Source organism: Pseudomonas sp. FP2300 (assembly GCF_030687595.1).
GTDB classification, from domain to species: domain Bacteria; phylum Pseudomonadota; class Gammaproteobacteria; order Pseudomonadales; family Pseudomonadaceae; genus Aquipseudomonas; species Aquipseudomonas bijieensis.
In genome coordinates this window covers 6,690,362-6,748,032 of record NZ_CP117440.1, presented here as the reverse complement: position 1 = coordinate 6,748,032, position 57,671 = coordinate 6,690,362, and the positions used below count along the sequence as shown (strand labels likewise).

General features: G+C 59.5%; 45 protein-coding genes and 2 pseudogenes (2 of these 47 running past the window's edge). 28 read left to right on the top strand and 19 right to left on the bottom strand.

The window, feature by feature from the left end; translation table 11 throughout:
- Nucleotides 1-238, top strand: partial view of a pyridoxal kinase PdxY gene (gene pdxY / locus PSH86_RS30155; protein ID WP_134926504.1) — the final stretch only. Its footprint begins 635 nt before the window's first position; the window shows 238 of its 873 coding nt (coding positions 636-873); its start codon lies off the left edge, out of view; it ends in the stop codon at nucleotides 236-238.
- Between the two features lie 84 nt (nucleotides 239-322).
- Here the strand turns inward: pdxY and PSH86_RS30150 are convergent, their stop codons facing one another.
- Genes PSH86_RS30150 through PSH86_RS30135 form a run of 4 tightly spaced genes read right to left on the bottom strand, consistent with a single transcriptional unit; the run spans nucleotide 323 to nucleotide 6,203 of the window.
- The gene (locus PSH86_RS30150; RefSeq protein ID WP_305486864.1) at nucleotides 323-2,500 is read right to left on the bottom strand and encodes a lipase family protein; all 2,178 of its coding nucleotides are present in this window, start codon (nucleotides 2,498-2,500) and stop codon (nucleotides 323-325) included.
- 12 nt (nucleotides 2,501-2,512) lie between these two features.
- On the bottom strand, nucleotides 2,513-3,283 hold the full coding sequence (locus PSH86_RS30145) for a hypothetical protein (protein ID WP_109752777.1): 771 nt from the start codon (nucleotides 3,281-3,283) through the stop codon (nucleotides 2,513-2,515).
- Nucleotides 3,280-4,143 (bottom strand): DUF4123 domain-containing protein, encoded by an 864-nt coding sequence (locus PSH86_RS30140; RefSeq protein WP_305486861.1) that lies wholly within the window; start codon nucleotides 4,141-4,143, stop codon nucleotides 3,280-3,282. The genes PSH86_RS30145 and PSH86_RS30140 overlap by 4 nt, the downstream gene beginning before the upstream one ends.
- On the bottom strand, nucleotides 4,140-6,203 hold the full coding sequence (locus PSH86_RS30135) for a type VI secretion system tip protein VgrG (protein WP_163856086.1): 2,064 nt from the start codon (nucleotides 6,201-6,203) through the stop codon (nucleotides 4,140-4,142). The genes PSH86_RS30140 and PSH86_RS30135 overlap by 4 nt, the downstream gene beginning before the upstream one ends.
- Nucleotides 6,204-6,639: 436 nt before the next feature.
- Here PSH86_RS30135 and tssA point away from each other — a divergent pair, with 436 nt between their 5' ends.
- The 16 genes and pseudogenes from tssA (at nucleotide 6,640) to PSH86_RS30055 (ending at nucleotide 26,454) form a co-directional block, all read left to right on the top strand.
- Nucleotides 6,640-8,196, top strand: coding sequence for a type VI secretion system protein TssA (tssA, locus tag PSH86_RS30130; RefSeq protein WP_116833771.1), 1,557 nt, complete (start codon nucleotides 6,640-6,642; stop codon nucleotides 8,194-8,196).
- Between the two features lie 32 nt (nucleotides 8,197-8,228).
- Nucleotides 8,229-8,732 carry a type VI secretion system contractile sheath small subunit gene (gene tssB, locus PSH86_RS30125; RefSeq protein WP_163856104.1) on the top strand — a complete coding sequence of 168 codons (504 nt, stop codon included), beginning with the start codon at nucleotides 8,229-8,231 and terminating at the stop codon, nucleotides 8,730-8,732.
- A 25-nt stretch (nucleotides 8,733-8,757) separates the two neighbouring features.
- The gene (tssC, locus tag PSH86_RS30120) at nucleotides 8,758-10,233 is read left to right on the top strand and encodes a type VI secretion system contractile sheath large subunit (RefSeq protein ID WP_163856107.1); all 1,476 of its coding nucleotides are present in this window, start codon (nucleotides 8,758-8,760) and stop codon (nucleotides 10,231-10,233) included.
- 8 nt (nucleotides 10,234-10,241) lie between these two features.
- The gene (gene tssE / locus PSH86_RS30115) at nucleotides 10,242-10,652 is read left to right on the top strand and encodes a type VI secretion system baseplate subunit TssE (protein WP_109752772.1); all 411 of its coding nucleotides are present in this window, start codon (nucleotides 10,242-10,244) and stop codon (nucleotides 10,650-10,652) included.
- A gap of 6 nt (nucleotides 10,653-10,658) precedes the next feature.
- Complete coding sequence (tssF, locus tag PSH86_RS30110) at nucleotides 10,659-12,446, top strand: type VI secretion system baseplate subunit TssF (protein WP_176688904.1); 1,788 nt, start codon at nucleotides 10,659-10,661, stop codon at nucleotides 12,444-12,446.
- Nucleotides 12,410-13,414, top strand: coding sequence for a type VI secretion system baseplate subunit TssG (gene tssG, locus PSH86_RS30105; protein WP_176688905.1), 1,005 nt, complete (start codon nucleotides 12,410-12,412; stop codon nucleotides 13,412-13,414). The genes tssF (PSH86_RS30110) and tssG (PSH86_RS30105) overlap by 37 nt, the downstream gene beginning before the upstream one ends.
- 11 nt (nucleotides 13,415-13,425) lie before the next feature.
- Complete coding sequence (gene tssH / locus PSH86_RS30100; protein ID WP_163856113.1) at nucleotides 13,426-16,011, top strand: type VI secretion system ATPase TssH; 2,586 nt, start codon at nucleotides 13,426-13,428, stop codon at nucleotides 16,009-16,011.
- Nucleotides 16,012-16,021: 10 nt separating this feature from the next.
- Nucleotides 16,022-17,539, top strand: a complete 1,518-nt coding sequence (locus PSH86_RS30095; protein WP_116833768.1) for a sigma-54-dependent Fis family transcriptional regulator — start codon at nucleotides 16,022-16,024, stop codon at nucleotides 17,537-17,539.
- A 53-nt stretch (nucleotides 17,540-17,592) separates the two neighbouring features.
- The gene (locus tag PSH86_RS30090) at nucleotides 17,593-17,733 is read left to right on the top strand and encodes a type VI secretion protein (protein ID WP_109752768.1); all 141 of its coding nucleotides are present in this window, start codon (nucleotides 17,593-17,595) and stop codon (nucleotides 17,731-17,733) included.
- A gap of 19 nt (nucleotides 17,734-17,752) precedes the next feature.
- Nucleotides 17,753-18,544, top strand: a pseudogene (gene tagH, locus PSH86_RS30085) (type VI secretion system-associated FHA domain protein TagH); the annotation flags it as partial.
- Nucleotides 18,545-18,603: 59 nt separating this feature from the next.
- Nucleotides 18,604-19,107 (top strand): type VI secretion system lipoprotein TssJ, encoded by a 504-nt coding sequence (gene tssJ, locus PSH86_RS30080; protein WP_163856118.1) that lies wholly within the window; start codon nucleotides 18,604-18,606, stop codon nucleotides 19,105-19,107.
- Complete coding sequence (tssK, locus tag PSH86_RS30075) at nucleotides 19,104-20,435, top strand: type VI secretion system baseplate subunit TssK (protein WP_305486848.1); 1,332 nt, start codon at nucleotides 19,104-19,106, stop codon at nucleotides 20,433-20,435. The genes tssJ and tssK overlap by 4 nt, the downstream gene beginning before the upstream one ends.
- Nucleotides 20,436-20,440: 5 nt before the next feature.
- Nucleotides 20,441-21,304 (top strand): type IVB secretion system protein IcmH/DotU, encoded by an 864-nt coding sequence (gene icmH / locus PSH86_RS30070; protein WP_109752765.1) that lies wholly within the window; start codon nucleotides 20,441-20,443, stop codon nucleotides 21,302-21,304.
- A gap of 13 nt (nucleotides 21,305-21,317) precedes the next feature.
- Nucleotides 21,318-24,803: a type VI secretion system membrane subunit TssM gene (tssM, locus tag PSH86_RS30065; protein ID WP_305486843.1), complete on the top strand. Its 3,486-nt coding sequence runs from the start codon at nucleotides 21,318-21,320 to the stop codon at nucleotides 24,801-24,803.
- Nucleotides 24,800-25,525 (top strand): PP2C family serine/threonine-protein phosphatase, encoded by a 726-nt coding sequence (locus PSH86_RS30060; RefSeq protein WP_305486840.1) that lies wholly within the window; start codon nucleotides 24,800-24,802, stop codon nucleotides 25,523-25,525. The genes tssM and PSH86_RS30060 overlap by 4 nt, the downstream gene beginning before the upstream one ends.
- Nucleotides 25,522-26,454 carry a serine/threonine-protein kinase gene (locus PSH86_RS30055; RefSeq protein WP_305486838.1) on the top strand — a complete coding sequence of 311 codons (933 nt, stop codon included), beginning with the start codon at nucleotides 25,522-25,524 and terminating at the stop codon, nucleotides 26,452-26,454. The genes PSH86_RS30060 and PSH86_RS30055 overlap by 4 nt, the downstream gene beginning before the upstream one ends.
- Nucleotides 26,455-26,670: 216 nt before the next feature.
- Here the strand turns inward: PSH86_RS30055 and PSH86_RS30050 are convergent, their stop codons facing one another.
- A complete protein-coding gene (locus tag PSH86_RS30050) occupies nucleotides 26,671-27,030 on the bottom strand; it encodes a DUF6124 family protein (protein WP_109752761.1) in 360 nt (119 codons plus the stop codon).
- A gap of 712 nt (nucleotides 27,031-27,742) precedes the next feature.
- Between PSH86_RS30050 and PSH86_RS30045 the strand changes: the two genes are divergently transcribed.
- The gene (locus PSH86_RS30045; protein ID WP_109752760.1) at nucleotides 27,743-28,912 is read left to right on the top strand and encodes a hypothetical protein; all 1,170 of its coding nucleotides are present in this window, start codon (nucleotides 27,743-27,745) and stop codon (nucleotides 28,910-28,912) included.
- 355 nt (nucleotides 28,913-29,267) lie between these two features.
- Here PSH86_RS30045 and PSH86_RS30040 read toward each other — a convergent pair whose 3' ends face one another.
- The 6 genes from PSH86_RS30040 to tssI form a co-directional block, all read right to left on the bottom strand.
- A complete protein-coding gene (locus tag PSH86_RS30040; protein WP_232201294.1) occupies nucleotides 29,268-30,467 on the bottom strand; it encodes a hypothetical protein in 1,200 nt (399 codons plus the stop codon).
- A 181-nt stretch (nucleotides 30,468-30,648) separates the two neighbouring features.
- Nucleotides 30,649-31,113 carry a hypothetical protein gene (locus PSH86_RS30035; protein WP_163856131.1) on the bottom strand — a complete coding sequence of 155 codons (465 nt, stop codon included), beginning with the start codon at nucleotides 31,111-31,113 and terminating at the stop codon, nucleotides 30,649-30,651.
- 72 nt (nucleotides 31,114-31,185) lie between these two features.
- A complete protein-coding gene (locus tag PSH86_RS30030; RefSeq protein ID WP_163856133.1) occupies nucleotides 31,186-31,851 on the bottom strand; it encodes a hypothetical protein in 666 nt (221 codons plus the stop codon).
- On the bottom strand, nucleotides 31,848-36,179 hold the full coding sequence (locus PSH86_RS30025; RefSeq protein WP_305486833.1) for an RHS repeat-associated core domain-containing protein: 4,332 nt from the start codon (nucleotides 36,177-36,179) through the stop codon (nucleotides 31,848-31,850). Before PSH86_RS30025 ends, PSH86_RS30030 begins: the two co-directional genes overlap by 4 nt.
- Before the next feature lie 279 nt (nucleotides 36,180-36,458).
- Nucleotides 36,459-36,893, bottom strand: coding sequence for a DcrB-related protein (locus tag PSH86_RS30020; RefSeq protein ID WP_109752757.1), 435 nt, complete (start codon nucleotides 36,891-36,893; stop codon nucleotides 36,459-36,461).
- 18 nt (nucleotides 36,894-36,911) lie between these two features.
- Nucleotides 36,912-38,843, bottom strand: a complete 1,932-nt coding sequence (gene tssI / locus PSH86_RS30015) for a type VI secretion system tip protein TssI/VgrG (protein ID WP_305486831.1) — start codon at nucleotides 38,841-38,843, stop codon at nucleotides 36,912-36,914.
- A gap of 248 nt (nucleotides 38,844-39,091) precedes the next feature.
- Between tssI and PSH86_RS30010 the strand changes: the two genes are divergently transcribed.
- From PSH86_RS30010 to PSH86_RS29990, 5 genes are all read left to right on the top strand, one after another.
- On the top strand, nucleotides 39,092-39,526 hold the full coding sequence (locus PSH86_RS30010) for a DUF1795 domain-containing protein (protein ID WP_109752755.1): 435 nt from the start codon (nucleotides 39,092-39,094) through the stop codon (nucleotides 39,524-39,526).
- A 54-nt stretch (nucleotides 39,527-39,580) separates the two neighbouring features.
- Nucleotides 39,581-40,846 (top strand): PAAR domain-containing protein, encoded by a 1,266-nt coding sequence (locus PSH86_RS30005; RefSeq protein WP_109752754.1) that lies wholly within the window; start codon nucleotides 39,581-39,583, stop codon nucleotides 40,844-40,846.
- 19 nt (nucleotides 40,847-40,865) lie between these two features.
- Nucleotides 40,866-41,129: a hypothetical protein gene (locus PSH86_RS30000; RefSeq protein ID WP_109752753.1), complete on the top strand. Its 264-nt coding sequence runs from the start codon at nucleotides 40,866-40,868 to the stop codon at nucleotides 41,127-41,129.
- A 119-nt stretch (nucleotides 41,130-41,248) separates the two neighbouring features.
- A complete protein-coding gene (locus PSH86_RS29995) occupies nucleotides 41,249-42,460 on the top strand; it encodes a PAAR domain-containing protein (RefSeq protein WP_305486826.1) in 1,212 nt (403 codons plus the stop codon).
- Nucleotides 42,453-42,785, top strand: coding sequence for a hypothetical protein (locus PSH86_RS29990; protein WP_305486823.1), 333 nt, complete (start codon nucleotides 42,453-42,455; stop codon nucleotides 42,783-42,785). Before PSH86_RS29995 ends, PSH86_RS29990 begins: the two co-directional genes overlap by 8 nt.
- 171 nt (nucleotides 42,786-42,956) lie before the next feature.
- Here PSH86_RS29990 and PSH86_RS29985 read toward each other — a convergent pair whose 3' ends face one another.
- Nucleotides 42,957-44,897, bottom strand: coding sequence for a type VI secretion system tip protein VgrG (locus PSH86_RS29985; RefSeq protein ID WP_305486829.1), 1,941 nt, complete (start codon nucleotides 44,895-44,897; stop codon nucleotides 42,957-42,959).
- Between the two features lie 248 nt (nucleotides 44,898-45,145).
- Between PSH86_RS29985 and PSH86_RS29980 the strand changes: the two genes are divergently transcribed.
- The 5 genes from PSH86_RS29980 (at nucleotide 45,146) to PSH86_RS29960 (ending at nucleotide 48,839) form a co-directional block, all read left to right on the top strand.
- Nucleotides 45,146-45,580: a DUF1795 domain-containing protein gene (locus tag PSH86_RS29980; RefSeq protein ID WP_109752755.1), complete on the top strand. Its 435-nt coding sequence runs from the start codon at nucleotides 45,146-45,148 to the stop codon at nucleotides 45,578-45,580.
- 54 nt (nucleotides 45,581-45,634) lie between these two features.
- Nucleotides 45,635-46,900 carry a PAAR domain-containing protein gene (locus PSH86_RS29975; RefSeq protein WP_109752754.1) on the top strand — a complete coding sequence of 422 codons (1,266 nt, stop codon included), beginning with the start codon at nucleotides 45,635-45,637 and terminating at the stop codon, nucleotides 46,898-46,900.
- Nucleotides 46,901-46,919: 19 nt separating this feature from the next.
- Complete coding sequence (locus PSH86_RS29970; RefSeq protein WP_109752753.1) at nucleotides 46,920-47,183, top strand: hypothetical protein; 264 nt, start codon at nucleotides 46,920-46,922, stop codon at nucleotides 47,181-47,183.
- Nucleotides 47,184-47,302: 119 nt separating this feature from the next.
- A complete protein-coding gene (locus PSH86_RS29965) occupies nucleotides 47,303-48,514 on the top strand; it encodes a PAAR domain-containing protein (RefSeq protein WP_305486826.1) in 1,212 nt (403 codons plus the stop codon).
- Nucleotides 48,507-48,839, top strand: coding sequence for a hypothetical protein (locus PSH86_RS29960; protein ID WP_305486823.1), 333 nt, complete (start codon nucleotides 48,507-48,509; stop codon nucleotides 48,837-48,839). Before PSH86_RS29965 ends, PSH86_RS29960 begins: the two co-directional genes overlap by 8 nt.
- Nucleotides 48,840-49,010: 171 nt before the next feature.
- On the opposite strand, the pseudogene PSH86_RS29955 reads toward PSH86_RS29960, so the two are convergent.
- The 7 genes and pseudogenes from PSH86_RS29955 to PSH86_RS29925 all read right to left on the bottom strand — a co-directional run.
- Nucleotides 49,011-50,950 (bottom strand): annotated as a pseudogene (locus PSH86_RS29955) (type VI secretion system tip protein VgrG).
- Nucleotides 50,951-51,125: 175 nt separating this feature from the next.
- Nucleotides 51,126-53,804, bottom strand: coding sequence for a type VI secretion system ATPase TssH (gene tssH / locus PSH86_RS29950; RefSeq protein ID WP_109752748.1), 2,679 nt, complete (start codon nucleotides 53,802-53,804; stop codon nucleotides 51,126-51,128).
- Nucleotides 53,797-54,849: a type VI secretion system baseplate subunit TssG gene (gene tssG / locus PSH86_RS29945; protein WP_116833757.1), complete on the bottom strand. Its 1,053-nt coding sequence runs from the start codon at nucleotides 54,847-54,849 to the stop codon at nucleotides 53,797-53,799. Before tssG (PSH86_RS29945) ends, tssH (PSH86_RS29950) begins: the two co-directional genes overlap by 8 nt.
- Complete coding sequence (gene tssF, locus PSH86_RS29940; protein ID WP_109752746.1) at nucleotides 54,813-56,672, bottom strand: type VI secretion system baseplate subunit TssF; 1,860 nt, start codon at nucleotides 56,670-56,672, stop codon at nucleotides 54,813-54,815. Before tssF (PSH86_RS29940) ends, tssG (PSH86_RS29945) begins: the two co-directional genes overlap by 37 nt.
- Entirely contained in the window at nucleotides 56,669-57,181 is a 513-nt protein-coding gene (gene tssE, locus PSH86_RS29935) for a type VI secretion system baseplate subunit TssE (RefSeq protein ID WP_305486818.1), read from the bottom strand. Before tssE (PSH86_RS29935) ends, tssF (PSH86_RS29940) begins: the two co-directional genes overlap by 4 nt.
- The gene (locus tag PSH86_RS29930; protein WP_305486816.1) at nucleotides 57,175-57,624 is read right to left on the bottom strand and encodes a hypothetical protein; all 450 of its coding nucleotides are present in this window, start codon (nucleotides 57,622-57,624) and stop codon (nucleotides 57,175-57,177) included. Before PSH86_RS29930 ends, tssE (PSH86_RS29935) begins: the two co-directional genes overlap by 7 nt.
- Nucleotides 57,621-57,671: the 3' portion of a T6SS effector amidase Tae4 family protein gene (locus tag PSH86_RS29925; RefSeq protein ID WP_109752744.1), read on the bottom strand. It continues 405 nt past the right edge of the window; only the last 51 of its 456 coding nucleotides appear in the window; the start codon falls outside the window, past its right edge; the stop codon is at nucleotides 57,621-57,623. The genes PSH86_RS29930 and PSH86_RS29925 overlap by 4 nt, the downstream gene beginning before the upstream one ends.

Sequence of the window (57,671 nt, the reverse complement as noted above, 5' to 3'; positions counted from 1 at the left end):
GCTGCTGGCCTTTCCGCGTCAGCCGGTGGGCGTGGGCGACCTGACGTCTGGGTTGTTCCTGGCGCGGATATTGTTGGGCGACAGCCTGGTGGCCGCGTTCGAATTCACCGCCGCAGCGGTGCATGAAGTGCTGCTGGAAACCCAGGCCTGCACGAGCTACGAATTGCAACTGATCCGCGCCCAAGACCGGATCGTCCATCCACGGGTGCGGTTCGAAGCTGTGCCGATCAATATGTGATCAAACAGGGCCTCACCCAGGTGGGAGCGAGCCTGCTCGCGATAGCGGCGGCGCAGCCGTCGTAAACCGGTTGGCCCTTGCCGGTCAGACGATGGAATCGAGGTCCAGCGCATAGGGTTTACCAACAGCGTACCCGTGAGCACCGCAGATCAATTCACTGTCGTCATCCAAGGGCGGTGCCATAGCCAACGGCTCGGCCACTCGGTTTTCCGGGTGGGCCTGCCAGCGAGCCAGGTTGTGTGCCAGTTGTTCGGGGTGTTCCGACAAGCTCCCGTAAACGTCTTTTTCACTGACCGACGCGGCGTGCAGCGTCGCCAGGCGCGCACGGGTGCTGTGCAGCTTGTCCACCTCACGGATGAGCGCAATGTTGATCGATCTGTCGCTACGACCATTGGGTGCTGCTCGTCCAGCCAGGTAGCGCTCTTCATCGCGCAATTGTTGGGTAACCCGCGTCAGAGCATGATCGATCCATTCATATTCGCGTTTTGTCACCAGTGAGCTTGCGTTGCTGTGCGCTTGCTGCCAGCGGCGCAAGGTCGCCCAGCAAGCGGGAATGTAGCTGGGGAGCATGAAGTGATCGCCGGTCTGGATGAGTTGCGCCAGTAATGCCGGACGGTTCGGTAGGCCATGTTTATGCTTTAGGGCGACTTCGCAGGCGGCGTGTTGGGTGATGGTGTCGCAATGGGGCATCCACAGGATCGAAGAGCGTTCCTTGCGATCGAACTCCACCGGCAGGAAGTGCCGCAAGATGCCGTGGTGTTCGTAGGGCTCGCCCGTCAAGTTAGTGATGCCCGCCACGAACACGGAAAGGCCGACTGGTACGTTGGCGAACGTAAGGGCCAACCCTGTGCCATAAACACTGCCCTTGGTATTCATCCAACTGCCGGGCACGCTGGGTATCGGGTCGTTGTGGTTGACCATTCGGTAATGCACCAGGGCTTCGGCGTTTTTTGTGAAGGTGGCGTCGGCGGCTCGGGGGGCGCCATAGGTGTAGAGCTGGAGGGTGTAGCCTTCCGGTCTGCGCCGCAGCATCTCTGAAAGTAGTAACGCCACCGCGCCTCCCAGGCTGTGGCCGCAGATCAGCAGTTTTTGCCCTGCGTAGAACCTGTCCAGATAACTCGTCACGAAGGCCGCAGTTGTTTTGGCGGCGCCATAGAACCCTCGATGCACCTGGCCGACCCCTTCTTCAAACGGTACTTGGAGCGCATCGGCGTCGCGCAGGAAGTCTGCGGGTTGCTGGGTGCCACGTACTGCAATCAGGATCAGTTCGTCGTTGTGGGTGATGTAGGCCTGGGTATCAGTGCTTTCTTCTTTGTCGGTGTCGTCGAGAAAATGGACTTTGGCGGGATGCTCCTGATGTACACCCAATTGCGGATCGTTGACCGCGTAGAGGGCCGGGTCGAACGGCACGATCTCCAGGCGTTTGGAATAGGGCACCTCCTCGTACAGTGGATAGTAGGGTTTTGTTTGTTCCGGATAGAACTTCCCGAGTTCCTCGAACTTCGCCAAGGCGTCGGCGAACCAGTTGCCCACGCTTGGTTGCTCGGTGAAGCTCACCGGTGTTTTTATCGGAGCTTTGTCAGGCGTCTGGCCGAAGGGGCAATAGGTCAAGGTCGACATGAGCGCCAATTGGTACAAGTTGAGCGCACAGAATTCGGGAGCGGTGGACAGCATGGGCCGCAAGGCGCGCAACGGTCGAACTTCAAGCACCGTGTGTTTTTGCGGCATCAAGGTCACGCCGAGCTTGCCATGCTCGCCCATCAGACGTGCCGGCCCTGCAGGGAGTGGATAATGGCGGTACACCTCGGGAGGCAAATGCGCGACGTACTTGACCAGGTGCCGTACTTCCACTTGGAAGAAGTCGTCTGCACAGGCTTGTGCGGGATTTTCCCGGGTGCGCGTGGCGTTTGGGTTCAGGTAACGGGTTTGCTCGGCGCGGACTTGTAGTTCGGTGATCTTGAGAGGGTAGTGCGGTCTTGTTTGTAGAAATGAGTAGACCTCTTCAAACCCCTGATACGTCTGATCAAAAAGCAGGGCAATTGGTCCTGCATAGTGGTTGCTAACCTTGCCGACACCCATGACATCCAGGTTGCCAGGGTATTTTTGTCCTTCTGAATCGGTAGCGACATAAGCCAGCCCTGCATAAGGCTCACCAGAGCCAAACTCATCGACGAGCTGAAAACTGCTCCACTTACCCCCCACAGGGCAGGTCAGATTGCGATGGCTCAGCCGTGACTCCAATTCTTTTTGCAATGACGTCATACGCGGATCTCCTTATTCCGTACAACCGGGGTAAATAGTGCATCTCTGTCCGTCGGGCATTTGAAAACCGCTGAAGTCCTGGTAATTGCCATAACAAAATGCGTACTGGTCCTCAAAGTGCTTGCCCAGGCAGCGTTTCCAACCGTTAGGCACTTTCACCCAAGTGTCTCCAATGGCGGGTCTTTCCTCGTCCGCCAATTTGATTTTCATCCTCACGGTCTTACCCGGCAGTTGATCCAGGGTGTACGCCGAGAAAGGACGCCCACGCCCAAGCTCGCCCTGTGGGTTGGTTTTTTTGCAGTCGAGGATTTTTCTGAGAATGCGGGGCTTGCCTGAAGTACGGAACAGCCACTGGCATTGGCCGTAAAAAGTGCTTTCACCCGCTTCGCTGAACATGCCTTTGTATTGCGCTTCCAGCTCATCGCGAATCACCACGTTGGCTGAATCGTGACTGATATCGCTCCAGTCCTTGCCATAGGCGGAATAGATTTCGAGCTCAATGCGGCTGATCACCAGGGGGCAACCCATACGGGTTCGGCGAATAACGATTTCGGAATCAGGCTTGTACGCCTTACGCCACTCCCTATTGAACACAGGCGCTTTGTTATACCGGGTCTCGACGGTACAGGTTTCACCTGGCGCAGGTACGTAGTACACCGCAGCTTCGTAGGCAAAATCGGGCGGCAAATCTGCCGTAAAAGTAAACGTGTTCGGCTGTGTGTTGACGCACCCCGCCGACATCGCCAGACCGCTCAAACTTGCAATGCGCAAAACCTGTTTCATAGCGGCGCATCTCCCTGCCAGAACGCCGCCATCAGGCGCACCCGTTCAAAATGCTCATCGGGACTTTCAGCTGGGCGTACTTGCCAGTACGACACCGGAGTATCGGTGGGTGCTTGCAGGCGCTGAGTCAGCAAGAACTCCAGCTGCTCAGGTGCTTGCCAGTGCCAGGCCTCGGCCTGATCGAGCGTGGCACGCAACCACACCTCCGGGTCCTGTTGCTCGGCCAGTGTGGCGAAGGCCAGGACATGCTCGGCCAGCAGGAAGCGGCGGGCATTGAGGAGGCGAGTCTGCATCGCTTGTTGCGGGGTAACAGGCACCTGCAGCCAAAGAGGAAAATCGGGCACCGGGTATGTCCCAGGGGCCGGGTTATAGGTGCTTGACCAGCGAGTGCCCTGCCAATAGCAGACACTGATCGCTGGCCCAAGGTAGGCCGGATAGGCTTCAACGGGCAGGTGCTTGAGCGCCCGGGCCAAGACACGGTTGTCATGGAAGCGGTACAACGCCTGATGGGGGCGCTCTCCGATGACCAGCCGTTCACGCCAGTGCTCCACCAGCGTTGGCAGGCCCCCTTTTGGAAGGCTGGCGAGCCATCCCCAGTGGCTGTCCGGCCGGTTGAGCAATTCATTGATGTGCTCGTCGCCGGGCCGATCGAAGGTGAAGACAAAGGGCCCGGCGTCAGCGAGATCAGCGAGATCAGCGACCAGCGTTTGGCCGTACACGCTCAGGTACTGGTCGGGGCGACTGTTCTTGAGCATTGCCTGGCGCGTGTGGTGTTCATTTTCTGAGTCCAGGACGACACACAAGGCGTGGCCGAGGCGTTGCTGTTCGATCAACCATTGATGGGGGAATGAGCGAGTCATGCGGCGGCCACTTCCGTTGGGCAGAGCCCTCCGCGGCAGGCCTCGCAGATCGGACAAAAATCCAATCCCGCTGCTTGGCTGGCCGTTATCAGCGAGCGTTGAGTGGGGGCGAACACTGGGGCTGGCGCCGCCAAGGGATCCGTCAAGCCAGGCGCAAATGATGAGGCGGTGGCGCCGACCATGGGGGCGCCGCCGAGCTGGATTTCACTGCTGCTGTAGACACCGCTGTGGTCGATCACGATGTGCTGGCCTCCGGCTTTCAAACTGAGGGTTGCACCTGCTTCAAGGACCACATGAGCGCCTGCCTTGATCTGTATTTGCTGTCCGGTCTCGACCACCAATGTCTGATCGACGCGGGTGTGGCGGTTGGTGACGCGCAGGTAGTCATTGCCTTCGACTTGGACCGTGCGGTCGGCGGCGGTGGTCCGATGTTCCTCGGCGTGCAGGACGGTGAAGCTATTGCCCTTGATGGTCTCCCGCCGCTCGTTACCAATCTCCAGTCGGCTGTCGTTTTCGATCTTCTGTTCCATGTCACGCTGGGCACGCAGATAGATCAGTTCCTGACCGGCGCGGTCTTCCAGGTGCAGCTCGTTGAAGCCTTTGTTGCCCGGCGAGCTGCAAGAACGAAACACGGTGCGGGTCTTGTGCGCAGGCAACGGGTAGGGCGGAGCGTTGGCGCTGTTGGTCAGGCATCCGCTGATCAAGGGCTTATCGGGATCGCCTTCCATGAAGGTCACCAACACCTCCATGCCCACCCGTGGGATCGTGACGCCCCCGTAGCTGTTGCCCGCCCAATTGGAGGCGACTCGTAACCAACAACTGCTGCCATCGTCGAAGTGCCCCGCACGATCCCAGAAAAACCTGACCTTGACCCGGCCATACGGGTCGCAGTGGATCTCTTCATCCTTGGGCCCCGTGACGATTGCCGTCTGGCTGCCCCATACACGTGGTTTTTGGTAAACCCGCTGCGAACGAAAGACCGCATCCCAAGGCGTGGAAACGAAGTGATTGCGATAGCCCTGATAGAAATGATCCGCAGTCCTGCCAGTGTCGCTGGGCGTTATTTCCTCAAGCACCTGCGGCTGTTTGCCTTCGTGATGCACTTCGGTCAGGAGCCATAGATCATTCCATTCCTGGCGTGGGTGCTCACTCAAGCTCAGGAAGTGCCCCGTCATCAGTGCTGGCTGATTACTCTTTCCTTCGGCTTGGCAGTAGTCGGCGCGATGGCGTTCCAAGGCGCGGCGGCTCAGCGACTTGCCGCGTTTTTCCTGGGTAAAGTCACCGGGATAATCATAGGCCTCCAAGTCTGGCCTATTTTTTTTGATACCAGGCTGACAGCTAGTCTCCAGTAGGAATGTCGATTTCTTGAAATCGTAATCACGGCGCGTGACGCGACTGGTCCGGGTCTCCAGTCGCAGGCCAAATCGATGGATGACCGGTTCCTCGCTAGCCATGCCGCTGCCGTGTTTGTAAACAGTGCGGCCTTCAAGTCGGGGAAAGACGGTCTGGTCATCACCAAATACCAGGTAGTGACCGGAGTCACTGTGCTGGAAGTGATAATGCAAGCCTTCTTCGTGACACAGGCGCTCGATGAAGTGCAAGTCAGATTCGCGATACTGCACGCAGTAGTCACGAGGCGGATAACTTGCACTCAACTGGAAGCGATGAGCATCGGTGAGGATGCCGTGTTCCTTGAGGATCAATGTGATGATCTGCGGCACGCTGACCTGTTGAAAAATGCGCTGGTTAGTGCGGTGCTCCAAGTAAGCCAGTCGTGGAGCCACTCTTATTTTGTAATGCGTCAAGCGTTTACCGCTGTCACCTTGTTCAACACGATAAATCAGCCCGTGAACACCGTGCCCCTGTTTATTGAATGCAAGAAATACCTGCTGGTTTAACAAGTTCTCCAAGTCCATATCGCGTTGTTCACTGACGAGCTCGATATCGAACGAATAAGGTGTGCTGATGGCTTCGCAGCCTTCGAAGGCCAACACTTGAAGGTCATATTCGAGGTCAGGAATGGTGAGATGGAAGTCGTGTAAATCAGGGGTGTGGAACATTCGAGGGTCCTTGGGCGTTGGCTTTGACTCCTGATTACATTGAAGCAGTCCTGCTGGGTGCGTGCGCAGAGGCCCGTAAAAAAAGAAAAGGATGTAGGAGTTCTCTTCGCAGCAAGTAAGAGTTGAGAGCGAAATGATTTGAAGTGGTTTTTAGGAGGTTCGATTGTGTATTCAGCCTTGACAGAAAAAACTTTCGCATTGGGGATTTTCGAAGGGGTAATTTTTTGAAAAAAAGGAAAGTTCCTACTTTTTTATGTTTAAAACCTTGGCATGCTTCGCAGCGTTCGGTTGATTGAAGGCGATGTGAGTTTTGTGGGTATGCCTTGATTGCACTTTTGCGAAACTTCCTACAAGCGAAGCCGAACATTTACCTTGATTAATCATGTCGCCAAAACTACCCGTGTCACAAACTGAACTGTTCTTAACAGGGTCGTGAATGTCGTATTCCGGAAAACTGTCCGCCCATTGTCTGGCTCTTGCCAAAGCTCCCATTTCCCAAGAGGACTTTGCGGGGGCAGACGTGCGTTTTTCGAATGAATACGAGGCGTTGGAAAGCGAGCTGGGCAAAGCCCAGTCGATGCACGAAAGCGGCCAGGTCGACTGGCTGAAGATCCGTGAAGGATGTGAAGCGCTGTTGCGTACCCAGTCGAAGGATCTGCGGGTGGCGGCCTGGTTGGTTTGGGCGCTGTATCAGCGTGAGTCTTTCCAAGGGCTGTTGGCCGGCCTCTGTCTTTTGCAGTACTTGTGTAAAGACCATTGGCCTGAGATTCATCCGGCCAAAAGCCGAACCCGTGCGGCCAGTATCAATTGGTTGGTGCCACGCCTGGAGCAGGCGTTGGGCGATGACGTGGCGATCAAGGAGCAGTTGCCGCTGTTCCGTCACCTGACGCAACAGCTTGAGGGGCTCGATGCTGCTTGCACCGCCCACTTGGGTGATGACGCTCCTCTGCTACTGCCGTTGTGTCGACGCCTCAACACAATGATCCAGCGTGCCACTGACAACCTGCCGCAGGCGGGTGCCCTCGGGACGGTAGTGGCTCAGGTGAAGCAAGTTGCCACCCAACTGCTCACGCCCGGCGCTCCGATCGAAAACGAAAAAGAAGCCCACAAGGCCTTACGCGCCCAGCAGGAAAGCGCGGCTTCGTTATGCATCTGGTGGCTCAAGCAAAAAGCGACCGACGTTCGCGCCCTGCGTCTGAATCGTACTTTGACCTGGCTGACCATTGACGTCATGCCCGAGCGCAACGCCGAGCAGATCACGCCGCTGCGTGGGCTGCCGGCGGACAAACTCAAGGCTTATCAGGACAGCCTGCAACGGGGCGATTACGCGAACCTGCTTGTGGAGATCGAGGCCAGCCTGGCGAAGGCACCGTACTGGCTCGATGGCCAGAGGCTTGCCTGGGAGTGCCTGCAAGGGCTGAATGCCGAGTTGGCCATGCGTGAAGTGGAGGTCCATCTCGCACTATTCATCCAGCGCCTGCCGGGCGTTATCGAATTGCGCTGGCATGACGGTGTGCCGTTCGCCGATCCGGCCACCCGGGCCTGGATCGCTGCCCAGGTCATGCCTCACCTGCAAAGCCCCGGCGCGACACACGAAGTCGATGTCATTCACAACGATGCGCCTTGGGAGCTGACGCTGGAAGAAGCCCAGTCGATCCTGCCCAAGGATGGCCTCAAGCCCGCCGTCCAATTGCTCAGGCAAGGCATGCAAAACGCCCTTGGGGCACGCGAGTGTTTCCTCTGGCGGTTCGCGATGGCTCGCTTGTGCTTCTCGGCCAGGAAATACGAACTCGCCAAAGTCCAGCTGGAGGCCCTCGACCAGACACTGCAACACGCAGGCCTGAATACCTGGGAGCCCGCCCTGGAGTTGCAGGTGCTGCATTTATTGCACAGCTGCTGCGAGTTATTACCCCAGAACCACTCCATACGCGAGTGCAAGGAAGAAACCTATCGCAGGTTGTGTCACCTCGACCTCGAACGGGTCATTGAATAGGCCTTCGGGTCGCAAATTGTAAGGAGAAAGTCATGGCCAAAGAAGGCTCAATCGCCCCCAAGGAACGCATCAACGTCACCTTCAAGCCTGCCACTGGCGGTGCCCAGGAAGAAATTGAACTGCCATTGAAACTCTTGGCGATCGGTGATTACACCCACCGCAGGGACGAACGCAAGATCGAGGACCGCAAGCCGATTGGCATCGACAAGATGAGCTTCGACGAAGTGTTGGCCAAACAGGAGCTGAACCTGACCCTGAGCGTACCGAATCGTCTTCAGGACGGGAGCGAAACTCAAGAGTTGGCCGTACAACTGCGTGTGAACTCGATGAAGGATTTCAACCCGGCGAGCCTGGTCGAGCAGGTGCCGGAACTCAACAAACTGATGGAACTGCGTGGCGCCCTGGTTGCGCTCAAAGGGCCATTGGGTAACGCACCGGCGTTTCGCAAGGCCATCGAAGGTGTACTCGCCAATGACGATTCCCGCCGCCGCGTACTGGATGAGCTGGGTATGAACACCACAGCGAAGAGCGCTTGATTCTTTCAGCCAAGGAAGCCGAAACATGAGTACCCATGCAGTACAGCAGCAGGATCAGGACAACGCTGGCTACAGCATTCTTGAAAGCATCATCGCCCAGACTCACCTGACCCCGGACGATGACGCCTACGACATTGCCAGGCGCGGCGTGTCTGCGTTCATCGAAGAGCTGCTCAAGCCGCAAAACAGCGGTGAGCCGGTCAAGAAGGCCATGGTAGACCGCATGATCGCCGAGATCGATGCCAAGCTCAGTCGCCAGATGGACGAAATCCTCCACCACCCGCAATTCCAGGCATTGGAGTCGGCATGGCGCGGTTTGCAACTGCTGGTGGACCGCACCGACTTCCGCGAAAACATCAAGATAGAAATGCTCAACGTTTCCAAGGACGACTTGCTGGACGACTTCGAGGATTCGCCAGAAGTCATGCAGTCAGGCCTGTACAAGCATATCTACACCGCTGAATACGGTCAGTTCGGTGGGCAGCCGGTAGGAGCGGTCATCGCTAACTACTTCATGTCCCCAAGCTCGCCGGACGTGAAATTGATGCAGTACGTGTCCAGTGTCGCCTGCATGTCCCATGCGCCGTTCATCGCAGCGGCCGGTCCGAAGTTCTTTGGCCTGGAGAGCTTCACTGGTCTGCCGGACCTCAAGGACTTGAAAGACCACTTCGAAGGTCCGCAATTCGCCAAGTGGCAGAGCTTCCGTCAATCGGAAGATGCTCGCTATTTTGCTCTGACCGTCCCGCGCTTCCTGTTGCGCAACCCCTACGATCCGCAAGAGAACCCGGTCAAGGCGTTCGTCTACAAGGAAACCGTTGCCAACAGTCACGAGCACTATCTGTGGGGCAACACCGCCTATGCATTCGGTACAAGGCTGACCGACAGCTTTGCCAAGTTCCGCTGGTGCCCGAACATCGTCGGTCCTCAAAGCGGTGGCGCGGTTGAAGACCTGCCATTGCATCACTTCGAAAGCATGGGCGAAATCGAAACCAAGATCCCGACCGAAGTGCTGGTGTCCGACCGGCGCGAATACGAATTGGCCGAGGAGGGCTTCATCTCCCTGACCATGCGCAAAGGCAGTGACAACGCTGCGTTCTTCTCCGCCAGTTCCGTGCAGAAGCCGAAGTTCTTTGGTATCGGCGCCGAGGACAAGCATGCAGAGCTGAACTACAAGCTTGGCACTCAGTTGCCATACATGATGATCGTCAATCGGCTGGCTCACTACTTGAAGGTCCTGCAGCGCGAGCAATTGGGGTCATGGAAGGAGCGCACGGACCTGGAGCGCGAGCTCAACAACTGGATCCGCCAGTACGTGGCCGACCAGGAGAACCCTAGCGCCGAAGTCCGTGGCCGCCGTCCGCTGCGTGCAGCGAAGATCATTGTCAGTGACGTGGAAGGTGAGCCTGGCTGGTATCGCGTTGGCCTGAACGTACGGCCTCACTTCAAGTACATGGGCGCCGATTTCACGCTGTCGTTGGTTGGCAAGCTGGACAAGGTGTAGGCGCGCTCATGACGTATGGCAGCCTTTTCGAGCGCCTGGCAGGTGATTCTGAAAAGCGCGCGGGTTTGAACCGCGAGGTTTGTGTCGTGACATCGGTGGCTGCGCATCTGGCCAAGATGCTCAGCACCCGGGCGGGTAGCGTGCAGACACTCTCCGATTATGGGCTGCCGGACCTCAATGACATGCGCTTGAGCCTGCACGACGCGAGGAGTCAGGCCCGCAAGGCGATCGAGATCTTCATCAAGACCTACGAGCCACGCCTCAGGAATGTCTGTGTCGTTTCAATGCCCAGTAACGCCGATCAACTTCGCCTGTCCTTCAGCATCGACGCTTTGCTGGACGTGGAGGGGGTCAGGCGGCAGGTCAGTTTTTCCGCATGCCTGGACGGCAGCGGCCAAGTCAAGGTCAGACAAGGATAGCCATACATGTCGTTCAATCATTACTACCAGAGTGAGCTGACGGCGCTCCGCCAGCTGGGTCGGTGTTTCGCCGAACGTAACCCAGCGCTGGCCCCCTTTCTGGGGCAGGCCGGACGGGACCCGGATGTGGAGCGGCTACTGGAGGGGTTTGCCTTTCTGACCGGGCGACTGCGCCAGAAGCTCGATGACCAATTGCCGGAGCTGAGCCATTCGCTGATGCAGCTATTGTGGCCGAACTACATGCGGCCATTGCCAGCCTTCAGCATCTTGCAGTTCGATCCGCAGCGGCGATCCGGCCCCGCGTTGCGGGTGGAACGCGATACGCCGGTCGAAAGTAAACCTGTCCAGCAGGTGCGTTGCCGTTTCCTGACGTGTTACCCGACCGAGGTGCTGGCGCTTGATCTGACCAGGTTGAGTTATTCAGTGAAAGGGGATGGGTCGCTGTTGAGCCTGCGTCTGGAGATGTGTTGCGACGGTCATTTGGGCGAACTGCAACTGAGCCATTTGCGTCTGCACCTGACCGGCGAGCGTTACATCAGCCAGATGCTCTACATCAGTCTGTTGCGCAACCTCGAGGGTATCGAGCTGATTCCGCTGGACGGCGCTGGCGCAGCTTTGCAGGCGGCAGACGGCAGCCCAATGACGTTCAGGATCCCAGCCGCTAGTGTCCAGCCAGTAGGCTTTGCCGAAGAGGAAGCGCTGATCCCGTATCCGCTGAATACCTTTCGCGGCTATCGCTACCTGCAGGAATATTTCGCTTTCCAGGACAAGTTCCTGTTCGTCGATATCCATGGCCTGGACGTGATCAACATTGCACCGCACAGCAGTGTCGAACAGATGCGGGGCCTGGAACTGCGCTTCGATATTGGCAAAAGTGGTATCCAGCGGATGCGTCCGACACTGGATAACATAAAGCTGTACTGCACGCCGATCGTCAATCTGTTCAAACATGACGCGCAGCCGATCCGCCTGGACAGCAAACAGGACGAATATCTGTTGCTGCCGGCCGATTATGACCAGGAGCACTGCGGCGTGTTTTCGGTCGAAAGCGTCACTGGCTGGAACCCCGGCGGCCTGGGTTATCAGGCCTATGTGCCGTTCGAATCCTTCGAGCATGATTCAAGCTTCGATGTGCCCCACAGCAGACCCTACTACAGCGTTCGTCAGCGTCCTTCATTGCTGCACGGTGGCCTGGACACCTGCCTGGGCTTCGGTGTCCGCCACACTCACCTCCATGAAACCCTGTCTATCGAGTTGATGTGCACCAACCAGAACCTGCCGCGCCAGCTAAAGCCGGGTGACATCGACCAGCCCGGTGAGAAAAGCCCTGAATCACTGAGTTTCCGCAACATAGGTCCGGTCACTTCGAGCTTCGCCCCTCCGCTCAATCGCGATTTCCTCTGGAAGCTGATCAGCAACATGTCACTCAACTACCTGTCGCTGGCGGACGTCAATGCGCTCAAGGTGATTCTCGAAACCTATGATTTTCCGCGTTACTACGACGAACAGACAGAGAAGGTCAGCAAGCGTTTGCTGGACGGGCTCAAGTCGATCAGGCACCAGCATGTCGACCGTCTGCACCGGGGCTTGCCGGTTCGTGGCTTGCGCACCGAGCTGACCATCGACCCGCAGGGTTACATCGGCGAGGGCGACCTGTTCGTCTTCGCGTCGGTCCTCAACGAGTTTTTCGCGCTTTATGCCAGCCTCAATTCGTACCACGAACTACGGGTGAACAGCACACAAGGAGAGGTCTACCAATGGACACCCCGCATGGGCCAGCAGCCGCTTCTATAAGCGTGCTGACACGAGGGATACGCGAGTACTCGCTATTTCAGGCCGTGTTGTTGGTCGTTGATCGGCTGCGCGAGGCTCATCCAGCGCTCGATGATGACGCGCTGTATGACCGGCTGGAATTCCGAGCCAACCCAAGCCTGGGGTTCCCCGCCAGCGACATTGATCGTGTGGAGTTTTTCGAAGAGCACGGCCAGGTGCGGGCGCGCCTGAGCATGAATCTGGTCAGCCTGGTAGGGGCAGGGTCGCCGCTACCGGCGTTCTATGGTGAACAGGCCTTGGGGGAGGGGGATGGCAATCCGACGCGCGACTTTCTCGACGTTTTCCATCACCGCCTTCAACGGCTGATGCTACCGATCTGGCGCAAGTATCGTTATTGCGCAAGCTTTCAGAGCGGTGCTCAAGACCCGTTTTCCGAGCAGCTGTTTGCGCTGATCGGCCTGGGCGGCGAAGACATTCGCAAGGCCAGCCAACTGAACTGGAAGCGTCTGCTGCCGTACCTGGGCCTGCTGAGTCTTCGTGCTCATTCGGCGGCTCTGATAGAGGCCGTGCTGCGTTATTACTTCAAGCATGCCGAACTGAACCTTGAACAGTGCATCGAGCGGCGCGTGGACATCCTTGGCGAACAGCGCAATCGCCTGGGGAGCGCCAACAGCCTGCTGAGCCAAGACCTGGTGCTCGGCGAACGGGTGCGCGACCGCAGCGGCAAGTTCCGGATCCATATCAGCGAACTGGATTGGCAGCGTTTTCACGAATTCCTGCCCATCGGCACCGGTTACCAGCCGTTGTGCTCGCTGGTGCGATTCACCCTGCGTGATCCCCTCGAATATGACATTCGCCTGGTCCTGCGCCAGCAGGAAATTCGTGAGCTGTGCATGGGTGAACAGAATACCTGTCGCCTGGGATGGACCAGTTGGCTGGGGCACGAGCGCGCCGATGGCGTAGTGATCCTCGGCAGCAAAATTCACTAGGAATGGATGACATGATCAACGTAGACCTTCAGCAACTGATTCAGGCATTGGACGCCGAAACCAGGAGCGATCTGGAGCGCTCGGCCGAGCAATGCATCGCGCGTGGCGCAGACAAGGTCCTGGTGGAAGACTTGATGCTGGGCTTGCTGGAGCGTCCGCAAGGCCTGCTCGCGCGAGCCTTGCAAGATGCCCAGGTCAGCGCGGGTGAACTGAGCGCCGCCCTGCAACCACGGATGGGGCACAGTGCTTCGCGCAACCCGGTATTCGCCCCAGCGCTGGTGCAATGGTTACAGGATGCCCTGCTGGTGGCCAATCTCGAGCTGGGCCTTAGCCAGGTCGGACAAGCCGCGTTGATCCTGGCGTTGCTGCGCAACCCGCTTCGTTACGCAGGGAGTGCTTATCATGCGCTGCTCACCCGGCTGAATATCGATCGGTTGAAAGATTTCGCCTTGTCGCAACAGGCTCAACCGGTCGCCGATCAGACCGCCAAACCGGGCGACTCCCTGCTGGCGCGCTTTACCCATGACCTGACTCGGCAGGCCCGCGAAGGCCAGCTCGACCCGGTGCTTTGTCGCGACGGTGAAATCCGGCAGATGATCGATATCCTCGTTCGTCGCCGCAAGAACAACCCAATCGTGGTCGGTGAGGCTGGAGTGGGCAAGACCGCCATCGTCGAGGGGCTGGCGTTGCGCATCGCCGCAGGGGAAGTACCGTCAGTGCTCGAAGATGTCGAGCTGCTTTCGCTGGATATGGGGCTGCTGCAGGCCGGCGCCGGCATCAAGGGTGAATTCGAGCGTCGTCTCAAGGGGGTGATCGACGAGGTCAAGACTTCGCCGAAATCCATCATTCTGTTCATCGATGAGGCCCACACCTTGGTTGGTGCGGGCAGCAGCGCGGGGGCCGCCGATGCGGCCAACCTGCTCAAGCCAGCCTTGGCCCGGGGCGAGCTGCGCACGATCGCGGCCACTACCTGGACCGAGTACAAAAAATACTTTGAGAAAGACCCAGCCCTGGCCCGTCGTTTCCAACCGGTGCAATTGCACGAGCCCACTGTCAGCGAGGCGGTGACCATCCTGCGTGGCCTGGCCCGCGTCTACGAGAACAGTCACGGCATTTACCTGCGTGATGACGCGGTGGTCGCGGCGGCGCAATTGTCGGCCCGCTACCTGGCTGGTCGTCAGTTGCCAGACAAGGCTGTGGATGTACTGGACACCGCCTGCGCTCGCGTACGCATCAGCCTGGCCGCTGCGCCGCAAAGCCTGGAGCGAATACGCAGCGAGCTGGCCGAAGGCGAGCGTCAGCGCCAGGCGCTGCGCCGTGATGGGCAGGCCGGTTTATCGATCGATCTTCAGGCGCTGGAAGCGCTGGAGGCCCGCCTGGAGGCCATCGAAGACGAGTGCCGAGCGCTGGAAACCCAATGGACCGAGCAACGTATTCTTGCGCAACGCCTGTTGTCGCTTCGTCAACAATTGGCCAGGGCACGGGAATCCGAGCAGGATCAAACCCACGGTGTCGAAGCCCTGGAAGCGGCGCTGCATGAAACACACGGCACGTTGGTGGCTGCGCAGGCTCAGGAGCGCTTGGTCAGCTTCGAAGTTTGCCCGCGACTGGTCGCCGAGGTCATCAGTGCCTGGACCGGTGTACCGCTGGCGCAACTGGCCCGAGAGCACAATTTGAAAGTCGCCAGTTTCGCGGCGGACCTGCGTGCGCGTATTCGTGGTCAGGAGCCAGCTGTACAGGCGCTTGATCGCGCGATGCGTGCCGCCGCCGCAGGCCTGAACAAACCCGACGCCCCAGTGGGCGTGTTTCTGCTGGTGGGGCCCAGTGGCGTCGGCAAGACTGAGACGGCGCATGCCCTGGCCGACTTGCTCTATGGTGGTGATCGTTTCATCACCACGCTCAACATGACTGAATTCCAGGAGAAACATACCGTTTCGCGGTTGATCGGCGCACCGCCGGGCTACGTTGGTTTTGGCGAAGGTGGCATGCTCACCGAAGCCGTGCGGAAAAAGCCTTATTGCGTGGTGCTGCTCGATGAAATCGAAAAAGCCGACCCGGATGTGTTGAACCTGTTCTACCAGATATTCGACAAAGGCTTGGCCAACGATGGGGAAGGGCGGGAGATTGATTTTCGCAATACCTTGATTCTGATGACGTCGAACCTGGGCAGTGAGCGCATCGACGAACTGTGCGAAAACGGCGCGCACCCGAGCGCCGAAAGCCTCGAAGAGTCCATTCGCCCGATCCTCAGTAAACATTTCAAACCCGCTCTGTTAGCCCGCATGTGCGTGGTGCCGTACTACCCGGTCAGCGGGCCGGTGTTGCGTGAGCTGGTGACGATCAAACTCGACCGCATGGGCGAGCGGCTGCGCCGTCGTCACTTGGGCTTCAGTTACTGCGGCCAACTTGTGAACCATCTGGTCGCGCGTTGCAGTCGCAATGATCGCGGCGCACGACTGATTGACCAACTGCTTGACCTGCACCTGATGCCGCTGGTTGCCGACCGGTTGCTCGCGGCCATGGCCGGCGACGAACAGCTGCGGCATGTACACGCCGTGCTCAACGGCGATGCCAGCATTGCGTGTGAGTTCTCCTGAGGTGGGTGCGATGTTCAAGAAACTCTCGCAACCGCTGGACTATGCCGAGGCACTTTTGGCGCAGTTTTCCAACCTTTCACGCTTGGTGGACGGTGCTGAGCTGGTGGGGAATTTCATTCAGGGGGTTGCGCGGCTCAGTGGCTGTGAACTGGTGCAGTTGTACCTGCTCGATGCCACTCGCGCCCGCCTGGAAATGAACACCGAGTATCTGGAAGGCCTGGTGCAATTTCGTGACCCGCAAAGCCTGTCCTCCGATTATCACGCTGAGCAATTGTTGCAATTTTCCCTACGCCAGAACCGTGTGGTATGCCTCGGCGCGCTAAGTGACAGTGTGCACGAAACCCGTTTTCTGCCCGCGCGGGCCACACCATGGCAGTCGCTGCTTTGTGTGCCCCTGGTCGACCCGCAGGATGAGGTTGGTGGCTTGTTGTTGTGCGCCAGCAATCAGCACCTCGACTTGCATGGGGTCGCTGAATCCCTGGGACGTCTTGGGACCTTTGCACTTGGTCAGATGCATCTGTTGCAGCGCCTGCGCGGTCCTGTCGACGAGTCGGTGTCCGATGCCACAAGCTTGCCGAGCGGTATCAGTTACGGCCTGATCGGCAAGAGCGTCGCCATGCGCAAGACCTGCTCGTTGCTCAGTAAAGTACTGCATAGCCCCTATACCGTCCTGCTGCGGGGTGAGACCGGTACCGGCAAGGAAGTCGTGGCCCGGGTCCTCCATGATTACGGTCCGCGTCGATCCAAGGCGTTTATCGTGCAGAACTGTGCGGCGGTTCCCGAGAACTTACTGGAGAGTGAGCTTTTCGGCTATCGCAAGGGCGCGTTCACCGGTGCCGACCGAGACCGTGCCGGGCTGTTCGACGCGGCCAACGGCGGCACGCTGTTGCTCGATGAAATCGGCGATATGCCGTTGTCCCTGCAAGCGAAGTTGTTGCGAGTGTTGCAGGAAGGGGAAATCCGGCCGTTGGGTTCCAACGACACTCACCATGTCGACGTGCGCATCATTGCCGCCACTCATCGCGACCTGAAGCAGTTGATGGAGGAGGGCAAGTTCCGCGAAGACCTGTATTACCGCCTTGCGCAGTTTCCAATTCAGTTGCCAGCGTTACGTCAGCGCGACGGCGACATCATCGAGCTGGCGCGGCATTTTGCCGATAAGGCTTGCACACTCCTGAGGCGCGATCCGGTGCGCTGGTCAGACGCGGCACTCGATCACCTGGCTGCCTACGACTTCCCGGGAAATGTCCGTGAACTCAAGAGCATCGTGGAAAGGGCCGTGCTTTTGTGCGAGAGCGGCGAATTGCTCGTCGAGCATTTTGCGCTGCACATCCAGACCCCATCCGAGCGCGGCCGCGTGAACCTGCGTGAGCGGATGGAACAGATAGAACGTGGCCTGTTGATCGATTGCCTGCGCGAGAGTGCAGGCAACAAGACACGTGCCGCCCGCGAACTCGGCCTGCCGCTGCGCACGCTGATCTATCGTCTCGCGCGCCTGAACGTTCAGCGCAGTGATTTCAATGATTGATCCTTGCCCCTCATACCCATCCCAGCCGGCCCTTCATTACTGGAGAAGTTTCCATGCCTTTCTTTACCTGGCGAACCGTTCTGCTGACGCTCCTGATGTCATTCACCCTCGGCGGTTGTAGTGGCAACTACAAATTCAACGACAGTGATTATCGCCCTCTGGGTGATCCACAGGCGATCAATCGCGGCAAGTGACCCAAGGAGCCGTTAAGAGATGGATCTTGTTTTTGAAATGCTGAACGCCAACCAGTTCGTCCCTGTACAGCTGTGTCACAAGACCTTCGGGCCGGGCGGCGGAGTAATAGGACGGGGCGAGGGTTGCCATTGGATGATCCCCGACCGCGACCGCCTGCTGTCCAAGTGTCACGCGCAGGTCAGCTTCCGTGAGGGCGCGTTTTTCCTGACCGACACCAGTGGTAACGGTACGACCCATCGCGAAAGCGGCGCGCGCCTGCCTAAGGGCGAACCGGTCCGGATACAGGACGGAGACGCCTACATCATGGGTGATTTCGAGATCCTGGCGCGGCTGGTCGCCGGGCCGTCGAACAGCTTTGCCGAAGTCAGCCGCTCAATGCCGGTCGACAGTCTTATTCCCGACGATGCCTTCCTGGAACTCGACCCGCTCAAAGCGCTGGATCAACAGGAGCGGCTCTCGCTGGACATCGACGAGCTGATAAATCCTACGGCGGTACCACCGGACACCCTTGGACGTGCGGATTATGCGCGTATCGACAGGGAAAGCCTGCTGTTGCCGGAGCTGGTCGAAGAGCCAGTTGAACCAAGGCCTGCGCCCGTCCCGCCCACCAACGCTATTGATCATTCGCATGACGTTTTTTGGCAGCGCTTCGGTACCGCCTTGGGCATGGATCTCGAAGGCCTGGACAGCGAGGCCCGCGAAGGTCTGGCGATCAACGCAGCGCTGTTGCTCAAGCAAAGCATCCAGGGTTTGCAACAGAGTCTGGGTACTCGCTCGGAGCTGAAAAGCGAACTGCGCCTGGCCCAGACCTATGAAGAACAGGTTCGTCTGATTGCCGGCCTGCAAATCGATTACCACGGATGACGTCCATGTCCCACTGCACGATGCACTTATCCAAGCCTTTGACGACGCTGGCCATGACCTTGCTGTTGGCCGGTTGCACCGCGCTGTCGCCCTTTTCGACGATGACCAAGCTCAACCTCTCCCTGACGGCCAGTGAGCGACTCAACCCCGATATCAATGGGCGACCATCGCCGGTGGTGGTGCGGCTGTTCGAACTCAGGCATCCGGTGGCTTTTGAAAACTCAGATTTCTTCAGCCTCTATGAGCACGCGAGGGAAACACTGGCCCCTGACCTGGTTTCCAGCGAAGAGCTGGAACTGCGTCCAGGTGAAACCGTCGAGCTCAGGCTCGGTCTCTCTGGGAATGGCCATTACGTCGGCATAATCGCGGCGTACCGTGACCTGCCACATGTTCGCTGGCGCTACACACTGCCAGTGGTTGCGACACAGTTGACCGAAGCGAACCTGATCCTCGACCAGGATGGGGTCGCCACTACACTTGAAAGACAGGCCAGGGTAGATGACCGATGAGTCACGATAAAGTCATCTGGCAAGAAGGCATGCTGTTGCGTCCGCAGCATCTACAACACAACGATCGTTACTTCGACCATCAGTTGAAGGTTCGTACCCGATTGCTGGCCAGTTACGCCTGGGGATTCCTGACGCTGGAAATCGATGTGCAATTTCTCAATATGGGTCAACTGGTGGTCAGCCAGGCCAGCGGGGTGCTACCGGACGGAAGTCTGTTCGAGCTGGGTGGCAACGCCGAGCCGCTGGCCCTGGAGGTACCGTCCAATACCAGCAATACACCGATCTACCTCGCTCTGCCATTGGTGACCGGCAATCACATCGAGTCCCGTCGTCCAGAGCAGTCTGACGTGCTGGCGCGCTACACCATCTACGAGACACAAGTGACCGACTCCAACGCCGGGGATTGCGGCGGGAGCCAGATCAGTTGCGGAAGGCCGGACCTGCGCCTGCTGTTGGGCGAGCAACAGAGCGACCATGCGTTTGTGAAGCTCAAGCTCTGTGAGGTGCTGGATACCACGGCCGATGGTGTGATCAGGCTCGATCCGGACTTTGTGCCGACCTTCATCCAGGCACGCTCATCCCATTACTTGCTGTCGTGCCTCAAGGAGATCATCGGCATGCTTGCTCATCGGGGCGACAGCCTTGCCGAGCGGATCCGTTTCAATGGCAAGGCAGGTGGCGCGCAAGTCGGCGATTTCATGATGCTGCAACTGATCAATCGCAGTGAATTGCTGCTGCGTCATTATCTGGACCTGGAGCAAGTACATCCTGAAACGCTGTACCGAATGCTGCTGGCCCTGCTGGGTGACCTGGCGACGTTCTCCAGCGACAGCAAACGCCCACCGCTGGCCCACCGCTACCAGCACAGCAACCAAGGCGCGTGTTTTCGAAGCCTGATGCAAGCGATTCGCCAGGTTCTATCGATGGTGCTCGAACAGCACGCGATCGAGCTGCAGTTGCAGCCGCGTCAGTATGGAATCATCGTCTCGCCAGTGCAGGATCTCTCCCTGCTGGATACGGCTTCGTTCGTACTGGCGGCAAGTGCCAACTGTGACAGCGAAGAACTGCGCCATCGATTGCCGTCGAACCTCAAGGTTGGCTCGGTGGAGCGTATCCGCCAGTTGGTCAACCTGCATCTGCCCGGTATCAAGATCAGGCCTCTGCCCGTGGCTCCGCGGCAGATCGCATTTCACGCCAACAAAACCTATTTCATCCTTGAACCCAATACCGAAGACCTGGCGCAACTGAAGCGATCCGCAGGCTTTGCGTTCCATGTTTGCGGTGATTTCGCTGAGCTTGAGCTGAATTTTTGGGCCATCAGGAATTGAACGAAATGGATAAGGAAAATCCTCAGGACGAAACGACCGTCCTGCTCGACCATCATGGACAACGTCCTGCTTCCGGGCCCTTGACCGATGCTGCTTCGCCGCCGCGTTTCGAACAGTTGCAAGAGCGGATGATCTACGCCGCGCACCTGCCACGTTCCCAGTCACTCAATGTCAGCCTGAATCCGCTGGTCGCGGCGGCGTCCGGATTGCTTTCGCAAATGGTGCAGCTCAAACACGGCCGCGCACGCGAGGACCTGCAAGCCCTTAAAGGGGAACTTAAGCGAGGTCTGGAGCAATTCGAAGCCTGTGCCTTGCAGGGCGGTGTTGAAAACAGTCAGTTGATCGCCGCGCGTTACGTGCTCTGCTCAGTGATCGATGAGGCGATCGTCACCACGTCGTGGGGTCAAGGAGGCGGCTGGTCACAGATAAGCCTGCTCAGCACTTTCCACAACGAAACCTTCGGCGGCGAGAAGGTCTTCCAGTTGCTTGAGCGCCTGTCGAAAAACCCTATCAAGCACCTGCCGACGCTTGAACTGTTGTATCTGTGCCTATCCCTGGGCTTCGAGGGTAAGTATCGGGTTCAGGCCCGCGGGATGCTCGAACTCGAAAGCCTGCGCGACGCCCTGTACCGGCTGATTTGCCAGACCCGCGGCGACATTCCCCGCGAACTGTCACCTCGCTGGGAAGGATTCGATGGCGCGCGACGCAGTCCGGTGCGCATTGTCCCTGCCTGGACAGTGGCGGTTTTTACCTTGGTCTGCCTGGGAGTGATGTACTCGAGTTTCGCCTGGGTATTGAACGAGCAACGCCAAAGCGTACTGCAACCTTATCAACTGTCAGAGCCGGCCGCCGCTCGGCCGCTGCCGTAAACAGGGACGTGTCATGAAATTGCTTTTCAGGAAAGCCGGTGCCTGGGTGCGCCAGACGTGGATTTGGACGCTGCTGCTGGTGCTTTGTGTTGCGCTGCTGGTGTGGTTCGCCGGGCCACTTCTGGCCGTCAATGACTACAAGTTTTGGGCAAGCCCGACGGCGCGATTGCTGACCATCAGCGTGCTTCTGCTGGGCTGGGGCCTGGTCATGGTTTTCGTCAATGGGCGCGCCGGTTCAAGCGCCAATGCCCAGCAAGACGCCTCCGGGCATGCGCGGGCCCTGTACCAGGCCAGGATTGATGAGCAGCGCGAAGTACGCTCGCGCTTCAATCGGGCTTTAACCTCGCTAAGGTCCTCAAGCGTCTATCCTGGCCGCAGTGACCGCTGGCGCAACGATCTGCCGTGGTATCTGCTGATAGGCCCGCCCGCCAGCGGCAAAACCCGTCTGTTGGATTGTTCAGGCCTTGAGTTCCCTCTCGACAGGCTTGAGCGCAAGCCAGTCGGCGACATATCGGGTACCCGTCATTGCGATTGGTATTTTGCCGAGCACGCCGTGCTGATCGACACCGCCGGGCGCTACCTGACCCAGGCGGACAGTGATATCGATAGCAGCGCTTGGGCCGTATTGCTCGAACTGCTGCGCAAACGTCGCCGCAGTCGTCCGTTGAACGGGGTACTGGTGACGGTTCCGACCGAGATCCTGTTGCTGGGCAGCGAAGATGAAATGACCACGCTGGCGTGCCAGATTCGTGGCCGCTTGCAGGAACTGCAAAGGCGGCTGCACATCGATGTCCCGATTTACCTGGTCCTGAGCAAAGCGGACAGCGTGCCTGGTTTCAATGAATTCTTTGATTCGCTGACGCGTGAGGAAAACGACCAGGTGTTGGGTGCGAGCTTCAGTCGAGACCAGCGGGGCAGTGACGTAGCCGTGTTACGTGCCGAGTTCGAGGCGCTGCTGCATAGACTCAACAGCCAGATGATCATGCGCATGCATCAGGAGCGCGACCCGCTACGCCGTAGCTGCATGCTTGATTTTCCTCACCAACTGGGACAACTCGGCGCCGGGCTTTGTTTGCTGGTCGAGCAGGCGTTTACTGGCAACGTCGGTACGCTGCGTGGTTTCTATTTGACCTGTGCATTGCTGCCGGGTCGAACAATGGAGCTGACTGCCGAACCCGGCAACGTGGCTTTGCGCGCCAGTAATACCGTGTCTGGTCGACGCTCGCGGTTCATTCATCATTTGATCAGCCGGGTGATTTTTCCGGAAGCCGATCTGACTGACCTCGTTCAGCGCGAACGCCGTCGTATCCATTGGAGACAGCGGGCCTTGTACCTCGGGGCGCTGACAGTCGTTGGCCTGTGCGGGCTGTTGTGGGCGAACGGTTTTTCGGCCAACCACGAGCGTCTGGATAGCTTGCGTATGCTGGCGCAACACTGGGACCAGCAGCAATCGGTCAAAGTGAACGCTGATGACTGGGCCGCAATGCTTGAGTCACTGGATATTCGTTTCGACGCCACCCGGGTTTTCCCACCCTACAGGGCCGTGCCATTGTACGAGCGTGCCGGCCTGTACCAGGGCGATGCGAGCAACCCTGCGGTGACCGAGGCCTATGAGCGTGAATTGCAGGCGCAACTGTTGCCGAAGGTTGCGCAGAGGCTGGAAGAGCAAGTCCGCAACAACTGGAGTGACCGCGAGCAATTGCTCAACAGCCTGCGCGCGTACTTGATGCTGGGTCTGCAAGAGCGTCGAGATGTTGCCTGGCTCAAGGATTGGCTGGCCAACGATGGGTCACTTCGTTACCCCGGCAACACGGCGCTACAGGAGGGCCTGAATGCTCACTTCGCGCGCCTGTTGGAGCTACCCTTCATTCATGCACTCAATGAACCGCTGGTAGCCCAGGCCCGAGAGGCCCTTCGTCGTGAGTCCTTGGCCGCCGTCGTGTACAAAATGCTGCACGAACAGGCCAGCCATCTACCGCCATATCGACTCGGCCAACACTTGGGTTCACAAGGAGGGCTGTTGGTCGGTACCGATCGTGTGATTCCTGGTTTTTATACCCGCCAGGGTTACGAACGTTACTTTTCGGTTCAGGGGACGGCGCTGATCAGCGAATTGTTGCAGGACAACTGGGTATTGGGTGAAGGCGAGGGCCTCAGCGGCATGGACATGCGTCGCCTGATGGTCGAACTGGAACAGCGGTATTTTCGTGACTATGCCGACCACTGGAGCGAAGCGGTCGGTCAGATCACCCTGCAAACCGTCAGCAATGCGGCTGAGGGCGCCGAGCAACTCGCGGGGCTGACTTCGGCTCATTCACCGATTTTGCGGATGCTGGTGCAGGTGCGCGAAAACACTCGACTCCAGGCGGTTGTCGAGCAACTCGACGACCTGACGCAAGCGGCCGGAAAGGGCGAACATGCCGTTACAAAACTAGCCGCTGTGGCAGGGAAAGCTTCTGCGTCCCTGACCGAACATCTGCCGGACAACGCACAAAAATCCTTGCGACGGCGTTTCGAACCGCTGCATCGCCTGCTGGATGGAGAGGGCGGGCCCACGGCTGATCTGGTCCAGGTCTTGCGGGCCCTTGATGAGGTGCAATTGCAATTGGCGAACCTGGCCCGAGCCAGTGCACCGGAACAAGCGGCGTTCGAATTGGCCAGGCACCGCATGGGCGGCGGGCGAGATGCGTTGAGTCACCTGCGCAGTGCGTCTGCTCGCCTGCCGCGGCCAATCAGTGGGTGGTTCAACGTGCTGGCCGAGGACAGCTGGCGTTTGGTGCTCAGCGATTCTTATCGATACCTGAACCAGCGTTATCAGAGCGAGCTGTACAGCTTTTACGGCAAGGCAATCGACAAGCGATACCCGTTCAGCGCCCACAGTGCCAGCGACGTGGCGCTCAATGATTTCCGAGAATTCTTCAAGGACCAAGGCATCGTCGGTCGCTTTTTCGACAATTATATGCAGCCCTTCGTCAGCGGTCCGGCGGGAGACTACCGCCTGCGCAGTATCGACGGGCAGAGCTTGCCGATCTCTCGGGTCTATCTCGATCAGATGGCAACAGCGCATACCATTCGCCGGAGCTTTTTCGCCGAAAACCCGACCGAGCCACAAGTGCAGTTCCAGCTTGAGCCGTACACCCTGGACCCGGCAGTAAGCCGTGCTGAATTCCGCTTTGGCGACCAGATGCTTGAATATCGCCACGGTCCGATCCTGCCGGTGGCGTTTACCTGGCCAAGCGACGCGCAGAATGGCCGAACCGCGCTGGTGCTGGACAAAATGGTTGGGCGAGGCGTGGGTATCGAGAAAAATACCGGGCCATGGTCGCTGTTTCGTTTGTTCGATTTGATGCAGAGCGAATACCTGACCGGGCGCGATGTACGCGTCTTGAAGGCGGATCTGGGTGGCCTGCGCGCCAATTATTTGCTGACGAGCCAGCGCACACCGAACCCTTTCGACATGAGCGTGCTCCGCACATTTCGTCTGCCGGTGCAGCTTTGATGGTGGCTAGTCCCTGGTACAGCGCGGCGCGCACCGACCCGGGCAAAGCCCGCGCACGTAATGAGGATGCTTTTCTCGACTGCCCACAACAGGGAGTATGGGTGGTGGCTGACGGCATGGGTGGCCACTCGGGCGGTGACATCGCCAGCCAGATGATCGTTGCCAACCTGACGGAACTGCCACTGTACCGGGACTTGGGGGAGCGTTCGAAAGCGGTGCGCCAATGCCTGCGCTGGATCAATCGACGACTGAGCCAGGAGCTTACCGTCACCGAAGATCGTCTCGGCATTATCGGCAGCACCGTGGTGGTGCTGTTGCTGGAAGGAAACCGCGGGGTCTGCATTTGGGCTGGTGACAGCCGTTGTTACCTGTGGCGCGGTCGACGCTTGTACCAACTGACCAAGGATCACTCGCTGCAACAGCAACTGATCGACAGGCAACACTTCAGCCGCGATGAGGCCTGCGCCCACCCTGCGGCCAAGGCACTGACCCGCGCGGTCGGTGCCGCGCCGGAGTTGACGCTGGAGGTGCTGGAGCTGGACGTTCAGCCGGGTGATACGTTTTTGCTGTGCAGTGATGGCCTGTACCAAGGCCTCGGCACAGAGGCCCTTGGCAGAGCCTTGGACCTGGCTTCGCCTCGTAGGGTGTTAGAGCATCTTTTTGACGACGTTTTGCGTGGCACGGCGCCGGATAACCTGACGGCCGTGGTGATCCGCCCGTGAGTGAAGAGGGTGCCTATCCCACGTATTTCGCCTTCGCCAACGCTGCACCTACTGCGATATCCAGCCAGCGTTGCATCAGCGAAACACCGGACATACTCGCAGGCCGCTATCGCCTGGAACGCTTGCTTGGCGCTGGCGGCATGGGCGTTGTTTACCGCGTACGGGATTTATTGCACGAACAATACGCTGATCCTGACCCGTACCTTGCCTTGAAGATGCTCAGTGAAGCATTCGACGAGTCACCTGATGCCAGTGCGTTGCTCTACAGCGAGTTCGCCCTGATGCGGCGATTGCATCACCCGAATATTCTGCGCCCCTACACCTTCGAAGTGGATGCAGCCCAACGACGGGCCTTCATCACCATGGAGCTGATGCGTGGCCTGACCTTGGACAAACTGCTTTGTGAACGGCCCCAGGGGGTGCCTTGGCCTGAACTGAAGGCTATCGCCGTGCCGCTGCTTGATGCACTGGCCTACGCCCACAGCCGCGGCGTACTGCATGGCGACATGAAGCCTAGCAACATCATGTTGAGCGAAGAAGGCCTGCGCCTGTTCGACTTCGGTTTGGGCCTGGTCGAGGAGGGGCCTTCGCAGCATCTGCCAAACCTGAATCGTGAACGCCTTAACGCTTGGACGCCCGGTTACGCGGCACCTGAACTGCTCGAAGGTGCGCCTCTGTCAGCCGCTGCCGATGTCTACGGTGTGGCTTGCGTGCTGTATGAACTGGCGAGCGGCAAACACCCATTCCGACGCTTACCCGCCACCCAGGCTCGCGATGCTCGGTTGGAGCGCTCACTCAAGGCGCCGCGCAACCTGCCCAGACACAGCTGGCCGGCGCTGCGTATGGCGCTGGCGTTTGATCCGGGGCAGCGGCGTATTGGCGCGGCTCGATTGCGTGATGTCTTGGGTGGTGTGTTGTCCCGGTGGTGACCCTCTCCCTGTGTGCGAGCCTGCTCGCGAAGGCGGCAGTACATACATAACTGGCCTCAAGATGTACGCGGTCCATGGCGAGAAAGGTTGCTCCCGCTCGGCGGCGCAGCCGTCTTAGACCAGTTAGAGCGGTCTGTTTGGAAGACTGCGCCGGCCTTTTGGGACTGCTGCGCAGCCCGGCGGGGATAAATCCCCTCGCCACGGGTGGTGTAGCGGCTAGCGTGGGTCGACGTTATCCAGCACGCGGTTCGCCAGCAATGAACTCAGTTCGATCAGTTGCTGGATGCCGAGGGCGATGTGGCGGCGGGGGCCTTCGAGGTCGAAGGCCAGGTTGCTGATCATCGCGTCGGCGGATGCCAGGTTTTCGCTGAGGTTGGCGAGCAGGCATTCGTTGTCGGCGTTTTTTGCCACGGTGAATAGCTGGCCCGGTTTGGATGCGTCTTCCGAGTTTTCCGGTTTTGGTAGGAGGTAGTAATCCAAGGCGCGCTTTTCTGCTTCGTCTTGTTTCTTCGTTTTGGATTTAGCGGACGCAGAGCTTTGATCTGCTTCGGGAGGATTCGGTGTGATTTTGAACATGGTGGAGCTCCTTTCGTAAGAGGAACCGTCACCGTCTGCCGCCAAGCAGATGGGGTGACGGATTACACAAGGTTGGCGGACCGGAACGAAAGGAACCCGGCATCCCCGAAGGGATCCTTGCGCAACCCGCCATAACATAGGAGTGCCAATGCCAGAGGCATCTCAATCATATTGAGGGGCTGTTGCGCCTTTCGTATACCGGGCCGCCAAGCCCGACCACTGATGGGCAGTGGCAGGGAAACGATAGAACCCGGGAGCAAGGCGCACAAGCGGGCGGATTCTGGCGTAGTTGTAGGCAATGGCGCAAGGATGTGTAGCTGGGTGGAAGCGTTGTGGAGGGAGAATAAACAAGGCTTCGTATTGCCCTGGAATTCATGGTCAGAGATTGCTCTCGCACCGGTGATGCAGTGGTTTTTCTGTAGGAATGTGTCGTCATTTTTGGGGCGGCTTCGCCGCCCAGCGGGGCGGTGCGACGTTTTGCTAAATCCCCTCGCCGCAGGTTGATGGTGTGGCGGCTAACGTCGGTCGACGTTATCGAGCGTTCGATTCGCCAGCAGTGCATCTGCTCTCCCTTTTTCCGGTCTCGACCCATGGCAAAGCAGCTTGATCCCGTTCGATCAGCAGCAAGGACCAATCAGGTTCTTGAGTTTTAATCATTGACGTCTATACCGGTGATGGCGACATGCTATTTCTTCATGTCCCTCGGAGGCGTATGCACTTCAAGACGTTCATCTCTCTTTTCCCCGTTCTGGCGCTTATCGGAGGGTGCAGTGCTTCCAGGCCGGAGTCGGGCACGATGCTCAAGACTTGGTCGGAGAGCGTGGCGAACCTGGGTGTTAGAGCGGTATATCCGTTGCAGGAGGGGCTGTATCCGGGAAATTTTCTTTTGGTCCCCACCTACCCCGGGAAAAGCCGTTCTGATGAAAAGCCTTCGGCGTTTTACACCTATTATCCGGCGCCAGTAGGGTCGTTGGATCTGTGCAAACTGTATCTGTCGATCCGCAGTGCCCCGGAGTTGCCGCAAATCTCTGGCTACCCGGTCAAGGGCGGGGAGCCGGCAGGGGAGAAGACGGTAGCGCCCTGGCAGCCGACGGCTATCAACTATTCGCACTTCAAATGCAGCGGCTATAAAGAGGCGGACTTCAGAGTCAACCGCGTCACGGCGTTCCCGGCTTTTCAGTTCGGGTCACGTGTCGAGTCGGGAATGGGTGCAAATGTGATGGCGGGAACGGTGGGGGCGAAGGGCAGTGTGGTGGGCAAGGATGATTACCTTATGACGGTCTCGGTGCCGAGTGTCACGGTCATAAGGGTGGACGTTCCTGATCTTCTGAGCGCCTTGGGCGGCAATGGCTTCAAGACAAAGGACGGGTTTGGCAACTTACAAAGCGTTGTTGCCCGGATGATGCAGCTTCAAACTTTCGTCGACAAACAGGGCAATAGCTCGAAACCGGAGCTGCTGCTGGTTTCGGAAGTGTATTACGCGAACGCGATCGATATTTCCGTCACAAGCTCAGCGGGCCAGTCGGCGCAACTCGCCGTTAGCACTCAGGCTTTGGTCGAGCGGTTTGAAAAGCTGGCAGGTTTGCGTGATCAGATGAAATTGATGATGAAGGAGGCTCCTGCCACGCAAGGTAGCAGTCAGGGCCAGCCGAATACACAGACTCAGCAAACGGCCATGAACGAGCTTGCCCGGGAAATTGGCGAAACCGAGGCTGAGGTGGACAAGCTATCCAAAGCCCTTTTACCGGATGCGCCGGGGGTTACAGGTGCGGTGAAATCTGTTTCCAGCTCGGGCGTGACGTTGACCCAAGTCTTTCCGCGCCCGATGGCGATTGGGTATCGGGCCATAGGGCTCAATCCGGATCAGTTGATTGGTAAGTGATCTTCAAGCAGCAAAAGAAACTGGCGCAGCGCCGGGAACGTCACGCTGCCAGCAAAATGATGCGGTTTGTCGGTGTTCCCGTAGGCCCGGCTTCCCGGTCCAGGTTCTGCCCCTGAAACCGCAGGTTACCGCCCAGCGGGAGCAAGCTCCCTCGCCACGGGGTTGGTGGTGCCGCGGCTATCGTGGGGCGACGTTGTCCAATACTCGGCTTGCCAGCAATGAACTCACATTTTTTGGTATAGCTAGGCGCGATCAATAACGAAGCGTCGAGGCAGTTCAGCTCGACGCTTCGTTTTGTTCCTCTGTCCTTTGGCTACCCGTGCGCACCGAGCAATATCGACAGGCCCCCGATGCGCTATGGATCCAAGGACAGGCTGTACAGTCCCGGGCCTTTCCCAAGTCCTTCCAACGCTTTCTGAAGGTTGGCAAGGTCCTGCCTTGCTTTGTCTTTTTCTGCCGTGTTGGCCCCACCACTGTCCAAAACTGCCTGTGCTTGGTCCATCTTGAGTTTTGTATTTTTCATCAAGGCATCCCGGGCTTCAGCCTGGGTGCGCATTACCTTGATGCACCAATCCGCGAAATTTTTCTGGCCTTCATTCGGGTTCGGCAGCAAAAGAGCCGACATGCACAGCTGCTGTTCATCGTCGGCGAGCACTATGTTATTGACGATGCCTTCGACTGTTTTCGCTATTTGTTGAATGTGGGCATCCGATCGTTGGCTGCCCATGCCCGTGGTTTCTATTTTTACCTTGACTTCGCCATCCGCAATCACACCTTTTGTTTCGGCTATTGCGCTGTCGATAACGTTTCTATCGTCTTTCAGGTTTTTGATTTTTTCCGCTAGGCCCGCAGCGGTTTGATCCAGTTCCGAAGTGTCAGCGTTGGCATTGGCTTTTTTGGCATCACTGATTTTTTTGTCTACCGCCGTTTTTTCGGTTTCCAGGGCGGTAATTCTATCGCTGACCTTCTCTCGCTCAGCTCTCTGTTCGGAAAGTGATTTTGTCGCTTCGGCCCGGCCACTTGTTGTGAGGGCTATTGGAGGAGCTTTGACTGTTCCGGTCAGTTGCTCAATCGCCAGGAGGGCGACCGTGTTTTTTTGGAGCCGCCTCATGAGAAGGTCATATTGAGCGGCGCTTATCGCGCCAGACATATAGCTTTCACACAAGCGGTAGCCGAAATCCCGGAGCATCTGGATACTTTGTGTACGTATTCCCGTGAATGCGGCCCCGTCCTGCATGGCGAACGCCAATTCACCGCTTGCCTTCTCTGGGTAACCCCCTTTTGCCGCCAGCTCATAAGCAAGGGAAGCCATTGCGTCGGGGCTTGGTTCTGCACAAACGAACACCCCGTTCTTTCTGTACTCCTGCGAAACGAGCTTTCCGGTCGCGTCGTATTTTTTGGTGATGTTCTCATTGGGGGCAACCAGTATGGCTCGCTGTCGGATATCGCTCATGGAGCTTTCCCCGCGGGAGACATCGAATGTCCGGTAGATACTGTTCAGGTTGGCGCATCCGGCGATAGACACAACGATTAAACCTAACAAAGTCCCCTTCATGGCGCATGGCTCCCTTTGCATGGCGCTGATGGCACTTTGGTATAGCTCATGGAGTCGATGTCCGCGACCGAGTGGAGCATAAGAATTTTCTGGGAGGCCAACCCATGACCTCTTTTTCCAACAAGCGGGGGCCGCTGCGCAGCCCAGCGGGAGCAAGCTCCCTCGCCACGGGGTTTTGCGTTTAACCTGCGCCGAGTAGTTTGTTCGCAAGCGCCAGATCGAACTGTTTGTTCCCAAATATTGCTTTAGTCGCCAGGGCTTTCTTGAGCACATCCGAATCCAGGCTCAGATTATTTTTGTGCGCCGCAAACACAATCGTCAGGAATGGAAACGCATAGTTATCTGGCTCGGCCAACACGTCATCGATTAATGCGGGCGTACCCAGAACGCAGTGCTCGGCCTTGGGCAGGTAAAATTTTTCGAGTCGTTCGGTTATTTTTTGCACAGTGGCGCTAATGGCCTGAGGGGATGCGTAATAACCGTCGGCCTTGGTCAGGTGTTGAACGTAGATTTCCCCAAGCTTTTCCTTGGCAACGAGCAGGCCAAGTTTGTTTTTGCTGGCCTTCAGGTCCAGGTGGGGTGACGTTGTTTGCTTCAGCGCCGCCAGTAATTCCACTTCCAGATGCTTGCGAATTTCCATACTCATGGCGTAGACCTGAGCGAGCCTCGTGGGGTAATCACTTCATGCTCATCCGTTGGCTCGATCGGCATATGGATGTCAAAGCTTGTCCAGGCTAGCAACCGTGGTGGTGTAGAAGGCCACGCCCGATTTGTCGATGACCTTTATTCTGCCGCCTTCTTCCTTGAGGTCTTTGAGGTACGGACCGAATGCTATTTCGTCAGGCGCGGTTCGCAGAATTTCTTTGTCGAGTACCGGTGTGTTTTTCCTCAAGACCTTAAGGTTCATGAGGAAGCAATCGATGGTTAACTGGCACTCCAGGGCGCAGACATAGTCCGACCCTTTTATTTTTTTCTGCTTGAAGGTCCACTCGTTTTTATAGTGGTTGCGGCGGAACTCATCCATTGCGTTTTTCAGCAGATCGTCAGGCAAGGTCATGTGTGGGCGGCATTTTTCCAGGCCTTCCAACAACAGTTGTATGAAGAACTCATTGAGCTCTTTGACCGATGTGCATTTTTTATACAGTTCGGTATCCAGGCCAACATTGACGATGAGCGCGCCGCTGGAGTTTACATAGGGCTCATTGACGGCTTGGCGGGTGCCGACAAAACAGATTTTCTTGAAATTCGGCGTTTCGAATTTTTCTGCACTCAGGTGGCGCTCAAGAAAATTGCAAATCGATCGGCTTTGGTCGCGAAACGGATGAATAATTTCGTCGCCGAATTCGCCCAGGTCGGGGTACAGGTAGATTTCTTTTAAGATCATGGTCTTGAATGCCTCGCTGGGTCTAGTTCCTGCCTGCGTCGATTCGCATTTCTTCGCTCCCAATGCTCGATTTTCCAACGAGCACCTGGGCCGGCCGGCACCTTTTTGATGACTCTGGATTCGTAACGTCCCGTGTTACCCGGTTCTGCGTTCCATTTCCTAACCTGGGTCTCGGCGCGAACAGATTTTCCGTTTGTTTTTATCTTGCCGCCACTCACGCCGGTTTTGGCGACTTTACCCGTGCGCGTGTCCACGATCTCGTAACCATGTTGCGCTTTGCGACTGGTTTTCGAGTTGCCGTGGCAGGACCAGCCCCACGGGTCTATCCAGCCGAGCGGGTTGGGGGCGTATTGATAGAGGTTGATTCCGCCCAGCAGTTCGATGGGATCGGGTGTCGTGAACCGCCCGATATCCGGGTCGTAAAAACGAAACGTGTTGTAGTGCAGGCCTGTCTCTCGGTCCAGATATTGGCCTTGGAAACGCAGGTTCTGTTCTTCGATGTAATGAGGCTCACGCACTTCCTCAACGGTATTGCCCCAAACGCGGTAACGCGCTTGCCAGACGATGTCGCCTTTGGCGTCCGAGAGCTGTTCCGGTAACCCATTCTGATCATTGTGGTAGTAGTGAATGTTTTGTTGAGCACCGAGGCCGTCCACTCGAGCGAGTGGTTCGTGGCTGTCCGTGTCATAGAGGTAAACGCTGCACTGGCTGTTTTTTTGTTCCTGAAGCAGTCGCAAACCGTCCCAGATGAAGCGTGTTTCACCCAGTGGATAACCACGACTGTCATGTTCGGTTTTTGCCGTCCGACGACCCAGTGGGTCATAGGTCATCCTGACGACCGTATCTTGGGAACCGCTGCGGTTATGCACCTCGATCAAACGGTGCTCGGCATCGTAGACAAAGCGTTGCACCAGATGGCCACCGCTGCGTTTTTCGATCATCCGGCCAAAGGCGTCGTAACGATAACGTTTGTCCTGATAGGTCAGTAATTTGTTATGCACCACGAGCCCGGCGCCGGGTTGAGGCCCGTCCAGCAAGTTGGCGGCAGCATCGTAGGCGAAGGTTTCGCTCGGGCCTTGGACATTGTCTTGGCTGGCGAGAATGCGCCCCGTCGCATCGTAGTGCAGCAACCGTTGGCGATCACCGCTGGGCGTCTGGTCGAGGCGACTGATCAGATTGTCATTGGGGTCGTAGTTGAATTGTTTCTGCGCCACAGGCGGCAATAGCGTCGACTGGTCCGCATGACGTTGCAGGCGCGAACGCACGCGTCCGCCCCGGTCATATTCGCTACGGGTGATGAGTCGTCCTTGAGTGCGAAGGACCTCACGGTGCAATCGATCACGCTCGAAATCACAGATCACCTGTCCGTCAATATTGAGTTGGTGCAGATGGCCGCTGCCGTAATACAACCGATTGAGTCGACGGCCGTCCGGTAGCTGCGTTTGTATCAAGCTGCCCAGTTCATCGTAATGATGCCGTAAGCGGCCAGCCGAACTTTGCTCTTCCAGCAGTTGCCCGATGGCGTCGTAGGCAAAGCTCAGGTTTTGTTGGTTGCCCTGATTATCTGTAAAGGTGACGGCAATGAGTTGGTCCACAGTGTCGTAGGTGTACTCGGTTCGGCCGTCTGCCGTTATTTTGCCAATCAGCCGTCCGGCAGCATCTCGTTCAAGGTGATGAATGATGGGCTCTATTGGGCCGCTGGATACCAGCGCCATACCATTGCCAAAAGGGGCAGGGAAATGGGCCTCGCGAATGGCGTTATTCAGCCCGTCGTAGGCATAACGTCGGGCGCTGCCATCCAGATCCTGTTGCTCGATCATTCTGTCGCCGGCGTCCCAGGCAAATCGATAGCTTTCCCCGTTTTCGTTGGTTAGCGCCTGGAGGCGTCCATAGGCGTCGTAGCTGAATTGAACCGACCTTCCATGGGCGTCGATGCGTTGGCGAACCTGTCCGCGCCCATCGTGCTGATAGACGGTGGTATGACCGGCCGCATCGATGTAACTGGTGAGTTGACCGCAGGCGTCGCGCAAGTAGTGTTCGACGCGGCCATCAGGCAACTGATAACGCAGCAGGCGGCCGCGGGAGTCATGTTCATAGACAGTGCGCTCGCCAAGAGCATCCGTGATGACCTGTAGATAACCGCGATGGTCATAGCTGAACTTTGTCGAATACCCGGAGCAGTCAATATGTTCAGCCAGTTGCCCTTGAGTGTTCCAACGCAAGGTGTTGCTTTTGCCGGTCGGGTCGACAATTTCTATGATTTGCCCATGAGCGTTGTAGCGATATTGGGTGACGAGGCCCAGAGGGTCTGTTTCGCGAATGCAATTGCCGCGGCGATTGTATTCATATCGCCAGTTGTTGCCGGCGGCGTCGGTTTCTACTAACGGTAACGACCAATGATCGAGCCATAAAACGGACTCAATGCGTCCGAGCGGATCACTGGACTGGCTGAGGTTGCCGGCCTCGTCATAGCCATAGGTGTAGCGTCCGCCCTGTGGATCGGTGGCGCTGAGCAACTGGCGCTCATCGTTCCATTCGAACAACCAGGTCTGGCCGAGGTTGTCGCTGAATTGGATGATCTGGTGCTGGCTGTTCCAGTGCCGGATGCTGACCCGTTGCAGGCTGTCTCTGATGCGGGTGATGCCGGCCTTGAGGTCATAGTCGAACTGGTAGGCGTCGCCTTCGTCAGTCCAGTGCCGCACCACGCGCCATTCCTGGTCTTCGATCAGCGCCCATTCGTAGAAGCAGCGCAGGCCGGTGGGCAACTGATGCTCGACCATCCGTTGCCCGGCGTCGTAGCTGAAGCGTCGTTGTACCTGGCCGGTGGCGTCGCGCACTTCGGCGAGGGTGTTCGCCGCGTCGTAGGCGTAGCTGACCAGCACTTCCCGGGATTGGTCGGGGTAGAGGCGTTCGATCTGGGTGACGCGCTCGCCTTCGCGAATCAGCTCGACGTGCACCAGGTCGAAGGTGTCGCGTAGCCGCACCAGGCGTCCGGCGTCGTCGTAGTCGAGGTGGATGCGGTTGTCGTTGCGGTCACCCAGTTGGCTCAGGCGCAGGTGGGATGGGTTGGCTGGCGAAGGTTCGAACAAACGGTACAGGCCGTTGTCGCTTTCGATCAGCAATTGCCCGTTCACATGGCGGCGCACGGCCAGGCCTTCGCCGGCGCTGAACACCGCGCCGCCCAAGGGGATGGAGCCCATGTCGATAGGGCGGCCCTGTTCGTCGGTGTAGATCAGGGTTTCGCCGCCGTCGGGGTGGGGCAGGATGTCCACCTGGACTTCGTAGGCGACGCTCCAGCCGGCACCGAACAGGCTGTCGCGGCGCTCGTCGCGGCTGTTGTAGACGCGCTGCCAGTCAATCGGCAGGATGCCGGGCAAGACGAAATCCAGGTCTTCGTCACCGCCCAGTACCTTGGCGCCCGTGGCGGCATGCACCGGGTTCGACGAGCCCATGGCAGCGTTGGCGGCCGCGTTCGCCGCGCTGCTGGCGGCCATGGATACCGCGCCGCCCACCAGCATGCACGGCAGTTTGCTGAAGAACTTGCCCTTGCCACCCTTGAGCATCAGCAGCGCCGTGACCGCCAGGCCCACGCCCGGGGTCTTGCCGCTGCGGATCTCGCGCACCACCACCGAACCGCCGCCAATGGTCACGTTGGACGAAATCAACCCGGAGGACACCACCGTCGCATCGCAGGTGCTGCGGTCGCCGCTGCGCACGGCGGGCTGGCCGTTGATGGTGACTTTGTCTGAGCCTTCGGCCATGAACTGCGGTGGCATGGGTGGGTGCTTGGTGCAGATCACTAGATCTTCCGGCCGGGTCTCCGTACCGGGGGCGGGCGAGGCGACAGTGGGGCGCCACATCTGCGAAAAGAAATTCCCAGCCATGTCCAGGTAGCTAGGCTCTTCTTCCGGCTCGGGCATTTCCAGTTCGGTGCCGGCCGGCGCGACATGGGAAACCACCGCTCCAGCGGCGCGGGCCGAGGGGATGTTGTTGGTAAAGGTGTCCTTGGAGCCGGTGAGGATGTTGGCCTGCACCGTGGGCGGAAAGAGGGCGTTGCCGATGCCCTCGCATAAATTGCTCAGGCCTTTGTCGGCCCCGGTCTTGCTCATGGCCAGGCCGACGACGGTGCCCACCACCAGGCCCAGGACGAAGCAGCCCAGGCCGCCGGTGACGACGGTGATGCCCGTGGCCGCGACCACGGCGGCGGTCGCCAGGGCGGTGATCGCGATGTTGGCCGCCACCTCCAATACGCCGCCAAGAATGTCGGCCATCATCGATGTGTGGTTCAGTGCATCGCCCAGGCGGGCGGCCCAGAGCGCGTCAGACATGCAGGGTGCTCAGGTGGTTGATGACCGTGTGTTCAAGCAATTTGATGCCTTCCATTGCGCCTGTTGTCCTTGTGGGTTACGGCATGCTCGTTAATGCCATTTTCAGGCGCTTGATCCGCTTCGGTTTGTCCCTGTGGGAGCGATGATGCCTTCCACTTCCTTGACGCCACCAAACCCCTGTGGGAGCGAGCCTGCTCGCGATGGGGCCCTTTCAGTCAACCTCATCAGTGCCTGACCCACCGCTATCGCGAGCAGGCTCGCTCCCACAGGGATGGGGTGTCAGGCCGGAGTGTCGAACACCAGCGACCCCTTGATCGTCGCCCAATGCGCCGCTTCGGCATCGCCCAGTTTCTCTGCTTTCACATAACTCAGGGCAAGCATCTTGCGAGTGCCGGGCAGTACCAGCGCGAGCTGATATTGGAAAACCTTTTCGTTGCCCTTGTTGAACTGGCTGCGCAATTCGATGGCTTCGACTTCCTGGTTGGCACCCACGCGTACGGTCGCGCCCGGTTGGCAGCGCAGTTGCTGGACCTGTTTTTCCAGGCGCTTGAGCTGGTCGTCGAGGTTGCTTTGCAGGGTCTCGCCCTCGGCCAGCAGGCTGCGGCTGACAATCAAGGAGGTGCCCAGCTCGGGGAACTTGAGAATGTTGATCGTCGCGTCCAGCAACTCGCTTGGCGGCAGCTGGAGCTGGAATTCATTGAGACGGTAAGTCATGGCGCATAAATCTCGAAGTTAGCCCTTGGGGAACGCGGCGCTGATGTTGGCATCGATGCTGCCCTTGACACCCTGGCCGTCCGGCGTGGCACCCGGGCCGCCACCGTTGTTCAGGTGCAGCACGCCACCGGTGTTGAACTCGGCATCGCCGCTGGCGTAGAAGCTGATCTGCACGCCGGTCAGGTTGATCTGGCCGCTGGCGTTGAGCTCCAGGATGCTTTCACCGCACACCAGGCGCAGGTTCTCGCCCACTTCGATGACGTAGCTCTGGCTGATGCTGTCGGTCTTGCGCTGGCCCACCGAGAGGATGTCCTCCTGCTTGACGATACGCAGGCGGTTGTTGCCGATGGTCACCGTCTCGTTGTGGCCGATGCTTTTGTTGCGGTCGTGGCCGACCGAATGGCTCTCGTCCACCTCGACCACGATGTCCTGGTTACGCTCGGCGTGGATGTACAACTGCTCGGCGCCTTTCTTGTCTTCCATGCGGATTTCGTTGAAATTCGCTGGCGTGCCGCCCTTGCTCGAACGGCTCTTCATGCCGCTCTGGGTCGCGTTTTCCGGCAGGTCGTAGGGCACGGTCTGCTCGGCGTTGTAGACGCGACCGGTGATGATCGGCCGGTCCGGGTCGCCTTCGAGGAAGCTGACGATGACTTCCTGGCCGATGCGCGGGATCTGCATCGAGCCCCAATTCTTGCCGGCCCACGCCTGCGACACACGAATCCAGCAGGAGCTGTTTTCGTTGGATTGGTCGTGCCGGTCCCAGTAGAAATGCACCTTCACCCGGCCGAACTGATCGGTCCAGATTTCCTCGCCCTTGGGGCCGACCACTAACGCAGTCTGCGGGCCTTTGACGATGGGACGATGGGTGGTCGCCAACGGGCGATAGCTTTGCTGGGCGTCGATGCAGGTCAGGCTGCTTTCGAACTGGGCCGACGGCGCGCCGCCGCTGGTTTCGCCGCTTTCCTGGGAAATGTAATAGCGGGCGCCGACGATCAGGTATTCGCGGTTCTGGTCCTGGCGGCTGAAGCCGGTAAGCGTGAACAGATGCCCCGAGCCCAAGCCTCGCGCGTTACCCGCCAGCTCGACCTGTTCGTGCAGGGTCTGCAAGGCTTCGATGCGGGTGCGGGCGTAGTGTTCGCCGTCCTGGCTCTGCACATAAGTGCCAGGGTAGTCGTACAGCGGATAGTCGCCGGCGGTGTGCGGGCGGGGCATGGCCGAGCGTACGTCGATGCGTGCGCTGGGGCGCTGGAAATCGTAGTCGTTGAGCTCCAGCGAACCGGGCTGGACTTCCTGGGCCAGGTGCCAGTCGTGGATGTGGTCGCGTTCGCGCTGCTGCTCATTCTTCGGGTAGTAGGGCACCGAGCCGTAGCCGGGGGCCGTGGTGTGGGCGCCGTAGGCGTCGGCCAGCACCAGCACATGCCGGCCCTGTTCATGGCGGAAGAAGTAGTAGATGCCTTCCTGCTCCATCAGGCGGCTGACGAAGTCGAAGCTGGTCTCGCGATACTGCACGCAGTATTCCCACTCGCGGTAGGACTGGCTCAAGGCGTCTTCGAAATCGGAAAAGCCCAGGTCGCGGAACACCTGCTTGATGATCTGCGGGATGGTCAGGTTCTGGAAAATCCGGCAATCGGAAGTGCGGGTCAGCAGCCACAACCACGGACGCAAAGTCGCCTGGTAGCTGGCGAACTGGCCCTGGTCGACGTTCTGGCTGCAGCGGGCGACGATGCCATGGAAGTGCCGCTCGCCACCGCCATCGAGTTGCAGGCTCACGCACATGGGCTTGCCGAGCAACTGGTTGAGGTCGATGGCGTTGTCCAGCGAATGCAGCTGCAACTCGTAGTTGAACAGCCTGCCCAGCTCTTCACCGCCGCCCATGTCCTTGAGCAACAGCACCTCGGGTCCCAGGGGGCTGGTGATCTTGGCCAGGCGTGTGGCTTGGTTGAATAGCATCGGTTGTCCTTATCGCTGTCGCAGTCCATTTGACGCTGCGCAAGATTGCCGGCTTTTGACGTTGAAGATCAAGCGATCACGCCCTTTGACAGCGCGTGCACAGGCATGAAATCGCCAGAGTAGTGACGCTGATCGCATAATGTAGTTCGTTACTTGGGGCAGAGGAACCCGGTTCTTGATTGTTACCAGGCATTACTTGAATATCTGCTCCTTCGCGCGTCACCTCACGTCCATGGAAAGCGATTACTGTGACCTCTTACCGCATTCAAGAAGCCGATCTCGAAATTCCCGATGCCTGGCAGGACCAGAGCATCAATATTTTCAAGCTGCCGGCAGTCGGCCCTGCTAAAGAAGCCAGTTTCGTCATCAGCCGCGATGCCTCCCAGGGCGACGCGCCATTCGCGGAATACGTCGACCGCCAGCTCAAAAGCGCAGAGCAGCAACTGCCCGGCTTCAAGCTGGTTCAGCGCTGGGACACGGTGCTGCAGGGGCACACCACCACGTTGCTGGATTACACCTGGCAACGCGAGGGGCGTGAACTGATGCTGCGCCAGGTGTTCATCGAGCGTAAGCCATCGGTGCTGATCACCACCTTGACCACCACACCGACCGACTTCGCCTATCACGAGCCGGCCTGGAAGCTGGCGATGCATTCGTTCAAGCCACAGCCTCCGATTGTCTGAGCATCGACACGTCCCACTGAGCAGGCATACACATCAGTAAGGTAGATGCGCGCAATGGATGCACAGGCTGCGGCACGTCTGGGTGACGAAATAGCCCACGGGTTCGGGTTGGCCGCGATGGTCGCTGGTGCCGTGGCCGGTGCCTTGATTGGCGCCGCGGTCGTTGCCGCGACCGTCGCCACGGGCGGCGTGGCCCTGGCCATCATGGCCGGCTCGATTGCGGCTGGCGGCTTGTCGATGTTCCAGATCGTCAAAGGCCTCTCCACCATCTTCAACCTGCCCGAGCCCACCACGGGGGCGTTGATAATGGGCAGCTTCAACGTCTACATCAACGACCGCAATGCCATGCGGGCGGGCGAAGACATTTCGTCTTCCTGCACCGGGCTGCCGATGAACCATCCGATCTGGCCTTTCCCGGTACTGATCGCCGAAGGCAGCGCCACGGTCTTCATCAACGGCAAACCGGCGGCGCGCCTGCACAGCAAAATGGTCTGCGGTGCCCATATCAAGAGCGGCAGCCCCAATACGTTTATCGGCGGGCCGACGGTGTCGGTGGCGTTTGTCCTGGATCTCGAAGGGTGGATGCATACCGGGTTGGAAGTGTTGGGGTTGTTGGCCGCCGGTGCTGCGTTGGTCATGGCGGCCATGGCGGGTATCGCCGTCCTCGTCGAATTCGTGGTGATAGGCGGGCTGATCCTGGGGGGCATGGAGCTTCTCGGCGATTTGGGCGACCGTCTGGGGCCAGGCTATCGGGACCTGCTGCAAGGTGTCGCCGGCATGGCCATGCTGGGGTTGAGCCCGAAAATGGCGAAGGCAGCCAAGCCTGCCGAACTGCCGCCGCCCAAGTACAAGCCTGGCGTGACCGAGGCCGACATCCTGGCCATGCCGAAGGGGTCTCGACCCGATGCCGACACGTACCTGTCACCGCAGTATGTGAAAGAACACTTGGCCCAGTTCGAGAACGGTGCCTCACGCTTCACTACGAAGGCCAACCTGGACAAGTACGGCATCGCCCAGCGCGACGGCACGACGTTCCTGATGCCCAAGGCTGAAGCCGATCAATTGATTGCCAATGCCAAGGGCGACAAGAGGGCATTGGAGAAGGCGCTTGGGCTTCCAGAAAATACCCTGGAAAGTAGTACCCTTGTGCGGGTCGATATTCCCGCGCCTAAAGACATGAACCTGCGGATTCCTTCAGGTAACGAGGCCGGTGCCAACGAGTTCTGGATTCCTGGCGGCAAGCTGCCGACCGGCGCCAGCGAGGCGGTCATCGATGCCGGAGGCATCTTGCCCAAAGACTTCAGTTGGACGCCATTATGACGGTAGAGGTAGGCAAGTCATGAAATTTCAAGATGTTCTGGTCAGTCGCGAACACATGTTCTCCGTGGGCATCGAGCAGGACTCGGGTCGGTTCTACGTGTCCATACCGGTCAGCAACGGCATGGCCGACTACGAGGAATATTATGAAATCAACCAGGCGACCTTTGAGCTGTTCAGGCGTGACCCGGATGCCGCGCTGCCGTTTGTGGCGCGTTGCAAAAAGCGCGAGCTGGACGAGCTGTTGATTGTCCAACCTGGAACGAACCGCGGCACCGCCATCTGATCGTCGAAGGGCAGGGGAGGCCGGCGATGCGCTTGCTCAAATCCCGCCCATCGAGCGTCTGAGTCATCCAATACGTCTCTCTGTGCAGTCATACAAAATCAGTAAGGTAGATGCACGCAATGGATGCACAGGCTGCAGCACGTCTGGGTGACGAAATAGCCCATGGCTTCGGGATGGCCGCGATGGTCGCCGGTGCCGTGGCCGGTGCCTTGATCGGTGCCGCGGTCGTTGCCGCGACTGTCGCCACGGGCGGCGTGGCCCTGGCCATCATGGCCGGCTCGATTGCCGCGGGCGGCTTGTCGATGTTCCAGATCGTCAAAGGCCTCTCCACCATCTTCAACCTGCCTGAGCCCACCACGGGGGCGTTGATAATGGGCAGCTTCAACGTCTACATCAACGACCGCAATGCCATGCGGGCGGGCGAAGACATTTCGTCTTCCTGCACCGGGCTGCCGATGAACCATCCGATCTGGCCCTTTCCAGTGCTGATCGCCGAAGGCAGCGCCACGGTCTTCATTAATGGCAAACCCGCCGCACGTTTGCACAGCAAAATGGTTTGCGGCGCGCACATCAAGACCGGCAGTCCCAATACGTTCATCGGTGGGCCGACGGTGTCGGTGGCGTTTGTTCTGGATCTCGAAGGCTGGATGCACACCGGGCTGGAGGCGTTGGGGTTGTTGGCGGCGGGCGGAGCCTTGTTGCTTGCGGCTTTTGCCGGAGCCGCCGCTTTCTTCGGCGCCCTGGCCGTCGGTGGTGCGCTGTATGCCGGCATGGAACTGCTGGGGGATTTGGGCGATCGTCTCGGCCCCGGATATCGGGACTTGTTTCAGGGGGTGGCAGGGATGGCCCTGCTCGGTGCCGGGCCGAAGCTGGCACGCAGGCCCATGACTGCGGCCGAGCGGACGATCTTGGCTCGTCAGCGACAGGAACAGATGCTCAAGGACAATCGAGGGTTCAACATTAGCCCGACGGCGTGGGACGCCTATCCGACGATTGGCCGGGCCGGTACTTTTGTTTCTGATAAGAAAGGCATCACCGATGTTATTGGAAATTTCTCGGGGCGTTCCAAGGTGACCATCAGTGGTAAAAAAGCGGCGGAACTGGAACGCGCCTTTGGTTTGGAAAAAGATGCGCTTAAAGGCGGCTTCAAGATCAGGCAGGTCGATGATCTCGTGGGGCGGATGCCGAGAAGCCCGATGGAAGGAAACCAGTATTTCCTGGGGCCAGGTAAACACTTGCCGGGTGGCGCCCCGGAGATGGTCGTCGAGTCGATTCCGACAAAGGATGCGAACGGCATTAAAACTTTAACCGAGGTATTTGTCAGTGATTAATGATGTGCTGAAAGCGTACGTGGAAAAAGCGGACGGCGACGTGATTCGTGTTCAAGTCATCGATAACGCGTTGGATTCGCCCCTACGCGCTATCGGGTTTTCGACTGCGGCGCAGAAAGACATCTACGTTTTTCAGGTCGCGGACAACAGGCAGAAGGCTAAGGTATTCGACGCACTCCGTTCACTGGGCGTGGCCTTTTCGGCGGGCAAGGAGTGGTGTCCCTCCGAAGTTTTTGAATATCTTCGTGACGAGCAATTGCTGAGCGGTAAATATTTGCGAGTCGCGTGGACGCAGCCCGGTCAATACCGGCTTACGAATGAGTGAAATTTCAATATACCCTGGTCCACCGCGAACATAGGTTCTGCGTGGGTGGTAACGATGAACCCGTGGCGAGGGAGCTTGCTCCCGCTGGGCTGCGTAGCAGCCCTTTTTGGTGAGCGCTTCGCACTCAAGCGGGAGCAAGCTCCCTCGCCACGGTTGTTCCGGCCGTGAACCTCAGCCCTTGGCTTTTGCCGGAAAAAAAGCTTTTACCGCCGCATCGATCACTCCCTTGATGCCTTTGCCCTTGGGGTCTACGGCGCTTGCGCCTCCGGAGTTGAGGTCCAAACGCCCGCCGGTGTCGATGTTGCCATTGCCGCTGGCGTAGATGTTGAACGCCGTGCCCGAGATGTTGATCTCGCCACTGGCATTGAACTCCAGCACGCTTTTGCCGCACACCAGTCGAATCTGCGAGCCCGCTTCCACGAGGTATTGGGTACTGATGCTGTCGCTCTTGGCTCCGCCGACGAGCAATGCATCGTTGCGCTGTACCGCTCGCAGTCGGTCCTCGCCAATCCGTACGGTTTCGTTGTGGCCGATGCTCTTGTTACGGTCGTGGCCCACCGAATGGCTCTCATCCACCTCGACCACGATGTCCTGGTTGCGCTCGGCGTGGATGTACAGCTGCTCGGCGCCTTTCTTGTCTTCCATCCGAATTTCGTTGAAATTCGCCGGCGTGCCGCCCTTGCTCGAACGGCTTTTGGTGCCGCTTTGAGTGGCATTGGCGGGCAATGCATAGGGGACGGTTTGTTCGGCGTTATACACACGACCGGTGACGATGGGCCGGTCGGGATCGCCTTCGAGGAAACTGACTATCACCTCCTGCCCAATGCGGGGGATCTGCACCGAGCCCCAATTCTTGCCGGCCCACGCCTGCGACACACGAATCCAGCACGAGCTGTTTTCGTTGGACTGGTCGTGACGGTCCCAATAGAAATGCACCTTCACCCGACCAAACTGGTCGGTCCAGATTTCCTCGCCCTTGGGGCCGACCACTAACGCAGTCTGCGGGCCTTTGACGATGGGACGATGGGTGGTCGCCAACGGGCGATAGCTTTGCTGGGCGTCGATGCAGGTCAGGCTGCTTTCGAACTGGGCCGACGGCGCGCCGCCGCTGGTTTCGCCGCTTTCCTGGGAAATGTAATAGCGGGCGCCGACGATCAGGTATTCGCGGTTCTGGTCCTGGCGGCTGAAGCCGGTAAGCGTGAACAGATGCCCCGAGCCCAAGCCTCGCGCGTTACCCGCCAGCTCGACCTGTTCGTGCAGGGTCTGCAAGGCTTCGATGCGGGTGCGGGCGTAGTGTTCGCCGTCCTGGCTCTGCACATAAGTGCCAGGGTAGTCGTACAGCGGATAGTCGCCGGCGGTGTGCGGGCGGGGCATGGCCGAGCGTACGTCGATGCGTGCGCTGGGGCGCTGGAAATCGTAGTCGTTGAGCTCCAGCGAACCGGGCTGGACTTCCTGGGCCAGGTGCCAGTCGTGGATGTGGTCGCGTTCGCGCTGCTGCTCATTCTTCGGGTAGTAGGGCACCGAGCCGTAGCCGGGGGCCGTGGTGTGGGCGCCGTAGGCGTCGGCCAGCACCAGCACATGCCGGCCCTGTTCATGGCGGAAGAAGTAGTAGATGCCTTCCTGCTCCATCAGGCGGCTGACGAAGTCGAAGCTGGTCTCGCGATACTGCACGCAGTATTCCCACTCGCGGTAGGACTGGCTCAAGGCGTCTTCGAAATCGGAAAAGCCCAGGTCGCGGAACACCTGCTTGATGATCTGCGGGATGGTCAGGTTCTGGAAAATCCGGCAATCGGAAGTGCGGGTCAGCAGCCACAACCACGGACGCAAAGTCGCCTGGTAGCTGGCGAACTGGCCCTGGTCGACGTTCTGGCTGCAGCGGGCGACGATGCCATGGAAGTGCCGCTCGCCACCGCCATCGAGTTGCAGGCTCACGCACATGGGCTTGCCGAGCAACTGGTTGAGGTCGATGGCGTTGTCCAGCGAATGCAGCTGCAACTCGTAGTTGAACAGCCTGCCCAGCTCTTCACCGCCGCCCATGTCCTTGAGCAACAGCACCTCGGGTCCCAGGGGGCTGGTGATCTTGGCCAGGCGTGTGGCTTGGTTGAATAGCATCGGTTGTCCTTATCGCTGTCGCAGTCCATTTGACGCTGCGCAAGATTGCCGGCTTTTGACGTTGAAGATCAAGCGATCACGCCCTTTGACAGCGCGTGCACAGGCATGAAATCGCCAGAGTAGTGACGCTGATCGCATAATGTAGTTCGTTACTTGGGGCAGAGGAACCCGGTTCTTGATTGTTACCAGGCATTACTTGAATATCTGCTCCTTCGCGCGTCACCTCACGTCCATGGAAAGCGATTACTGTGACCTCTTACCGCATTCAAGAAGCCGATCTCGAAATTCCCGATGCCTGGCAGGACCAGAGCATCAATATTTTCAAGCTGCCGGCAGTCGGCCCTGCTAAAGAAGCCAGTTTCGTCATCAGCCGCGATGCCTCCCAGGGCGACGCGCCATTCGCGGAATACGTCGACCGCCAGCTCAAAAGCGCAGAGCAGCAACTGCCCGGCTTCAAGCTGGTTCAGCGCTGGGACACGGTGCTGCAGGGGCACACCACCACGTTGCTGGATTACACCTGGCAACGCGAGGGGCGTGAACTGATGCTGCGCCAGGTGTTCATCGAGCGTAAGCCATCGGTGCTGATCACCACCTTGACCACCACACCGACCGACTTCGCCTATCACGAGCCGGCCTGGAAGCTGGCGATGCATTCGTTCAAGCCACAGCCTCCGATTGTCTGAGCATCGACACGTCCCACTGAGCAGGCATACACATCAGTAAGGTAGATGCGCGCAATGGATGCACAGGCTGCGGCACGTCTGGGTGACGAAATAGCCCACGGGTTCGGGTTGGCCGCGATGGTCGCTGGTGCCGTGGCCGGTGCCTTGATTGGCGCCGCGGTCGTTGCCGCGACCGTCGCCACGGGCGGCGTGGCCCTGGCCATCATGGCCGGCTCGATTGCGGCTGGCGGCTTGTCGATGTTCCAGATCGTCAAAGGCCTCTCCACCATCTTCAACCTGCCCGAGCCCACCACGGGGGCGTTGATAATGGGCAGCTTCAACGTCTACATCAACGACCGCAATGCCATGCGGGCGGGCGAAGACATTTCGTCTTCCTGCACCGGGCTGCCGATGAACCATCCGATCTGGCCTTTCCCGGTACTGATCGCCGAAGGCAGCGCCACGGTCTTCATCAACGGCAAACCGGCGGCGCGCCTGCACAGCAAAATGGTCTGCGGTGCCCATATCAAGAGCGGCAGCCCCAATACGTTTATCGGCGGGCCGACGGTGTCGGTGGCGTTTGTCCTGGATCTCGAAGGGTGGATGCATACCGGGTTGGAAGTGTTGGGGTTGTTGGCCGCCGGTGCTGCGTTGGTCATGGCGGCCATGGCGGGTATCGCCGTCCTCGTCGAATTCGTGGTGATAGGCGGGCTGATCCTGGGGGGCATGGAGCTTCTCGGCGATTTGGGCGACCGTCTGGGGCCAGGCTATCGGGACCTGCTGCAAGGTGTCGCCGGCATGGCCATGCTGGGGTTGAGCCCGAAAATGGCGAAGGCAGCCAAGCCTGCCGAACTGCCGCCGCCCAAGTACAAGCCTGGCGTGACCGAGGCCGACATCCTGGCCATGCCGAAGGGGTCTCGACCCGATGCCGACACGTACCTGTCACCGCAGTATGTGAAAGAACACTTGGCCCAGTTCGAGAACGGTGCCTCACGCTTCACTACGAAGGCCAACCTGGACAAGTACGGCATCGCCCAGCGCGACGGCACGACGTTCCTGATGCCCAAGGCTGAAGCCGATCAATTGATTGCCAATGCCAAGGGCGACAAGAGGGCATTGGAGAAGGCGCTTGGGCTTCCAGAAAATACCCTGGAAAGTAGTACCCTTGTGCGGGTCGATATTCCCGCGCCTAAAGACATGAACCTGCGGATTCCTTCAGGTAACGAGGCCGGTGCCAACGAGTTCTGGATTCCTGGCGGCAAGCTGCCGACCGGCGCCAGCGAGGCGGTCATCGATGCCGGAGGCATCTTGCCCAAAGACTTCAGTTGGACGCCATTATGACGGTAGAGGTAGGCAAGTCATGAAATTTCAAGATGTTCTGGTCAGTCGCGAACACATGTTCTCCGTGGGCATCGAGCAGGACTCGGGTCGGTTCTACGTGTCCATACCGGTCAGCAACGGCATGGCCGACTACGAGGAATATTATGAAATCAACCAGGCGACCTTTGAGCTGTTCAGGCGTGACCCGGATGCCGCGCTGCCGTTTGTGGCGCGTTGCAAAAAGCGCGAGCTGGACGAGCTGTTGATTGTCCAACCTGGAACGAACCGCGGCACCGCCATCTGATCGTCGAAGGGCAGGGGAGGCCGGCGATGCGCTTGCTCAAATCCCGCCCATCGAGCGTCTGAGTCATCCAATACGTCTCTCTGTGCAGTCATACAAAATCAGTAAGGTAGATGCACGCAATGGATGCACAGGCTGCAGCACGTCTGGGTGACGAAATAGCCCATGGCTTCGGGATGGCCGCGATGGTCGCCGGTGCCGTGGCCGGTGCCTTGATCGGTGCCGCGGTCGTTGCCGCGACTGTCGCCACGGGCGGCGTGGCCCTGGCCATCATGGCCGGCTCGATTGCCGCGGGCGGCTTGTCGATGTTCCAGATCGTCAAAGGCCTCTCCACCATCTTCAACCTGCCTGAGCCCACCACGGGGGCGTTGATAATGGGCAGCTTCAACGTCTACATCAACGACCGCAATGCCATGCGGGCGGGCGAAGACATTTCGTCTTCCTGCACCGGGCTGCCGATGAACCATCCGATCTGGCCCTTTCCAGTGCTGATCGCCGAAGGCAGCGCCACGGTCTTCATTAATGGCAAACCCGCCGCACGTTTGCACAGCAAAATGGTTTGCGGCGCGCACATCAAGACCGGCAGTCCCAATACGTTCATCGGTGGGCCGACGGTGTCGGTGGCGTTTGTTCTGGATCTCGAAGGCTGGATGCACACCGGGCTGGAGGCGTTGGGGTTGTTGGCGGCGGGCGGAGCCTTGTTGCTTGCGGCTTTTGCCGGAGCCGCCGCTTTCTTCGGCGCCCTGGCCGTCGGTGGTGCGCTGTATGCCGGCATGGAACTGCTGGGGGATTTGGGCGATCGTCTCGGCCCCGGATATCGGGACTTGTTTCAGGGGGTGGCAGGGATGGCCCTGCTCGGTGCCGGGCCGAAGCTGGCACGCAGGCCCATGACTGCGGCCGAGCGGACGATCTTGGCTCGTCAGCGACAGGAACAGATGCTCAAGGACAATCGAGGGTTCAACATTAGCCCGACGGCGTGGGACGCCTATCCGACGATTGGCCGGGCCGGTACTTTTGTTTCTGATAAGAAAGGCATCACCGATGTTATTGGAAATTTCTCGGGGCGTTCCAAGGTGACCATCAGTGGTAAAAAAGCGGCGGAACTGGAACGCGCCTTTGGTTTGGAAAAAGATGCGCTTAAAGGCGGCTTCAAGATCAGGCAGGTCGATGATCTCGTGGGGCGGATGCCGAGAAGCCCGATGGAAGGAAACCAGTATTTCCTGGGGCCAGGTAAACACTTGCCGGGTGGCGCCCCGGAGATGGTCGTCGAGTCGATTCCGACAAAGGATGCGAACGGCATTAAAACTTTAACCGAGGTATTTGTCAGTGATTAATGATGTGCTGAAAGCGTACGTGGAAAAAGCGGACGGCGACGTGATTCGTGTTCAAGTCATCGATAACGCGTTGGATTCGCCCCTACGCGCTATCGGGTTTTCGACTGCGGCGCAGAAAGACATCTACGTTTTTCAGGTCGCGGACAACAGGCAGAAGGCTAAGGTATTCGACGCACTCCGTTCACTGGGCGTGGCCTTTTCGGCGGGCAAGGAGTGGTGTCCCTCCGAAGTTTTTGAATATCTTCGTGACGAGCAATTGCTGAGCGGTAAATATTTGCGAGTCGCGTGGACGCAGCCCGGTCAATACCGGCTTACGAATGAGTGAAATTTCAATATACCCTGGTCCACCGCGAACATAGGTTCTGCGTGGGTGGTAACGATGAACCCGTGGCGAGGGAGCTTGCTCCCGCTGGGCTGCGTAGCAGCCCTTTTTGGTGAGCGCTTCGCACTCAAGCGGGAGCAAGCTCCCTCGCCACGGTTGTTCCGGCCGTGAACCTCAGCCCTTGGCTTTTGCCGGAAAAAAAGCTTTTACCGCCGCATCGATCACTCCCTTGATGCCTTTGCCCTTGGGGTCTACGGCGCTTGCGCCTCCGGAGTTGAGGTCCAAACGCCCGCCGGTGTCGATGTTGCCATTGCCGCTGGCGTAGATGTTGAACGCCGTGCCCGAGATGTTGATCTCGCCACTGGCATTGAACTCCAGCACGCTTTTGCCGCACACCAGTCGAATCTGCGAGCCCGCTTCCACGAGGTATTGGGTACTGATGCTGTCGCTCTTGGCTCCGCCGACGAGCAATGCATCGTTGCGCTGTACCGCTCGCAGTCGGTCCTCGCCAATCCGTACGGTTTCGTTGTGGCCGATGCTCTTGTTACGGTCGTGGCCCACCGAATGGCTCTCATCCACCTCGACCACGATGTCCTGGTTGCGCTCGGCGTGGATGTACAGCTGCTCGGCGCCTTTCTTGTCTTCCATCCGAATTTCGTTGAAATTCGCCGGCGTGCCGCCCTTGCTCGAACGGCTTTTGGTGCCGCTTTGAGTGGCATTGGCGGGCAATGCATAGGGGACGGTTTGTTCGGCGTTATACACACGACCGGTGACGATGGGCCGGTCGGGATCGCCTTCGAGGAAACTGACTATCACCTCCTGCCCAATGCGGGGGATCTGCACCGAGCCCCAATTCTTGCCGGCCCACGCCTGCGACACACGAATCCAGCACGAGCTGTTTTCGTTGGACTGGTCGTGACGGTCCCAATAGAAATGCACCTTCACCCGACCAAACTGGTCGGTCCAGATTTCCTCGCCCTTGGGGCCGACCACTAACGCAGTCTGCGGGCCTTTGACGATGGGACGATGGGTGGTCGCCAACGGGCGATAGCTTTGCTGGGCGTCGATGCAGGTCAGGCTGCTTTCGAACTGGGCCGACGGCGCGCCGCCGCTGGTTTCGCCGCTTTCCTGGGAAATGTAATAGCGGGCGCCGACGATCAGGTATTCGCGGTTCTGGTCCTGGCGGCTGAAGCCGGTGAGACTGAACAGATGCCCCGAACCCAGGCCCCGGGCGTTACCCGCCAGCTCGACCTGTTCGTGCAGGGTTTGCAAGGCTTCGATGCGGGTGCGGGCGTAGTGTTCGCCGTCGGTACTTTGCACGTAGGCGCCAGGGTAGTCATACAACGGATAATCGCCAGCGGTATGTGGACGCGGCATGGCCGAGCGCACATCGATGCGCGCGCTGGGGCGCTGGAAATCGTAGTCGTTGAGTTCCAGCGAACCGGGCTGGACTTCCTGGGCCAGGTGCCAGTCGTGGATATGGTCGCGTTCGCGCTGTTGCTCATTCTTGGGGTAGTAGGGCACCGAGCCGTAGCCAGGGGCCTTGGTGTGGGCGCCATAGGCGTCGGCCAGCACCAGCACATGCCGGCCCTGTTCATGGCGGAAGAAGTAGTAGATGCCTTCCTGCTCCATCAGGCGGCTGACGAAATCGAAGCTGGTCTCGCGATACTGCACGCAGTATTCCCACTCGCGATAAGGCCGGCTCAAGGCGTCTTCGAAATCGGAAAACCCAAGGTCGCGGAACACCTGCTTGATGATCTGCGGGATGGTCAGGTTCTGGAAAATCCGGCAATCGGAAGTGCGGGTCAGCAGCCACAACCATGGGCGCAGGGTGGCCTGATAGCTGGCGAACTGGCCCTGGTCGACGTCTGGCTGCAACGAGCGACGATGCCGTGGAAGTGCCGCTCGCCACCGCCATCGAGTTGCAGGCTCACGCACATGGGCTTGCCGAGCAACTGGTTGAGGTCGATGGCGTTGTCCAGCGAATGCAGCTGCAACTCGTAGTTGAACAGCCTGCCCAGCTCTTCACCGCCGCCCATGTCCTTGAGCAACAGCACCTCGGGTCCCAGGGGGCTGGTGATCTTGGCCAGGCGTGTGGCTTGGTTGAATAACATCGAGTGTCTCGTGCAGGTTGTAATTGCTGAAGCAACGCAATCCCAACTGTGGGAGCGAGCCTGCTCGCGATGGCGGTGTGTCAGTCAACATTGATGTTGAATGTAACTCCGCTATCGCGAGCAGGCTCGCTCCCACAGGGATATCTGCCACAGAAGTGACTGTGTTCCTGTCAGGTCAGGCCGCGTCGCTGAAATCGTACTGCAATTCGTTATCCACGGCGCTGATCCGCACGCCCGCCAGGGCCTTGCCTTCGAGCATGCGGGTCAGGAACTCGCGGCTCATGTCCGGCAGCAGGCTGTTGGTCAGGATGGTGTCGATCATGCGCCCGCCGCTTTCGGTTTCGGTGCAGCGCGAGACGATCAGGTCGATCACCGCGTCGTCGTAGTCGAAGGCCACCTTGTGGGTGCTCTCCACACGCTTCTTGATGCGGTTGAGTTGCAGGCGGGTGATGGCCTTGAGCATCTCGTCGCTGAGCGGGTAGTACGGAATCGTCACCAGGCGACCGAGCAGGGCCGGCGGGAAAATCTCCAGCAGCGGCTGGCGCAGGGCCTTGGCGATGTCCTCCGGCTCGGGCACGTTTTGCGGGTCTTTGCAGACGTCGGCAATCAACTCGGTGCCGGCGTTGGTGGTCAGCAGGATCAAGGTGTTCTTGAAGTCGATCACTCGGCCTTCGCCGTCCTCCATCACGCCTTTGTCGAACACCTGGAAGAAGATTTCATGCACGTCCGGGTGGGCTTTTTCCACCTCGTCCAGCAGCACCACGCTGTACGGTTTGCGCCGTACGGCTTCGGTCAGCACGCCGCCTTCGCCGTAGCCGATGTAGCCCGGTGGCGCGCCCTTGAGGGTAGACACGGTGTGGGCTTCCTGGAACTCGCTCATGTTGATGGTGATGACGTTCTGCTCGCCGCCGTACATGGCTTCGGCCAGGGCCAGGGCGGTTTCGGTCTTGCCCACGCCGGAGGTGCCGGCGAGCATGAACACACCGATCGGCTTGCTCGGGTTGTCGAGGCCGGCGCGGGAAGTCTGGATGCGCTTGGCGATCATCTGCAGGGCATGGTCCTGGCCGATGATGCGTTTTTTCAGGTGCTGGTCGAGGTTGAGCACGGTTTCCAGTTCGTTGCGGGCCATGCGGCCCACCGGGATACCGGTCCAGTCGGCGACCACCGAGGCCACGGCCTGGTAGTCCACGGTCGGCAGGATCAGCGGGGTTTCACCTTGCAGGGCGGTCAGGCGCTGCTGCAGGTCCACCAGTTTCTCGCGCAGTTCGTGGCTGGTCTCGCTGCCATCCTCGCTGTCCACCACGCCGACGCGCTCGCGCAGGGTGGCGCGGGTGGCGAGCAGTTCGTCGACCAGGGTTTTCTCTTCGGCCCAGCGGCTTTCCAGCTCGGCCAGGCGTTCGCGCTCGCTGCTCAGCAGGTTTTCAGTCTGGGTCTGGCGGCTGCCGATGACCACGCCAATCGCGTGTTCACGGGCGATGATTTGCAGCTCGGTTTCCAGCGCTTCGATGCGCCGACGGCTGTCGTCCACTTCGGCCGGCACGGCGTGCAGGCTGATGGCGACGCGGGCGCAGGCGGTGTCCAGCAGGCTCACGGATTTGTCCGGCAACTGCCGTGCGGGAATGTAGCGATGGGACAGCTTGACCGAGGCTTCCAGGGCTTCGTCGAGGATCTGCACCTGGTGGTGTTTTTCCATGGTCGAGGCCACGCCACGCATCATCAGCAGGGCCTTGTCTTCCGACGGCTCGGCCACTTGCACCACTTGGAAACGCCGGGTCAGGGCCGGGTCTTTTTCGATGTGCTTCTTGTACTCGGCCCAGGTCGTGGCGGCCACGGTGCGCAAGGTGCCGCGGGCCAGGGCCGGTTTGAGCAGGTTGGCTGCGTCACCGGTACCGGCGGCGCCCCCGGCACCCACCAGGGTGTGGGCTTCGTCGATGAACAGGATGATCGGCTTGGGCGAGGCCTGGACGTCTTCGATAACCTGGCGCAGGCGCTGTTCGAATTCGCCCTTCATGCTTGCGCCGGCCTGCAACAGGCCAACGTCGAGGCTGCGCAGTTCCACGTCCTTGAGGGCCGGCGGCACGTCGCCAGCGACGATGCGCAGGGCAAAGCCTTCGACCACGGCAGTCTTGCCCACGCCGGCTTCACCGGTGAGGATCGGGTTGTTCTGCCGGCGGCGCATGAGGATGTCCACCAGTTGGCGGATCTCTTCGTCACGCCCGACGATCGGGTCGAGCTTGCCGCTGCGGGCCTGTTCGGTGAGGTCGACGGTGAAGCGCTTGAGGGCTTCCTGCTTGCCCATGGCGCTAGGGGCCATGGCGCCGCTGGCTTCGCCGGGCACGGCGCCGGCATTGAAGCCGTCGCTGGCGGTCAGGGCGTTTTCCGGTGAGTCGCCGACGTATTCGTCAAAACGCTCGCTCAAGGCTTCGACCTTGACCTTGTCGAACTCCGACGACAGGCCCAGCAGCGCATGGCGCAGGCTTGGCGTCTTGAGAATGCCCAGCACCAGGTAACCGGTGCGCACCTGGCTTTCGCCGAACATCAGGCTGCCGTAGACCCAGCCGCGTTCCACGGCTTCTTCCACGTGGGAGGACAGGTCGGTGATCGACGTCGAGCCCCGTGGCAAACGGTCCAGCGCTTCGGTCAGGTCACGGGCCAGGCGTGCCGGCTCGATGTTGAACTGGCGGATGATGCGATGCAGGTCCGAGTCCTGCAGTTGCAGCAACTGATGAAACCAGTGGGCCAGTTCCACATAAGGGTTACCGCGCAACTTGCAGAACACGGTGGCGGCTTCGATGGCTTTGTAAGCCACGCTGTTGAGTTTGCCGAACAACGCGGCGCGACTGATTTCACCCATGCTCATGGCTCCTTGAGGTCTGTGAGGTGTTGGCCTGTTCGGCGTAATGCCGGGCCAGTATTAAATCGTTGGCATCTGTTTCGGGACGGCCCAGCCAGGTGTTGAAACCCAGGCGGAAACGACCGTTGAGTTGTAGCGCCGGGACTTCAGGCTGCTCCAGGACCAGGTTCAGGTCCCAGTCCAGTTCGTGGCCCAGGTATTCGGCGACCCAGGCTACCAGCTCGTTGAACGGCTGGCTGCCGGGCAGCATGCCCATGTAGTCGACGAGCTTGAGTGGCCCCAGGCGAATGCGGAATTTGTGCTGGCGATCCCACACGTAGCGGCCCAGGCAGAAGTCCACGCCCAATTGATGAGCGCTGACACCGACGCGGCTACGTTCCGGCAGCTCCAGCCATTGGCCGACGTATTCTTCGATCTCCACCGGCAGGCCGAAGTACTCGCTGAGAATTGCCTTCAAACCGTCCGGGTAACGGGTTTGTGCCGCCAAGTGGCCGCTGTAGTGCAGCTTCGCCGTGTCGGGGATCAGCCCTTGGTTGAGCAGGCTCGGCATGCCCCGGCCGCTGAGGGCGGCCAGGCGCGCCGACCAATAGTCATCGTCCGGGCGGTCATGGCTGACCGTTGGCCGCGCTTCGGCCCAGGCCCGGTAGAACAGGCTGAGCAGGCGATGGTGAAACACATCGAGGAAGCGTTTGCTGGTGCTGTCGGCGTTGTTGCGCTGGCGCTCGCGCACGTACTCGGTGATGTGCAGCGGCATCGGGCCGTTGGGGCCGCCGAGGCCGAAGAAGAATTGCTCCAGGCGCGCTGGCGTACCGTCGCCGCCCGGTTGTACCGAGGCGAGGGTGGCCGGGGCGAAGGTGCAATCGGCCTGTTGTCCGAGGCGCAACGGGTCATCGGCCAGGCGCAGGGAATGGCCCAGGCGCGGCAGCTCGGGGGATTCGCACTCGATGCGCCGCAACGCCTGGAAGAAGTCGTATTCCCAGGGTTCCTGGTGCATCGCCTCCAGGGTACTCACAGGGTCGGACGACGTCCGGGCTTGGCTTTCCATCGCATGATCTCGCCGCGTTCGGTGGTACGGATCACCGTCTCGGTAAAACTGTTGATCGACACGTAGCGTGCCAGGAAGCGCTCGAACACGGCGCCGAGCAGGAACACCCCGGTGCCGCGAAACGCGTTTTCATCGAATTCCAGGGTGATCTCCAGGCCCCGACCGAACACGATCGGGCCGGGCATCGGCAAGCGCCGGGTGCAGGCCTTGCTGCTGACTTCGCGCAGACCTTCGATCTGCAATTGCAGCGCCGCGTCGTTGCTGTCGCCGTACAGGCGCAGCAATTCGCGCAGGGCGGCGGCGCCTTGGCCTTGTTCGCTCAACGACAAATAGTTCAGCGACAACTGGCTGATCAATCGCCAGGCCTTGGCATCGTGGGCATGGCTGGCCCGTGGGCGACTCGGTCCGGCCACGCAGCGCACCGCGCCAACCGGGGCACTGTCGGCCAGGGTGAAGTCGGTCTTGCCGCTGCCCACGCTCATGAACAGCGGCAGGTCGCGGTTGGTGCATAGCGCGGTCACGCCCAGTTGGCGCAGGTCGTGGCGATAGGGCGCTTGCTGGCTGTCCACCAGGCTGACGAAGGTTTCGCTGCCGATGTAGGTCGAGCGTGGGCCGTTGCGCCGTTGGTCGCTGGACAGCACGCGCGGCTCGCGCCGTACGGTGTAGTAGGCCTGGTCGCGGCCGTAGCGGGACGGATCGCGCACGGCGTAGAACGGCAGGAACGGCTGCTCCGGCCCAGTGCCGTGGCCGGTGAGGCCGCTCAGTGAGTGCACCTCGAAATCCATCGGCCGGGTGCGGTCGGCGATCACATGGTGTTCGTTGACCCGCTCCGACAAGTGAATGCGATCCAGGCGCTTGGGAAACAGGTTGATGGCCGGGGTGCAGAACGGCAGGAACTGCGAAGCACCGACGCTGCCTTCCAGGCTTGGATCGTGACGGTCGAACAGCACGATCAACTCCAGTTCCTGGCCGTCGCAACGCTTGACCGCGCGGCTCAACTGGGTGAAGTCGACAAACAGGAAGCGGTGGGGCAGGGCGAAGTATTCCTGCAACAGGCGATAGCCCTGGAAGGCCCGTGGCACCACCGGCAGCGCGGCGTCGGCATCGTCGAAGCCACGTGAGCGCAGCGCGTCTTGCGGCAGGCGTTCGACCCAATTGCCGCCGGGCTTGCGGGCGAACACTGCGCAGGCGTTGCCCAGCAGTTGCTCGTAGAGGCGGAAGGGTTGCTCGTCGGCGCCGCTCAAGTACAGCGGCAGGTTGTCCAGGGCCAGGCTGTTGAACGGCAACTCGGCGCCGGTGCGCAAGGTGATGCGCAGGCCGGCCTTGGCTTTTGGTTCGCTGGCGGCCAGGCGCCCGAGCACGGCGGACGGGTTGCCAAAATATTCGGCCTGGCTGACCTGCAACGGCCACAACGTTACCGCGTGGGCGGTGCGGTACTCGCAGCAGGTCTGGGTTTCGCGACCCAGGGCCGCACGCAGGACTGTATCGCGCGGCAGCGGAAAACCACTGCTCAGCGAGCCTTCGTCCGGGTCGGCCTGCATCTGCACCACGGTCATCGACGGTGTTGGCGCCAGGTAATGCGGGTAGGCGATTTCCAGCAGGTTGTGGGTGAAGGTCGGGTATTCGGCATCGAGCTTGAGTTGCACCCGCGCCGTCAGGTAGGCAAAGCCTTCCAGCAGGCGTTCGACATATGGGTCGGCGCAGTCCATGCCGGACAACGTCAGCCGACTGGCGATCTTGGGGTATTCCTTGGCGAACTCCGCCGCGCTTTCGCGCACGTGGTGCAGTTCCTGGTTGTACAGCTCCAGCAGGCGCGGGTTCATGAGCGTCTCCGCTGGTCGGCATTGACCACGCGCACGTGGCCGGTTTCCAGGTCCAGGTCGGTTTGCAGCATCAGGCGCAGCGGCACGGGCTGGGCCCAGAGATCGCCTTCGATCTCGAAACTCAGGGCGTTGTGGTTCATCTCGGCGGTTGCCCTGGCACGCACGCGTAGGGTGTGGCGCAGGATCCGCGGTTCGAACGTGGCGATAGCCTGGTGGATCAGCGTTTCCAGGGCCGAGACGTCGACGTTCGACGCACTGTTGCCGGCCAGGGCCTGCAGGCCGAAATTCACCACCGAGGTGCCCGCCGGGGTATGCAGCGTGGCATCGGCGCTGAGCAATGAGGTGGTGTTGAGCAGCCACGCCAGGTCACGCAGCACCGAGGCTTTCAATTGGGTCAGGGAGAGCACGCGCTTGTCGGCGCTTTCCTTCGGGTTGGTCGGATCGTCGTCGGTCAGCCGGTCCAGCAGGGACGGTTGCAGGCGATCACGGGTGGCGATTTCGGTTACCAAGTGAATAGGCCCGTGTAATTCTTCTGGTCACCTGTGCCGCGCATGCAGCTGGCATTGCGGGCGATTACCGAGGGTTCGAGTTGCCCATTGATCTGGCGTATGGCGCGGTACTCGGAGCGGCATTCCTGATTGTTTTGAGGGCCACCTGCCACATGGACAACGATGACAATGGGCACGTTGCCGAAGGTCTCGACGTGGGGTTTGCCTTGTCGATCGACCGTGAACTGGCAGGGCCACGCCAAGTCGAGTGGCATCAGGGTCTGGTCGGGCTTGCGCAGCGCGCAGCGCGCCTGGTCGTTCTCCAGCACCAGGGTTTGCCCACCCATCGAGACGACATGTTCCACCGCTGCGGTGGACGCTGCCGACGGGGGTTGCTGCTGGGCACAGGCGGTCAGGCTGGTTAGCAGGCAGCCGACCCATATCGCGCAGTGAGCCTTGGTCATAGGAGCTCCCAGAACCAGATCGCTCGGGATCGATAGGCCGGATCGTC

Coding starts and splice junctions, on each gene's coding strand:
- PSH86_RS30150 (WP_305486864.1), bottom strand. CDS start 2,500: ATGACGTCATTGCAAAAAGAATTGGAGTCACGGCTGAGCCATCGCAAT.
- PSH86_RS30145 (WP_109752777.1), bottom strand. CDS start 3,283: ATGAAACAGGTTTTGCGCATTGCAAGTTTGAGCGGTCTGGCGATGTCG.
- PSH86_RS30140 (WP_305486861.1), bottom strand. CDS start 4,143: ATGACTCGCTCATTCCCCCATCAATGGTTGATCGAACAGCAACGCCTC.
- PSH86_RS30135 (WP_163856086.1), bottom strand. CDS start 6,203: ATGTTCCACACCCCTGATTTACACGACTTCCATCTCACCATTCCTGAC.
- tssA (WP_116833771.1), top strand. CDS start 6,640: ATGTCGTATTCCGGAAAACTGTCCGCCCATTGTCTGGCTCTTGCCAAA.
- tssB (WP_163856104.1), top strand. CDS start 8,229: ATGGCCAAAGAAGGCTCAATCGCCCCCAAGGAACGCATCAACGTCACC.
- tssC (WP_163856107.1), top strand. CDS start 8,758: ATGAGTACCCATGCAGTACAGCAGCAGGATCAGGACAACGCTGGCTAC.
- tssE (WP_109752772.1), top strand. CDS start 10,242: ATGACGTATGGCAGCCTTTTCGAGCGCCTGGCAGGTGATTCTGAAAAG.
- tssF (WP_176688904.1), top strand. CDS start 10,659: ATGTCGTTCAATCATTACTACCAGAGTGAGCTGACGGCGCTCCGCCAG.
- tssG (WP_176688905.1), top strand. CDS start 12,410: ATGGACACCCCGCATGGGCCAGCAGCCGCTTCTATAAGCGTGCTGACA.
- tssH (WP_163856113.1), top strand. CDS start 13,426: ATGATCAACGTAGACCTTCAGCAACTGATTCAGGCATTGGACGCCGAA.
- PSH86_RS30095 (WP_116833768.1), top strand. CDS start 16,022: ATGTTCAAGAAACTCTCGCAACCGCTGGACTATGCCGAGGCACTTTTG.
- PSH86_RS30090 (WP_109752768.1), top strand. CDS start 17,593: ATGCCTTTCTTTACCTGGCGAACCGTTCTGCTGACGCTCCTGATGTCA.
- tssJ (WP_163856118.1), top strand. CDS start 18,604: ATGTCCCACTGCACGATGCACTTATCCAAGCCTTTGACGACGCTGGCC.
- tssK (WP_305486848.1), top strand. CDS start 19,104: ATGAGTCACGATAAAGTCATCTGGCAAGAAGGCATGCTGTTGCGTCCG.
- icmH (WP_109752765.1), top strand. CDS start 20,441: ATGGATAAGGAAAATCCTCAGGACGAAACGACCGTCCTGCTCGACCAT.
- tssM (WP_305486843.1), top strand. CDS start 21,318: ATGAAATTGCTTTTCAGGAAAGCCGGTGCCTGGGTGCGCCAGACGTGG.
- PSH86_RS30050 (WP_109752761.1), bottom strand. CDS start 27,030: ATGTTCAAAATCACACCGAATCCTCCCGAAGCAGATCAAAGCTCTGCG.
- PSH86_RS30045 (WP_109752760.1), top strand. CDS start 27,743: ATGCACTTCAAGACGTTCATCTCTCTTTTCCCCGTTCTGGCGCTTATC.
- PSH86_RS30040 (WP_232201294.1), bottom strand. CDS start 30,467: ATGAAGGGGACTTTGTTAGGTTTAATCGTTGTGTCTATCGCCGGATGC.
- PSH86_RS30035 (WP_163856131.1), bottom strand. CDS start 31,113: ATGAGTATGGAAATTCGCAAGCATCTGGAAGTGGAATTACTGGCGGCG.
- PSH86_RS30030 (WP_163856133.1), bottom strand. CDS start 31,851: ATGATCTTAAAAGAAATCTACCTGTACCCCGACCTGGGCGAATTCGGC.
- PSH86_RS30025 (WP_305486833.1), bottom strand. CDS start 36,179: ATGTCTGACGCGCTCTGGGCCGCCCGCCTGGGCGATGCACTGAACCAC.
- PSH86_RS30020 (WP_109752757.1), bottom strand. CDS start 36,893: ATGACTTACCGTCTCAATGAATTCCAGCTCCAGCTGCCGCCAAGCGAG.
- tssI (WP_305486831.1), bottom strand. CDS start 38,843: ATGCTATTCAACCAAGCCACACGCCTGGCCAAGATCACCAGCCCCCTG.
- PSH86_RS30005 (WP_109752754.1), top strand. CDS start 39,581: ATGGATGCACAGGCTGCGGCACGTCTGGGTGACGAAATAGCCCACGGG.
- PSH86_RS30000 (WP_109752753.1), top strand. CDS start 40,866: ATGAAATTTCAAGATGTTCTGGTCAGTCGCGAACACATGTTCTCCGTG.
- PSH86_RS29995 (WP_305486826.1), top strand. CDS start 41,249: ATGGATGCACAGGCTGCAGCACGTCTGGGTGACGAAATAGCCCATGGC.
- PSH86_RS29985 (WP_305486829.1), bottom strand. CDS start 44,897: ATGCTATTCAACCAAGCCACACGCCTGGCCAAGATCACCAGCCCCCTG.
- PSH86_RS29975 (WP_109752754.1), top strand. CDS start 45,635: ATGGATGCACAGGCTGCGGCACGTCTGGGTGACGAAATAGCCCACGGG.
- PSH86_RS29970 (WP_109752753.1), top strand. CDS start 46,920: ATGAAATTTCAAGATGTTCTGGTCAGTCGCGAACACATGTTCTCCGTG.
- PSH86_RS29965 (WP_305486826.1), top strand. CDS start 47,303: ATGGATGCACAGGCTGCAGCACGTCTGGGTGACGAAATAGCCCATGGC.
- tssH (WP_109752748.1), bottom strand. CDS start 53,804: ATGGGTGAAATCAGTCGCGCCGCGTTGTTCGGCAAACTCAACAGCGTG.
- tssG (WP_116833757.1), bottom strand. CDS start 54,849: ATGGAAAGCCAAGCCCGGACGTCGTCCGACCCTGTGAGTACCCTGGAG.
- tssF (WP_109752746.1), bottom strand. CDS start 56,672: ATGAACCCGCGCCTGCTGGAGCTGTACAACCAGGAACTGCACCACGTG.
- PSH86_RS29930 (WP_305486816.1), bottom strand. CDS start 57,624: ATGACCAAGGCTCACTGCGCGATATGGGTCGGCTGCCTGCTAACCAGC.